Consider the following 57,671-nt stretch of genomic DNA (forward strand, 5'->3'; position numbering starts at 1 on the left):
AGGCGCGGCAAGCGTCAGCTCCTCGACTCGGTCACACCCGACCTCGTCACCGGCCCGGATCGCCAACTCCACGAACGCCGTACCCGGCACCAGAACGCGACCCATCACCACGTGATCAGCCAGCCACGGATGCGAGGCCAACGACAGGCGACCGGCGAACACCACACCGTCCGAGTCGGCCAACGACACCGCCGCACCCAGCAACGGATGCTCAGCCGAGACCAGGCCGACAGCCCGCACATCGCCCGGAGCAGCCACAGCCGCAGGCCAGAAACGCTGCCGCTGAAACGCGTACGTAGGCAGCGCGACTCGCTGGGCGCCCGTGCCCGCGAAGAACGCCCGCCAGTCCACGGGCACACCGGTCACGTGGAGCCGCACCAGCGCCGCGACGGCAGCCGCCTCCTCCGGACGGTCCTTGCGCAGCACCGGCACCACCACGGCCTCCTCGGGCGCCGACTCCCGGGTCAGCGCCGACAGCACGCCGTCCGGGCCCAGCTCCACGAAGGTCCGTACGCCCTCGGCGCACAGCGCCCGGACGCCATCGGCGAACCGTACGGTCTCCCGCACATGCCGCACCCAGTACTCCGGCGAACACAGTTCGCCGACCGCGGCCACCGCACCCGTGAGATTCGATACCACGGGAACAGTCGGGTCGTGGAACTCCAGACCGGCCACTACAGCACGGAAGTCCTCCACCATCGGCTCCATCAGCGCCGAATGGAACGCGTGCGAGACCCGCAGCCGGTTCGACTTCCGCCCCTGCTCCGCCAGCCTTGCGGCCGTCTCGGCGACGGCGTCTTCGGCCCCGGCGAGCACCACCGACGACGGCCCGTTCACCGCCGCGACCGATACCCGATCGGCCAGCAGCGGCACGACCTCATCCTCGGTGGCCTGCACCGCCACCATCGCCCCGCCGGAGGGCAGCTCCTGCATCAGCCGAGCCCGCGCCGCCACCAATCGGCACGCGTCCTCGAGCGACAGCACGCCCGCGACGTGGGCGGCCGCGACCTCGCCGATCGAGTGCCCGCCCACGAAGTCAGGTGTCACGCCCCACGACTCGACGAGCCGGAACAGCGCCACCTCGACCGCGAACAGCGCGGGCTGCGCAACACCGGTCCGGTCCAGCGCCTCGGCGTCGTCGCCCCACATCGTCTCTCGTACGGGGCGATCGAGGTGGGTGTCCAGTTCCGCGAGTGCCGCGTCCAGAGCCTCGGCGAACACCGGGAAGCGGGCGTACAGCTCCCGTCCCATCCCGATACGCTGCGCCCCCTGGCCACTGAACAGGAACGCCGACTTTCCGGCGCCCCGCTCCGCTCCCCACTCGGAGCCGTGGACGAGTCCGGGCGCCGACTGGTCCGTGGCCAGAGCGGTCAGCCCGGCGATGATCTCGTCGCGGTCGGATGCGACGAATGCCGCTCGGTTTGCGAACGCCGACCGGGAGGTGGCCAGGGAGAAGGCGGTGTCGAGGACGCCGTGTCCGGCGTCGGCCCCGGTTGCGACATCGCCCTCCGTGGCGGCGTCGGCGCCCAAGGCCGACAGCAGCCGTGCGGCCTGTGCCCGCAGGGCGACGCGCGTACGTCCGGACAGCACCACCGGCACCACGTTCGGAAGGACGGTCGGCGCCACCGCCCGTGCCGCCTCCGATTCCGACTGCGAGTCCGGTGCCTGTTCGATGATCACGTGCGCGTTGGTGCCGCTGATCCCGAATGACGAGACGGCCGCCCGACGCGGTTCTCCCGTCCCCGGCCATGCGACGTTCTCGGTGGCCAGGCGCACCGCGCCCTGGGACCAGTCCACGTGGGAGGACGGAGTGTCCACGTGCAGGGTGCGCGGTACGGTGCCGTGCCGCATCGCCATGACCATCTTGATCACACCGGCGACACCTGCGGCCGCCTGGGTGTGGCTGAGGTTCGACTTGATGGAGCCCAGCAGCAGCGGACGGTTCTCGTCACGGTTTCGGCCGTACGTCGCCAGCAGTGCCTGCGCCTCGACCGGATCGCCCAGGGTCGTGGCCGTACCGTGTGCCTCGACGGCGTCGATCTGGTCGGCCGACAAGCGGGCGTTGATCAATGCCTGCTGGATCACCCGCTGCTGGGACGGGCCGTTGGGTGCGGTCAGGCCGTTGGAAGCGCCATCCTGGTTGACCGCGCTGCCGCGAACCAACGCCAGGACGGGGTGTCCGTTGCGCTCGGCGTCGGACAGTCGTTCCAGCACCAGTACGCCGATGCCCTCGGCCCAACCGGTGCCGTCGGCGGATTCGGCGAACGACCGGCACAGCCCGTCGGGGGACAGTCCACCCTGGCGGCTGAATTCGACGAAGGTCGACGGGCTGGACATGACGGTCACACCACCGGCCAGGGCCAGCGAGCACTCCCCCGCCCGCAGTGCCTGGTCGGCCAGGTGCAAGGCGACGAGGGACGACGAACAGGCGGTGTCCACGGTCAGCGCCGGGCCGGTCAGGCCGAAGGTGTAGGCGATCCGGCCGGACAACACGCTGCCCGTGTTTCCGGTGAGCTGGAAGCCGTGTGCGCCTTCGTCCGCGCCGAGGTGGTAGTCCTGGGCCATGGCGCCCATGAACACGCCGGTCTCGCTGCCCCGGAGGGCAGTCGGGTCCACGCCGGCCTGCTCGATGGCCTCCCAGGCCGACTCCAGCAGCACGCGCTGCTGCGGGTCCATGGCGATCGCCTCGCGGGGCGAGATGCCGAAGAAGTCCGCGTCGAAATCGGTCGCATCGTAGAGGAAGCCGCCGGATGTGGTGGACGAGGAGGCGAGCGCTTCGGTGTCCCAGCCACGGTCGGTGGGAAAGGCCCCGATGCCGTGTTTGCCGTCGGCGACCAGGCGCCACAGGTCCTCCGGATTCGACACCCCGCCCGGGTAACGACAGGACATGCCGATGATCGCGATCGGCTCCTGGGCCGACGCCTCCAACTCGTGCACCCGCTGCCGGGTCTGCCGCAGGTCGGCGGTGGCGCGCTTGAGGTAGTCCCTGAGCCTCTGTTCGTTGTCCATCTCAACTCATCTCGACAGCGGCTGGCCGCAGCCGGAAACAACGACGGCAGCGGACAAGAGGTGGTCGGTGTGCGGATCCTTCCGCTCGGCGGAGCCCTCAGGGCTTCCGCACGGCGGCAGGTCGGGCGGTAGGACGACCGGGGCGCGGACGTCCGTACGGGGGCTCCCGAAGGTTCACCGGCGGGCCCGGTCCCGGCTGGACCGAGTCGCGGAACCCGGCCGCCACGATGCGGGCGGCTTGTCCAACCCTCTTGCTCCAGCTGACATGCGAGGAGTCTCGTGCGGGGGCGACGGGAAAAACCTTAGTAACTGCCGGGACCAGCACGGGCGTCGCATCCGGGGAGGGGCGGGAGCGGCCGGCGGTGCGTGCCCCGCCGCGGAGTTCGGTGCCGGCCCGGGTCTTCGGTTGCGGGCCGGCAGCACTGCCTCAGACGGCCATGCCGTTCCCGTTTCCCCGGCCGATGGGTGGAACCATCTCCATGAGCTGAGTGCGGCCCGCGACACCGAGCTTGCGGTACACCCTCGTCAGGTGTTTCTCCACCGCGCGCAGGCTGATCCGTAGCTCGGTGGCGATGTTCTGGTTGCTCTTCCCGGCCGCCACCAGCAAGGCGACCCGGCGCTCGCTCGGAGTGAGCGCCGCGTCGACCGCAGCCGTCCGCCGGCTGTCCGGCCGATCGCCCGCGCGGTCGGTCTCGGTGGACTGTGGCAGCTGCTCGTTCCGGGGGAGGTGCTCGGCGGTGGTGGCATGGCTGGGGGCGAACAACTGGACTCCGAGCAGCAGGTGTGCCTTGACCATTGCCATCCGGTCGGTGGAGACATCGAGGCCGTCCACCGCGCGCAGCGCCAGCTCGATGCCCTTCTCGCCTTTGGTGACGTCGGCCCAGACACGCAACGTACGGCCGACCACGCTGGGGGCGCCCCACACCACCGCCTGTTCGTACTCGCGGGCGATGAGGTCGTGCGCGAGGTCCTGGCGGCCGAGCCGGTACTGCAGCTGCGCGGCCCACGAGCGCCAGGGCAGCACGGCGGGATTCGCCCAGCCCATGAGTTCGTGTTCGCGCCCGGCTTCCAGTATGTGGTCCAGCGCGACGGCGGTGTCACCGGCAAGCAACGCGAGCATCCCGTCGACCACGTGGCCGAGCCAGGGGGCGAGCAGTGCGTTGTCCTGTGCCCGATACCGGGCGAGTGCGTCGCCCGCCGCGGCGGGCGGGTCCCCGCCCGCGATGACCAGCGCCAGTGCCTCGCAGCAGCGTCCCGTCACCGGGGCGAATTCGGCGTCGGCGTGGTCCAGCGTACGTGCGGCCATGAGTGCCGCGTCCGTATGCCGACCACGTCGCGCCAGGGCGAATGCCCGTTCCGCGTCGGCGATCAGCGTGTCCGGCTTCCCCCCGCCATTGGCCCGGAGGGTCGCCATGGCCATCGAGGCGAGCCAGATATCGACTTGGTCGAACAGGTCGGCTGCGAGCATGGCCCGTACCGCCAACGGCACAGCCGTGCGCAGATCCTCCGCGGTCGGCGGCTCGGCGAGCACCACGTGGCGGGCCAGCGCGGCCACCGCGCCGGAGTCCTTCCCGGCGAGCATACCGGCGTAGGAGAGCACGGCGGCCCGGTCCCGGGCGGGGGCGCTGCCTACGTCCCCGGGGGTACCTTCGAGCTGGAAGGCGCGGACCGTCTCCGTGAACCACCGGACGTGCCTGAGGTGCGTGACGCGCAGGCGCGCGTCGAGTGCGAGCGCGGTCTCACGAGCCGAGCCCTCCAGCAGCGCGGGGTCACCCAGCCCGGCGGCCGTATCGGCCAGTTGGGTGGTGAGCCCGGAGGGGGGCAGCTCGCAGGCCAGCACGGGGATCCTGACGAGCTCGCGGGCTCGCCGTGCCGGTGTCGCCAGCCCCGGCAGCGCCTGCATCAGGCGCCGCAACGAACTGACGGGGTCAGAGGCCAGCTCTGCTCCGGCCAGGTCCACGAGCAGTTCGGCGCGGCCGCCGCTGTGATGGGGGGAGCCGAGCAGCGCCCGCAGCAGGTACTTCCGCGCGAGGTCGGGGTTTTTGTTCGCCGATGCCGTGCGCGCGGCCTCCCGCAGCACCTCGATCTGCCAGCCGCCGGGCGGGTCACCCGCGGCGAGCACATGCCCGGCCACCTCTTCGGGCGGCCTGCCCGCCGCGTGCAGGGTCTGCGCGGCCCTGGCATGCCAGGGCATGGCGGCCGTGTCAAGGGAGTGTGCGACGGCCTCGCCGATGGCCTCGTGAGCGAAGCGGGGCACCGGACCGGAGTCGAGCAGTCCCACCGACTTCAGCGCGCCGAGGGCGGCCGTGCCGTCCTCGGCGGTGAGTTCCGCCATGGTGAACAGCAGCCCGCTGTCGGTCCGCGGACCGACGACCGCGAGCGCTGTGGCGATCTCGCGTTCCGCACGAGGCAGTTCGGCCAGGGCGCGCACGGCCTGTGTGCCGATCGCGGCGGGGCGCAGCGCGCGTACATCGTCCGGCCGGGGAGGCCACCGGGTGCGGCGGAGCTCCTCCAGCAGGGCAGCGAGGAACAGCGGCCTGCCGCCGGACACCTCGGCGCAGGCCCGAATGAGCGCGCTCTCCGGCTCACCGAGGAATTCTCCGGCCATGGCGGACATTCCGTCCGGTGACAGTGGCCGGAGGGCCACGCGTTCCGTGGCGGCGGCGAGGAATTCCTTCAGCAGCGGCGAATGCGCCGCCGAATCGGCCGAATGCGGCGCCACGGCCACGATCACGACCGGCGCGTCGGCGAGTTTCTCACCGATCAGCGCCAGCCAGCGCAGGGAGTCGGCGTCGACCCAGCGCAGGTCGTCGATGAGTAACAGCACCGGCATGGTGTCGGCCAGGCCGAGCAGTACGTCGCGCAGGCGGAGCGCCTCGCTCTCCTCCGTGGCGCCGGCCGGCGCTGCGGCATGCGGATGCAAGCCGTGGAGCGCACGCCGGGCGACTCCGTACGGGACGTCGCTTTCGGAGCGGGCGCCCTCGGCTCGCAGGACGAGCGCCTCGGGTGGAGAGGTCCGCCTGGCGAGTTCGCCCAGCAGTGCCGAGCGCCCGGAGCCGAACGGGCCCGATACGGTAACGAGTTCGCCCCGCCCGTCGCGGGCGCCATCGAGGCACCGCCGGATGACGGCGAGTTCCCGCGTACGTTCAAACAACACAGTCCCGTCCTGTTCGGTCAACACAGTCCGTCCTGTTCGGTTATCCGGTGCCCCCCGGCACCGCAGGCGGAGGAATCAGGAGGAGACGTATTCCGGGCGCACGCGCGGCGGCCACTGCCCCACGGCGAAGACGCCCATGGAGTAGCCCTTCGAGATCAGCGCGGGCCGGTTGGTGACCTTGAGCTTCCGCAACAGGGAGGCGACGTGGTATTCGACGCCGCCACGACTGAGGAACAGCTTCGCCGCCAGTTGCACCGTCGACTCACCCGCGGCCACGCCCTCGAGGATCCGGGCGTGCACCGGGCTGAACAGCTTCCGGCGGCCGGTGACCATCTGCGGGCCGGTCCCGGATTCCTGCGGTTTCACCAACACCATGATCGTGCCGACCCTGCCCGCGGTCCCGCGCACCGCGATACCGGTCATCTCGCCCAGGAAGAGCGACTCCTCGGCACCCATCGCGACGATCTGATCGGCGAAGCGCGGATTCTGACCATCAGCCAGGCGAATAAATTCGTTCTTCATTTTGCCCTGCACACTGGGGTGCAAGAAATCGCAAATATTGCGCCCACGCACATGCCCAGAACCGCACCCGAACTGCTGGGCGAACAAGCGATTTGCCTCCAGGACGCGAAATTCTAGGTCGAGATTCGCTATACACATCCCGGACTGCTCGAACAGGGACAAGTAAATTTCGCGATACTGCTCCGAGCACCGATCCTGCGTTTCAGCGGAGATAATCTCTTTGGACACGAGGCCAGAGTCACTCACGAGATTTCGGCCATTTCTCTCAGCATGGGTCGATTATCCGGAAGCGACTTAATCCCCGTGTTCGACCCCCGTCGAGCGCTTCCCGGATAAGTAATCGTCCATACGCAAAAGAGAAAAGTCAAGCGCTTTGAGTTGATGGGAAGTTGATTTGCTTAAGACTGTGGACCCCGCACCACACGGTTCGGTACGGCACGGTTCGGTGCGACGACATCACTCCTGAGCTGCTAAAATATGACCTTGATCACCCAGGGTGCACGAAGGTTCACACTTCAACAACAAGGTAAACCCGAGGCAGCCGCCCACATGATCGGGCATGATCCAACACGCAATCGGGCATCCACTGAGTCATCGCGTCACCAGCATCCGATATTCCCCTGCACGCACACCCAGAAACAACCGGAAGATTACGCGAGAAGTCACCTCGCACAGAAAATAATACGTGTAAACGGACAAAACGAGGGTTGTCCTCAAGCGAGCAGGTCCGGATTCAAAGCCGTATGCCGGAGTAATGCTTCCGCCACACAGCACTCATTCGCCGTGGCCATGAACTCCGAGTGCCGCGACAAGCGCGGAGCGTCCCTCGATACCCAGCTTGCGGTAGGAGTTGGTGAGATGCTTCTCCACCGCGCGTCTACTGATCTCCAGTTCGGCAGCGATCTCCTGGTTGCTGCGACCACGCGCGGCGAGTTCGGCCACCGTGGCCTCACCACGGGTCAGTACGGACCTGGCGACCGGAGCCGAGGCCGGCGTGACGCCTCTGACCAACCCGCCGGCATGCTCCCCCACGCTGAATGTCTGCGACTGCTCGGCCAGCCGGCGCCCCCGGACGAGCAACTGATCGCCCTCCGCCGACGCGGCACTCTGCAAACGCTTCCCGAGGGTGACCAGGGTCCGAGAGAGTTCGAGCGGGCTTCCCGCATCGTGCAGCACGTCCACCGCCTGCCGCAGCAACTCGATCCCCTTCGGGCCATCGATCACGGCGCCCCGTGTGTGCAGCGCGCGGCCGAGTGCGGTCGGCGCGCCCCACGCCAGCGCGCGCCGGTGGTTCTCCTCGGCCAGTTCGATCGCCTCTTGGCGCCGCCCCAGCCGGTGGTGCAGCAGCGCGGCCGAGACCTGCCACATCGACACCGCCGCCCCGACCCACCCGGCCCTGTCGAGCACACGGCCACAGTCGATGAACTGCGCCAGCGCCGCGGGCAGGTCCCCACGAGCCGCAGCCAGCCTGCCCCTCAGACACCGCCGCATCATGAACATCCGCAGGTCCGTGTCCGATCCGGCGATCTCCAGTACCCGCTCGGCCAGCGTGTCGTCTTGCAGCTCGAGCGCGAGCGTGCCGACCGCGATGGCCGGCACCAGCATCGTTTCCGGCTTGTCCCGGTCCGCCAGCTCCAGCCCGCGCAGCGCACATTCCCGAGCCACGACGATGTCCCCGCGGCCGAGCAGGACGAGGCCGCGCTGCGCCTCGATCAGTGCGGCGAGCGCCGGCTTGGTCTGCCGCTGGGCGTGGGCCAGCGCGGCATCGAGCCAGGACGAGGCGACATCCCCGGCATCGGCGACAAGCAGCATCCACGGCAGGATCTGCAGGGCCGCGCTCATCGGCGCGGAGTGGGTCGGTTCGTGGTCGAGGACCTGCCGGGCCATCCGTACGATGGGCCGGGTGCCGACCTGCCCGTTCAGCGTCGCGGCCCGCATCAGTACCACGCACAGTTCACGTTCGGCGCCGCTGCCCAGTGCGGCGTCACCACCGAGTTCCGCCAGCCGGTCGCCGGCCGACGCCAGCGCTTCGGGATCCTGGATGGCCGCATAGCGCGAGCGCGCCTCCAGTCGAAGGGCCAGCTCCCTGTCGTAACCGCGCAGCGCGCCGGGATCACCGAACCGGGCAGAGACCTCACCGACGAGGTCGGCGAGCCGCCGGTCGATGCCCGCCATGTGCAGCGGGGTCCGGGACACCACCTCGGCGCGCCTGCGGTGATCCGGCATCAGGCGCGCGGCCTGTTCGATGTGCCGGACCGCCGAGGCCGGGTCGGTGTCCCATTCGACGGCGGCCAGCTCGACCAGCAGATCGGCCCGCTCGCGACCGGCCATGGGCAGATCCAGCAGCGCCCGGCGCAGGTAGCGGGCGGCCGCGTCCGGCGCGCCCCGCCTGCGCGCGGCCACCGCCGCGGCTCTGAGCTGGTCGACCTCCCAAGCGTCGCGCACCGTGTCAACGTGCAGCAGCTGCACGGCGATCTCCTCCGGCCCGGCTCCGTACTCGTCCAGCAAAGCCGCCGCGGCCCGGTGCAGGCGCGAGCTCTCCTCCGCTCCCAGCGATTCCGTGACAACCCGGGTCAGCACGGGGTCGTGCACCGCGAGCCGACCGGATCCGCTGAGCAGCCGGGCCTTCCACAGCACCGACCGTGCGGCGGCGCACTCGTCCCGGCTCAGCCCGCTCAGCCGTACGACCAGGTCTTCGGTGGCCTGGTCCGCCAGCACCACCAGCGCCTTCGCGAAGGTGTGGACGACACGGTCGCGCCGCAGCAGGCGCAGCAGCCTCTCCCGCCGGAACGACCTGCCGAGTTCGCGTACGCGTTCCACTTCCACCGCCCTGCCGCGCAGCCGCTGCGCCTGGGCGCGGTCGAGCAGCACACGGAGCTCCTTCGGGCTGCCGCTGGTGAGGTCGTGGCAAGCGGCGGCGAACTCGCTGTCGTATCCGGCGCCGAACCGGTCCGCCATCAGCCGAGGCGTCGCCTGCTCGGAAAGCGCTTCCGCGCGCAGTCGGTAGGTCGCCGCGTCCGCGATCTCCCGGACGAGCGGGTCACGCGAGCTCCCGCCGTCCTGCAGCACCACGCCGATGAGCACCCGCGTGCCGTCCAGTCGTGCGGCCAGGAAGGCCAGCGCGCGCAGCGATGCCTCGTCCACCCAGTGCAGGTCGTCGACCGCGACAACCACCGTGCGGCCGGCGCTGAGACCGGTGAGTGCCGTGTGCAGGCCGTGCAGCACGGAGGCGAGCGTATCGGTGCCCAGCTCGTCGCCCGGGTTCCTGCCGACCGCACCGGACACCACGCCGAGCATCGCCCGGGACGCGTCGGGGACCAGGTGGTCCCCCGCCGCGAGCAGGGGCAGCACCAGTTGACGTACGACTCCGAGCGGGAATTGACGCTCGCTTTGCGCACCGCCGCAGCGCAGCACGTGCGCGCCGGCGTCCTCGCCGAGTCGCACCAGCTCGCGCAGGAGCGCCGTCGTGCCGGCTCCGGCCTCACCGTCGATCAGCAGCAGTGCGCCCCCACCGGACTCCACCTCGAGTACGGCCTTGCGCAGGACCGTCAGTTCGGGTTCGCGCTCCAGCAGCATGACTCAGCCGCTCCGGCCCGTGGGGGCCAGGTGGGCCACCAGTTCGGCTCTGCCTTTGGCCCCGAGCTTGCGATAGATCTTGGTCAGCCGCAGCTCCACGGTCCGCGTGGCGACCTGGAGTTCGTCGGCGATCTCGCGGTTGGCAAGCCCCCCGACGACGAGCCGCGCGACATCACGCTCGGGCTGGGACAGCCCGGCGAGTGAGGATGCCGGTACGGTCACCTGTTCCGGGACCGGGGGGCGTGGGAGTTCGACGCCGACCTCGGCCAGCATCTCCACTGTCTGGCCGCACATCCGGCCGACGGCGTCGCCGGTGCCCCAGCGGTCCAGTACGGCGTGCTCCTCCGCGCGCAGCCGGGCCGCGGTCTGCGGAGCGTCGAGCATCTGGTGGGCCACCGCGGCCGTGCAGCGCCAGGGCAGAACCATGGGATTCTTCCAACGCCGCGCGCGCAACAGCCGGCCGCACTCTTCCAAGAGCACCAGAGCGCCTTCGGGTTCGCCGGTGACCAGGCCGAGCTCCGCCTTGGCATAGAGCAGGAAAGCCCAGCCGATGCCCTGGTCGGCGGTGTGAGGGAGCGGGCGGGCCGCCAGTCGCCGCGCCCGGTCCAGCCTCCCGCAGCGGATCTGGGCCATGATCTCGCTCGCCACATGCCTCACTGCCAGCGCCGGATGCCAGGATTCCAGCGGTAGTTCCCGCGTCGCGGTGGCCAGGTCCCGAAGTCCCTCGTCGGGGCGGTGGATGCGCAGCGCAGCGCCCGCCCGGTGGAGCAGCGCCCGCGCGGCGGTCGCCCGGGCGCCCCGTCTGCGTGCGTCGGCCACCACGGCGTCCAGACCGTCCATGCCCATGGCGACGTCGTCGGCGCACAGCAGCGCGCAGGAGGCCGCGATCCGGCACATCGACGGCACTTCGCTCGATGCGCCGAGCGCGGCCAGGCCCAGCTTCCGCGCCCGGTCGCGTTCCTCTGCCAACCTGGCCAGCTGCCAGGCGAGCGCCCCGGCCTGGGCCGGGTCGGCCGGGCGACGGGCCGGAGCGGGCAGCGGGGCGACCGGGATCTCCGGGTCCGTGCCGGCTTCCTCCCCCGCGAGCCAGCCCAGCGCGCTCAGCGGGGACAGTTCGTCCTGGGACACCGAACCGGCCGACGTCTCGTGCAGTTCGGAGATCACCCGCCGTGCCGTCTCGACGTCACCGCGGCTGAGCAGCAAGTCGGCTGCCCGGACCACGGAGGGCCACGCGTCGCTGTTCGCGTAGCGTACGAGAACGTGCCGGAGCCGTCCGTCACTGGCCTGTGGCGAGTGCACGACCTCGATCGACGCGAGCCGCGTGAGCAGGTGCGCCCGGTCGGCGTCGTTCATCGGCTCCCGCAGTGCGCGGCGCAGCGCCGCGGCCGCAGCGTCCGTTCTGCCCCGCCGCATGCGGTACACAGACGCTTCGGCCAGGGTCTTCCCGGCCCAGGGCAGGCCGGAAGCCGGCGCGTTGTCCAGGAGATCGGCGACCGTGTCGGCCCCGGCCCCGACTTTCCGGGCCAACTCCGCCGCTCGCAGGTAGAGGTTTTCTCGCTCGGGGGCGGTCATTGCCGCACGTATCTCGGCGGAGAGACGAGCACAGGGCACCCGGGGTGCGTCGGGGTCGATCACCAGCCCCACGCCGAGGAGGGTGTCGAGCGCACCGTCCAGTCTGGCGGCACGCAGTCCGGCCAGGGATCCGGCGATCTCGAATTCGAAGTTGCTGCCGACGGTGGCCAGTACCCGCAGCAGGGCGAGCGCGTCGGCGGGCATGCTCACCATGGCGCGGTTGGCCCGTACGGACCACGCGGTCCAGGATGCCTCGATCAGCTGCGGAATCCGCTCGGCGTCCAGCGGCAGGTTCCGGGCGGTGAAGTAGTCCGCGACGCCGCGCAGCATGGCCGGGCGGCCGCTCGTCATATCGGCCGCGACGGCGGCCACTTTCGCGCCGATCTCACGCCCCGTCAGTGTTTCCAGCATCTGCCGGGAGTTGGCCGCGGACAAGGAGGCCAGCGGGATCTCCCGCATCGCGGCGAGACCCGCGTCGGCAAGGCCGTAGTCCTCGCCGAGAAGACGGGAGAGCGGACCGTAGGTGGAGCCGATCAGCAGGAGCGGGACGTGGTGTGCGCGGCGGGCCATCGCCGCGAACCAGCGCAGCGACCATGTGTCGGCCCATTGCACGTCGTCCACGGCGAGCAGCAGCGGACGGTCGGCGGCGAGCGCCAGGAACTCGTCGCACAGCAGCGGCACCGAGGCGGCGAAGTGGCCGTTACCCATACACACGGTGGCCAGTTCGACCATCCGTGACGGTGGGCGGAGCCCGGCGAACAGCTGGGTCACCGCGGCGTAGGGGACCCGCGACTCGACCGGCGAGCAGCGCGCGAAGCCGACGGCAGACCCGAGAGCGCGTGCCCGGTCCACCGCCCGGTGCAGCACCGCGCTGCGTCCCACCCCGAGCGGACCGGTCACGCACGCCATGCCCGACCCGCCGGCCTCGAGCGTCCCGATCAGCTCCTCCAGCACGGTCAGGGCACTTTCGCGGCCTACGAATTCGTCCCCGGCGAGAGAAGGCGCGGGTCTCATCATGACTCGTGCCCGGGTTGTGTCACCGCGGCATGGACAGGAGCGGAGAGTGCTGCGACGTTGAACCGCGCGTGATAATTCCGCATGTACGCCTCTCGCATCACTCGCACCAGCGTTCCCTAATGAAGTCAATACATCGGAGATTACAACTGCGTTGGTGACGGTGCAGCATCGTGCGAGTAAAGCTGAGCTTTCCTTGAGGTTATGACAATCTCTACGCGCATGGATGGGGGCTCGTTCCACACAAGGACACCGAAATGAGGGCGCCTCATATTGCAAATCGTTATCAGAATGGCCTTATGTCTTCCGCAGAACGCGGGCGAGGTCCTGCCTGCCCCGGATGCCGAGCTTGCGGTACACGCTCGTGAGGTGGAACTCAACGGTGCGTTGAGTGAGGAACAGCGACTCGGCGATCTCCCGGTTGGTCGCCCCCGCGATGGCCTGCTCGGCGACTCGGCGCTCGCTGCCGCTCAGTGTGTCGGCGGGCGAAGCGGTGCTGCGGCGCAACCTGCCGCCCGCCTCGCTCAGCGCGGGCAGCGACTGGTTGAGCTGTAGCTGGTCCCCGCACAGCACGGCCAGGTCGATCGACCGGCGCAGCCGCTCGCGCGCGCCCTCGCCGTCACCCCTGCGGTACAGCCTGCGACCCAGCAGATACTCAGCCCTGGCCTGCTCCCACCTGCCGGGCGAATCCGCGAGCGTGTGGACCGCGTCGGTGAGCAGGTCGATGCCGGCGTCGCCCGCGGTCAGCACCCCACGGGCCGTCCTCAACATGCCCAGGGCCCGCGTGGTGCCCCAGCGGTGCACCGATTCCTCCACCCGTTCGATGAGATCCAGTCCTTCGTGGGGGCGGCCGAGTTCGGCGAGCACGTCCGCCGCGTCGAACCACCACGGCGCCAGCACGGGGTTGCTGATGTCCCCTTCGGCCAGGCTGTCGGCGCACCGGTAAAAGTAGGTGAGGGCGCCTTCCAGGTCACCCAGTGCCGCCCGGCCCCGCGCCCGCGCCATCACGTACCAGTGGTATTCCAGAGTGAATCGGTCAAGCCGCGGCCGAGTGATGAGGTCGAGCACCTCCAGCGCCCGCGCGGGCTCCCCCCGGCGGATCAGCGCCGAGGCGAGCGCGGTCTGTGGCATCACCACGTTCGGGGCCCAGGACTCCTGGAGCACGACGTCGAAAGACAGTTGCGCGTCGGAAAGCGCCTCACTCACGTTGCCCGCCCAATGGTAGACCTCGGCACGGGTACTCCTGCCGAGCGTGTGCGTCCACGCCTCACCGGTGCGCTGCGCGTGCTCGATCAGGGCGGTGAGCGCGTCCAGCGCGGGATCGATCTGGTCGGCGAGGTAGAGCGAGAGGCTGGCGCCCAGCACCGCCCATCCGCCCGGTGCGACATCGCCGATGCGCAGGACTTTCTCCGCTTGGGCCGCGACCTCGGTGGCGGGCCTGCCCTGGAAGGTGCCGAGCGAGGACAGCATGCCCAGCAGCTGTCGCTCCTCTGCGGTGTCCCCCTGCGGTGGTACGTAGTCGCGAAATCGCCGCCCCACTCTGCGCACGGTGGATTTCTCGTCGAGGCCGGAAATCAGATACGCGAACTCGACGAGCGTGCGCAGCGCGCGGTCCGCCGGGGTGTTTTCCGCACCGCCCTCGGCGTCGATCGCGTCGATCACCTCGTCCACCAACTCGAAGGCCCGCAAGGAGTTCTGCACTTCCAACGAGGTCAGGGCGTACTGCACCACGAGCGGTGCTCGGGTGCGCGGATCGTGTACCAGGCCCAGCGCGTGATCCAGATACTCCAGCGCCCTGGTGGGCTCGCTCTGCCCGAGCACCCTGGCCAGCGCGGCCAGCAAGGCCACGTCGTCCGGGTCGTGCTTCAGCGCCTGCGAGAGGTAATGCGCGGCCGCGGCGGGCGCTCCCCGGTGCTCCGCGCTCTCCGCGGCCGTCAGCAGCACTCCGACCATCCAGGGCGCCGGGTCGCCGGGCAGCAGCATCAGCTGGACCGCGACCTCCTCGGCCGGGCGGCCGGAGTCGTTGAGCAGCCTGGCGGCCCGCTCGCGCAGTGCCACCCGCTCGTCCGCCGACGTGGTGTCGAGCACCGCGCTCCGGATCAGATCGTGCGCGTAGTCGAGGCCGTCGCCGAGCAGCAGATCGTTGGCGCGCAGGACCTCCACCGCCGCTCCCGCCGGGCCCGGCTGTGTCCCGGCCAATGCCGCGATCGTCTCGATGGTCTCACCGCCCAGCACCGCGATGGCCGTGGCGACCGCGTACGCGTCCCTGGGGAGCCGGTCCAGCAGGGAGCGCGCGACGACATCCCATCCGAGCTCGTCGAGCAGAGCCGTCTGCTCGGCACCGGGCGAGAGCTCGTCACCGCGCAGGCGGCTGACCACCCGCTGTACCAGGAACGGATTACCACCGGTGATCTCAGCGCATTTGGCGGAGAACGCCGCGTCGAGTTCACGGTCGAAGGCCCGGTGCAGCATGTCGCCGACGGCCTCGGTGGTCAGCGGCGGCAGGTCGACGACCAGGCAGCTGAGGGGGTCGCTGATCTCGTCGAGCACCTCGGGCCGGAACCGCTCGTGGCCGGTGCGCTGGGTCATCAGCACCAAGAGCGGCAGGTCCTCCGCGCGGCGCAGCAGGAAACCCAGCCAGCGCAGGGACGCCTCGTCGCACCACTGGACGTCGTCGATCGCCAGCACCACCAAGCCGTCGGCGCTGAGCCCGGCGGTGAGCCAGTGCAGGCCGTGCATGACCGAGTACGTGTCGGTGGGACCGGTCTCGTCCGTGCGGTCGGGAAGCAGGGCGGGCAGAGCGAGCCGGGCGCTCCCGCTGAGCAGTGGCGAGCTTTCGGCTCCGTCCTCGGTGAGGCGCAACGGCTCGAACAGGCCACGCACCGTTTCGTAGGCGGCCGAACCACTCTCCGGGCATTTGACGGTCAACACCGTCCGGGCGACGGGACTGAGCTCGTCGAGGGCGACGGAGAGGAGCTTGGTCTTGCCGATGCCCGCCGGGCCGCGCAACAGGACTGCCTGGCCCGCGCCGAGCGACGCACCGCGTGCACGCTCGACCAGCAGAGACCGTTCCCAATCGCGGCCGGCCAGTTCCGTGGCCGGTTCGGACTGCGGACCACTGCGCGCGACCACCGTAACTCCTCTTGCTCCGGCGACGGCAATGGGGCGTTCCTCAAGCGGCCGAAAACACTTTGGCCGCCGCATGGATGATCAGTAGGCGGCGATCGTACCGCTTCGTGCAGGGCGCGTGGACCCGCCCACTCGATATCCCTCGTCACACGGGAGGGAGGCCTGACGGGTGTCAATATTCCGATCAGGCTGCTGAGCTGGGCGTCTCCTGTGGATGGTGAGGCATCCGGGGTGGCAGGTTGTGGTACTCGTCGAGCTGTCCGCCAAGTACCTGGTGGCGCCTGACCGGGGCAGCAGACAGAGGGATGACCTTCGGGTCGTCGTCCGGCGCTCGTAGGCCGAGGCTGCGGTGGGTCCGTCCCACGTTGTCGTGCTCGGCGTATTCCTCCGGAAGCGATGCTTCCCTCTCGGATTTCGGAGCGATCGCCCCCGCGCCCCAATATTACGAGGGATGCGAGTAGCACGCCTCGCATCAGGCCACGCTGGACTGGGTGCCGCGTCGACCCGTAGCAGTCGAGCAAGCCAGCTTCGCCACCCCGGTCACGCAAGCCGGGCCGATGACAGGTCCACCCCCCGTACGGGTCCCTCAGCTGCACGGCGTTCGCCGACGTGACAGCGACAGCACACGCTCTCCTCACGTGTCTGCGCGTGGTTGCGCGTGGGTGACTGTGCGGGTCGTGGTCCCCCGACCATCGAACCCGCGGTCCACACCCCCGTCGGATCACGGCGGCGGCCTCGGCGTCGCCAGTGGCGTGTCGGCGTCAGGTCACGGCACCGACACCAGGTCCAGCCGGCCATTCGCCATGGCCACGACCGTCGAGACCAGGGCTTGCAATCCGGCCTGTTCGGCCTCCTGGTCGGGCAGCGAGAGATGCTGCAAGGTGAGTCCGTCGAACCCGGCGAGGAAGAACCGGGCGATGGTCTCGGCCGGCTGGACGAGCTCATGGTCGGCGCGTTCAGCGGCCTCGGTGATCAGCTTGGTCGTCACGGCCGTCACCTCGCGGTAGTGGCTCTGGAGAGCCGCCTGAAGGCTGGGCGCGCGGAGCGCGAACATGGACAGCTCGGTGAGCAGCTGATAGCTGGTCGGCCGCTCACGCACGGTGCGCCACAGTGCGGCGGCCAGGGCGACGACCGTCTCCTCGAAACCGGCGTCCGTGGGCGCCCCGTGCTCGACCTGGGCGATCAGCTCCTGGGTGAGCTGTTCCATGACGGCCCGGTACAGGTCTTCTTTGGTGCCGAAGGTGTAGTGCACCGTCGCCTGTGCCACGCCGAGCTCGGCGGCGATGGCACGGGTGCTTCCGGCGGCGACGCCCTCCCTGGTCATGAGGTCGATGGCCGCTTTGATCAGCTGGGGGCGGCGCTCCGCCGCGGAAACGTGAGCCATAGGCACATCATACCGACCCAGTCTTTTGAGCAAGTCGGTCGATCAAGTCGATCCGCTGGACCGGGACGGCCGCCCGTTGGCCGCTGGGGTCCCCTCCGTGGCCGCACGGGTCAGTTCCCGCCGAGCGCCTGGTGCATAGGTTTCCGGCAACACCTGCGAGACGTCAGGTAAAGGAAAGGAGGCGGGCTGGTGAGCGAGAACCGGTACGACGCATACGACACCTGTGTCATCGGAGCAGGCCCCGCCGGTCTGGCCGTCGCGAGGGCGCTGACGGAGCGGGACCTGCCGTACACGCACATCGAGCGGCACACCGGGCCGGGCGGGCTGTGGGACATCGACAATCCCGGCAGCCCGATGTACGAGTCTGCACACTTCATCTCCAGCAAGACCCTCTCCGGCTTCGGCGGCTACCCCATGCCGGACCACTTCGCGGACTATCCGCCGCACCGGCAGATCCTGTCCTACCTGACGTCGTTCGCCGAGGCGTACGGGCTGAGGGAGCGGATCGAGTTCGGCACCGAGGTCCGCGACGTCGAGAAGAACGCGGACGGCACCTGGACGGTGGCCCGGGCCGACGGGCGGGAGAGCGTGCATCAGCAGGTCGTGGTGTGCACTGGCTCGCAGTGGAACCCCAACGTCCCGGATCTGCCGGGTGAGTTCACCGGCGAGGTGCGCCACACCGTCAGCTACCGAAGCAGTGACGAACTGCGCGGCAAGCGGGTGCTCGTGGTCGGTGCCGGGAACTCCGGTCTCGACATTGCCTGCGACGCGGCCCGTGCCGCCGACCGCGCGGTGATCAGCATGCGGCGCGGCTACTGGTTCATCCCCAAGCACCTGTTCGGACGCCCGGTGGATACCATCGCGGCGGGCGGACCGCACCTGCCGATGTGGCTCCAGCAGAAGCTCTTCGGCACCCTGCTGCGCATCATCAACGGTGACCCGCGCAGGCTCGGCCTCCAGAAGCCCGACCACAAGCTGTTCGAGACCCACCCCGCGATCAACTCGATGCTGCTGCACCACCTCCAGCACGGCGACATCACGGCGAGGCCCGGCATCTCCCGTACCGAGGGCAGGACGGTCCACTTCACCGACGGCAGCAACGACGACTTCGACCTGGTCCTCCTGGCAACCGGATACCTGCACAAGGTGCCCGCTGCCCAGAAGTACTTCGGCGACGAACAGCACCCCGACCTCTACCTGTCGTCGTTCTCCCGCGAACACGAGGGCCTGTTCGGCGTAGGTTTCGTGGAGACGAACTCCGGGGCCTACAAACTCTTCGACAGCCAAGCCCAGTTGATCGCCTCCTTCGTCCAGGACACCCGGGGCGGGCTCCCGACGGCCGAGCGGTTCGCCCGCATGATCCGCAGCGACCGGCCCGACCTGACCGGCGGGCTGAGGTTCGTCGACTCGCCGCGCCACACCGGATACGTCCACAGCGAGGCCATCGTGAAGTACCTCGCCAAGGTCGCCGCCGAAATGGGCTGGCGTGCGGAGGGCCGTCCGCCGCGGGTGACGTCCGTGCGGCGCGAGGCGGTGGCGTCGTGACGTACGACTTCCGCGACAAGGTCATCGTGGTGACCGGCGGCGCGGGCGGCATCGGCGGCGCGATGTGCCGCAGGTTCGCCGGCGGCGGTGCCCGGCTCGTCGTGGTCGACATCGACGAGGTGCGCGCCGAGCGCACCGCCTCCGAACTCCCCGGAACCGGTCATATCCACCTGAGCTGCGACCTGCTGGACCGCGCCGCAGTGGAACGGGTGCTGGATTCCATCGCCGCGGCCCACGGCCGTATCGACGTCCTGGTCAACAACGTCGGAATGACCAGCGCCGAACGCTTCGACGTCCGCAGCGTCGAGAGCATCGAGCGGGAGATCGACCTCAACCTGCTCTCCCCGCTGGTCGCCACCCGCCTCGCCATTCCACTGCTGCGAGCCTCCGGAGATCCGCGCGTGATCACCGCGGTGTCCCTCGGCGGGATCTTCCCGCTGGGCGAGACCCCCATCTACACCGCGTCGAAGTTCGGGCTGCGCGGTGCCATGCTCGCCATCGGGCTGGATCTCAGGGGCAAGGGGATCAAGGCCGGTTCGGTGCTGCCGTCGGCGACCGACACCCGGATGCTCCAACAGGAGGCCGTGGACGGCGGGAACTCCATGCAGTTCCAGGACCAGCCGCAGCAGCCAGCCGACGTCGTCCGCGCCGTCGTCAGCCTGCTGGACAGGCCCCGGCTGGAGGCGTATGTCCGGCCGGGCGAGTCGCGACTGGTCCGGTTCGCGATGCTGGCGCCGAACCTGCTGCCCAGGCTCTTCCCACTGTTCCGGAAGCGTGGTGAGCGGGGCATGGCCCGCTATCTGGAGGACCTGCGGCGCAGGGGACTGGCCCATCAGGTCGGCGGCCAGTGGGAACTGGTGGAGGAATCATGACGGGGACGGACCCGAAGGACGAGCTCGACATCGTCAACCCCGCGTCAGGCGAGCTGATCACGACGGTCACCGCCGTCGGCGCGCACGAGGTCGCAAAGGCGGCCGAGCGGGCACACGTCGTCTTCGAGAGCGGCGTCTGGTCCGGGCGGCCCCCGCGCGAGCGCGCGACGGTACTGCTCCGCCTCGCTGACCTCATGGAGCGCGACGCCGAACTCCTGGCCCGGCTGGACAGCGAGGACGCGGGCAAGCCGATCACCGAGTGCCGTACCGGCGACGTACCCGGGGCGATCGAGTCGATCCGCTGGTTCGCGGAGGCGGCCGACAAGGTCTTCGGGCGCCTCGCCTCCACCGGACACGACAGCCTGGGGCTGATCAGCCGCGAACCCGTCGGCGTTGCCGCGGCGATCCTGCCCTGGAACTACCCCCTGGCCATGGCCGCCTGGAAGGTCGGCCCGGCGCTCGCCGTGGGCAACAGCCTGCTGCTCAAGCCGGCCGAGGCGACCCCGCGCTCCACCCTTCACCTCGCCGGCCTGGCGGCGGAGGCGGGCCTCCCGGACAACGTGCTGACGGTGCTGCCCGGCCACGGTTCCGTCACCGGAGCGGCCCTCGCCCGCGACGCCTTGGTACGCGCGCTGTCGTTCACCGGATCAGCCACCACCGGACGCGGCATCCTCGCCGATGCGGCGGAGACCAACTTCAAGCGGGTCTCCCTGGAGATGGGGGGCAAGAGTCCCCAGGTGCTGATGCCGGACGCGCTCTCGTACGGCGACGAACTGATCGAGAACATGATCGAGGCCGCGTTCCTGACCATGGGCCAGAACTGCACGGCCGGCTCGCGGATCCTGGTCCACCAGGACATCGCCGACGAGGTCCTCGCCCGGTTCACGGCGGCGGCGGAGGCGCTGGTCATCGGGGACCCGGCCAAGCCGGAGACGCAGATCGGCCCGCTGATCAGCCGCGTGGCCAGGGACCGGGTCGCGGCGGCGGTGGAGGAGGCCCGAGCCGCCGGTGCCGGGATCCACACGGGCGGGCTGCCCAGGGGCCTGCATCCGCAGGGCGCCTACTGCCCGCCGACCGTCGTCACCGGAGCCCCCGAGAACAGCAAGGTCCTGACGCAGGAGCTGTTCGGCCCGGTCGTCACCATCCAGACCTTCACCTCCGAGGACGAGGCCGTGGGGCTGGCGAACGCCTCCGAGTACGGTCTCGCCGCCTCCGTCTGGACCCGTGACCTCGACGCGGCCTTCCACCTGGCCCGCCGCATCCAGGCGGGCGTGGTCTCGGTCAACGCCTACAGCGAGGGCGACATCACCACCCCCTTCGGCGGCTGGAAGCAGTCCGGCTTCGGCGGCGCGGAGAAGTCGACGAACGCCTTCGAGCAGTGGACCAGGGAGAAGACAGTCTGGATCCGCACACGCTGACGGCGTTCAACTGCCGACGCGCCCCTCCCGCACACGCAGCTGGCGGGGCGCCACGCCGTGCCAGCGACGCACCGCCCGACGGAGCGCCCGTACGTCGGAGAAACCCGCCTGCCGGGCGATGTCACGCATCGTCGCCTCGCTTCGGTACAGCAGCTGTTCGACCCGCTCGCGCCTCACTCCGTCGACGACGGCCTCGTACGTCGTACCGCACTCGGCCAGACGACGGCGCAGCGTGCGCTCGCTGGAGGCGTGACGGCGGGCCTGCTCGACGACCGAGGGCACGTCGGGCAAGCTCTGCGCGATCGAGATCTCCAGCACCTCCAGGAGGTCCTGCTGGTCGCGGCGCGACGCCATCGCCTGCTCCAGCACCTCAACAGTGGCGGCGTACGTGACGGGATCCCGGCCCGGCATCGGGCGCCGGGCCCACACCATCGGGAACACCATGCGGTTCTCGTCCGCGGCGAACCTCACCGCGCAGCGGAACAGCTCGGTGAACGGATGTATGTCGGGCGGCGCGGGGAAGGCGAACTCAACGCTCTGCGGGACGAATTCGACGCCGGCACTCAGGCGTGTCAGCGTGACGACGCTGGCGAACGCCTCCTCGGCGAGGAAGACCGCGACCGTCGGATCGAGCGCGGGGTCGGGCAAGTCGGCGCGCAGCACATAGCCGGTCTCCTCCTCGTCGGCCGACCAGACCACCATGGCCCCGGACAGGTTCTGGAAGCGCACGCCTGTCTCGACAGCGTCCCGCAGGGTCTCGGCGGCCAACTGCGCGAAGCCGAGCAACCCCCAAGCGGTCAGGTGCTGGGCCGCACCCACCCGCAGGCCCAGGTGCGCGTCACCCGTGAGCTCCACAGCACGGCGGATGACGGCGCTGCCCTGCCGGTAGGAGACGCGCAGCCCGGCGGAGCGCATCACCGTCTCGTCCAGTCCGACGCGGGTCAGCTCCGCGTGGAGGTCGACGCCGTACCCATCCGCGACGAGCGCGAGGTAGCGGAGGATGTTCGGCGGGATGGTGGCCGAGGTACTGCGACTGGTGCCCGGAGTGTTGTCCGGAAAGGGGCGGCGGGGCATGGGCATTCCTTGTCACCAGGGCATTGCTCGTCGCACCAACAGTAGACGGGGTCCGCCGTCGGACAGCGAATCCCGAGACGACGCGGCAGAGTGTGTGGGAGGCCGCGGCCCCGTTCGGTTTCGCGCCGTAAGCCGCCGCGAGGACACTGCGGGACGGGCAAGCCCTGCTCTGCCACGAATCCGCCAGCTCCGGCCAGGCATCGTGGGCACTCGCTGTGCGCTGCCCAGGCACCGGGCCGAGCCGGACGAAATCGCCACGCTCGCCCGGCCCCTGTGCCGCCCACGTAGCCGCATACGCCGCCGCATTGTCCCGCTCAGCGGGGGCGCCGGCGGCTCCGTCGCGGACCACCATCTCCATCGACTTGATCGAACGACTTAAACAGCACGCGCGCCATCGCTGCCGAGCCGGGCGTCGCACAGGCCACCGTGCACTACACGTTCGGCACGAAGGAAGAGCTCTACCGCGCCGTCATGGAGCGGCTCACCGAGGACCTGGTCGCCCAGGTCGAGCGGGCGACACCCGAGGACTCCGGTTTCGAGGCGACGGTCGCGGCTCTTGCCGCCGCCTTGTGGCGCACCGTGGGCGAGCAGCCCACCAGCCACCAACTGCTCAACGAGCTGTCCATGTTCGCTCTGCCCCCACCTGAGCGAGGCCCTGCGCGGCCACTACGGCGGGATCGCACCGCCGTCCAAGCGCTGGTCTCCGCCGTCGTGGCCCTGGCGGGTGGCCGACTGGACCTCGTGACCGTACCTACGGCCTGACCAGGCTGGCGGGCCACCCACCCGCACCGGGACACCAGCGCGGGGATCCGGGATCGGAGGCGAGTTCAGCGTCGCAGGGCCCCCGAAGGGCCGGGTGGTGACCAGCGCCCGCCGACGGCCGCGGCATCCGGCCAGGCGTCGTTGGCGGGCGGCGAGGCAGGTGTCCTTGGTGCGCAGGCGACGAGCGCTGCCTGACCGAGCACGCCTCTCAACCCGCGTCAGCCGGCGACGGAGCCGAGTGCCCCTCGGCGGAGGCGCCTTCACCTGCCACCGTCATACTGAGCAGAGGCAGAGAGGCGAGGAAAGTGCCGAGGGCCAGAAAGATGCTGAGTACGCCGGCTCCCGCTGCGTCCAGGATGGCGCCGACGGCCAGTGGCCCGACGCCGGTGCCCAGCGCGCCCGCGCCACTGAGGGACGCGACCAGGCGTCCTGTCGGGTCGATGAGCGCGGCGGCAGCCAGCATCTGTACCAGGACGGCCAGTTGGCAGGCCTGCCAGACCACGGCTGCGGCGATGAAGAACACGGCTTCGTGGGTGGAGATCAGGACGGCCATCGCGAGGGCCTGTGCTGTGACGAACGCAGCCATCGACCGCATGCGCCCGAAGCGGCGTGCGGCTGCGGGGCCGACGACCGCGCCGACGAGTGCCACGACGCTCGAGACCGCGAGGACCGCCGACACGACCGAGTCCGACATGGCGGTGTGCTGACGTCCCAGCACCGACGCGTACGACCATGCCCCCTGGGTGACTGCCCACAAGAGCGCGGTTCCGGCCAGCAGGATCACCGAAGGGCGGGCCGCGACGCCTTTGCCCTCCACGCCGTCGGAGGCGCCATCGGAGGCTGGAGGGCCGTCCGGAAGCCGGCGCACGAGAGGCCAGGCAGCCATGCAGCACAACGCCATGAGTACGAACCCGGTGCCCTCCCCCACATGGTGGTTGGCTGCCGGCACCGCCATGATCAGCAGCGCCGTCACCGCGACCGTCCCCGAGATGGTGACCGCGGACGCCTTGTCCGCGTCGTCGGTGGCGGCGAGCGCCGCCGTGGCCGCGGCGTAGACCGCACCGAGTCCTGCTCCCAGGACCAGGTTCGCCAGGATCAGGGTGGCCGCGTCGGGCGCTGCCGCCGCGGCCAGGAAGCCGACTCCCGCGGAGGCGAGGCCGAGGCGGGTCAGCCGCACACGGCCCGGCCGCGCGGCGCGCTTGGCCAGCAGCAGGGTCACGACGGCGGTCGCCAGCAGCTGGGTCGCGGCGACGAGTCCGGCGCCGGAGTTCGACATGGCGAAGCGCGAGGCGAAGTCGTCGACGAAGACGGGCATCACATTCGCGCCGCCGTTGCCGAGCGTCACGCCTGCGATGAGCGCCACCGCGACACCGAAGGTGAGAACGGTGCCGCCGCGCGCGTTCACCGGACGCTCCGGTGCGACGAGGAGGGGAAGAGCGCGGATCCTCGGCGGACCGCCGAGCGTGCGACAAGCATGGGAACCTCACGTGTGGGGAGAGCGGGTGGCGTTCGGAGCGGGGGGACAGGGCACGGGCGCTGCGGACGCCCGTGCCCCGTGGCGGGGATCCGGTGTGTTCAGCCGGCCCAGACGTCCTCGACGTAGGTGCCGGACTCGATCAGGGCGGCGAGCCAGGCGGTGGCCTCCTCGTCGTCCGCGCCCGTGTACTTGCGGTAGACGGCCATGAACGCCTCGCGCACGGCGGGAGCCATGCGGCGGCCGTCGCCGCAGATGTAGACGCGTCCGCCGCCCTCCAGTGCGGCCCAGACCTCGTCGCTCTCCTTTGCGATGCGGTCCTGGACGAAGCGCGCGCCGTCCTCGGGCGCGCAGGCGAAGGTGGGGCGCATGCTGACGGCTCCGGCCGCCTCGGCCGCCGCGAATTCCTCGCGGTGGAGGTAGTCGACGTCGGGGTGGTCGCAGCCGAAGTAGCACAGCAGCGTCCCGGTCGCTCCCGCATGCTTGCGGTCGAGGACGGCCCCGCGGAAGGGGGCCAGGCCGGTGCCCGCGCTGATCAGGATGACGGGGACGGACGGGTCCTCCGGCAGACGGAACGACTCGCTGCACGGAAGCACCCTGGCCTGGACGGTGTCCCCGGCCCGAACGGTCTGGATGTAGTGCGAGGCGATGCCCTGGAAGGTCCCTTCGCCCCCGCGGTGGGGTGCTGCCAGCAGCGAGATCATCAGGTCCACCTCGCCCGGAGCCGCCTGCGCGGAGGAGGAGATCGAGTAGTGACGCGGGCGCAGCACGGGGAGCAGTTCGAGGAAGCGCTCGAACGGCAACTCGCAGGCGTGGTAGCGCTCCAGCAGGTCCAGGACGCTCCGCCCGGCGACCGTCACCTGCTCACGGAAGGCCTCTGCATCCGCCGCCGCCAGCTCGGCCAGGGGGCGCTTCTCCGGCGGGCAGGCCGTGTGCTCGGCGAGCACCGCGACCTGCTCCTGGGTCGCCGGGTCCTGCAGTTCGACGAAGTCGGTCAGCAGCCGGCGCAGGGTCAGCGGGCGGTCGACGGGCAGCGCGCCCCGGCTCCGGCGGCGGGCGCGCAGCCGGACGGTGCGGTCCAGGTCCAGGCCGAACCGGTCGGCGACCCGCTGGACCAGGGTGTCGGGATTGCGCGGGAGTACCGCCAGGTGGTCGCCGGTCCGGTAGGTGACGCCGTCGGGCAGCCGCAGCCGCACGAAGCGCTTGGAGCGGCCGAGCGGGTGGTCCATGTCGACCAGTTCGTACGCGTCGAGCACCTCCATCGGCTGGACGCCGTGGCGTGCCGCGAGCTCGCCGATGACCGAGTCGGTCGTGTCCTGCAGCTCGTACAGCCCCGCGTCCTGGTCGGTCTCCGTCTCCACCGCGGCCGCCTCCCCCTCGGCTCCGTACCGGTCGAGGAGGGCGGTCCACAGGTCACCGGTCCACCGGTCGACGGTGCCGCCGAAGTCCCCGGAGGCGTCGGCGGCACCGCGCTCCAGAAGGCGTACGGCGCCCGCGGCGGTGAGCTTCTCGTCGATGAGGGTGGGGACACGCTGGTAGGTGGCGGCCCAGTTGCGGTCTCCGACACCGAGTACGGCGTACTGGACGCCGTCGAGCGAGCCGGGCTCAAGTCCCTCCAGCCAGGCGACGAACTCCGTGGCGTCATCGGTCGGCCTGCCGTTGTAGGAGGCGGCCACGATCACCACGGGTCCGGCGCCGGGCGTCAGCTTTCCCACCGCTTCGTTGAGGGGCGTGACGGTCCCGGTGAATCCGCGTTCGCCGCCGTCCTCGGCCAGATCCCGGGCGATGCCCGCGCAGGTCCCCAGGTTGGAGCCGTGCAGGAGGGTCAGTGCGGTGCCGGTGACGCGCCGGGCCGCGGGCCGCTCCAGGGCCGCGGGTACGCCGCTCACGGCGGCGGGACGGCGACGCTCCGCGGCGGTCCGCCGGGCCAGGTCCAGTGTGAACTCGTCGGGCTTGAGAGTGAGCGACTGCTTGATCTTCAGTTGGTAGTTGGTGTGGTCGATCAGCCGGTAGCGGTGGATCAACAGCGCGAGGACCAGGGTCGCCTCGTGCAGCGCGAACTGGCGGCCGATGCAGGCGCGTTCGCCGTTGCCGAACGGCTTGAACAAGTGGACGGGGCGTGCGTCCTCCCGCTCGGGCAGGAACCGGTCGGGGTCGAACAGCTCGACGTTCTCGCCCCAGGCCGGGTCCCGGTGCAGCTGCGGAATGAGCACCAGCAGCGACTCGCCCTTGCGCACGGCGTACTTACCGCCGATGACCGTGTCCTCCAGCGGCTCCACCGCGTAGACGGGCGCCGTGGGCCACAGCCGCAGGCCCTCGTTGAGCACCTGGCGGATGTACGTCAGCTTCCCGATGTCCCCGTAGTCCGGTTCGGGCGCGTCCGTGTCGCCCCACAGCGCGTCGACCTCCGCCTGGGCACGGGCCAGGACCTCGGGGTGCTTGGTCAGGTAGTACAGAGCGAAGGACAGCGCCCCGCTGGTGGTCTCGTGCCCGGCGATGAGGAACGTGATCGCCTGGTGACGGATGTTCACGTCGTCAAGCGGTTCGCCCGTCACGGCGTCGCGGGTGTGCAGCATCCGCCCGAGCAGGTCGTCGGTGCTCTGGTCGCCGGAAGCCCTGCGCTGCCGGATCACGTCGTCGACCAGGTCCTGCATCAGGGTGACGTCGCCGCGGAACTGTTCGGCCTGCCGCCACTTGAAGATCTCCGTACCGGGGATGGACTCCCCCTTCTCCTGGGCGAAACCGAGCGCCCGGGACAGCGAGGTGACGAAGGGGTGCGCCTCGTCGCGGCCGAACGACTCGAAGTCGAAGCCGAAGCCGCACAGGCCGATCGTGTCGAAGGTGAGCCGTGTCATGTCGGCGGCGACGTCCACGGGCTCCGTGCCTGCCGCCCGGTCCCACTTCCCTATCAGCTCCCGGGCGACCTTGAGCATCGTCGCGTGGTACCCGCGCATCGCACCGAGCGAGAACGCCGGCATGAGGATGTCGTGCGCCTTGCGCCAGTTCGGCTCGTCGTTGAAGGCCGTGAACAGCCCGTCTCCGCCGATAGCCCGGAGGACGACGAGGTCCGGGTGGACGTTCTTGCGGAAGCGGGTCTCGTCGGCGAGCTCGGTGACGAGGTCCAGGCCGGAGACGAAGTTGATGTCGTTGCCGAAGATCCGGAGCCTGAAGACCGGCCCCAGCTCCTTGGCCTCCTTCATCACATGGAGCAGGCCGTCGGCACCGCTGGGGACGCTGAACGCGTGGCCGACCAGCGGGAGGGCCGGACGCTGAGGGATCGGCTCGATTCCACGCGGGGACGTCTTGGTCATGAGTTTGCCTTCCATGCCGCACCGGCTGTCGCTTGCAATCAACGTACCTACGACATTGTCACCTGACAATGTCAGTCGAATGTGTTGCGTGACACGGTCACTCGACGGAACCACGGAGCTGAATTGCTCGTGCTCCGGCACGAGAACTCGGTACTGCGCAGGCAACGTGCGAGTCCGGTGCGGTACCAGTGGGCGGACCGGTTGTGGTTCGCGGCAATGTCCTCGCTGACCCCGGCGTCGCTGGGCGCAGGTGTTACCTGTCACGCCAGGGACGTTGCTCCGCTGGCATCGGCGTCTCGTTACACGCAGGTGGGACTACAGCGAGTGCCGCGAGGCTGGCGCTCACCGCGGCAAGATGATCGACCGTGCTGCTGCGACTGGCTACCTCGGCGTGACGAACGGGTTCGCGATGCTGCGCCTGCTGCCAATGACCGACCGGGACAAGGACGCTGAGATCCTCGCTTGGCACCGCGGCCTCGTCGCACACCGCCATACCGCCTCCTGCCGCCGAAGACCTTGACTGCCGGGCACGGTTCATGATCCGGGACCGAGACGGGAAGTTGGGATCTGGCGCCATTCCCAGCGCACGAGACGGCGGTAGCGCGAGGATCTCGGCGTTGCTCGCGGCGGTCGATCGGCCCAGCAAGAGGCGGCAGCCCAGTAGTCGGCAGAAGATCAGGGAGAGCAGTCCTCCGAGGACGACGCCCGGCCTCCGCCGGGCGCACCATCGGGACCCGGCCCAGGCGATCGGCTTCCTGCGCCACCTCGCCGCAACCCTGGCGCTGACCCACGGCGTCGAGCTGACCATCGTCTCGAAGACCCTGCGCCACTCCACGATCTCCACCAGGGCCAACATCTACGGCCACCTCATCAAACCCGCAGCCCGCCAAGCCGTCGACGCCATCGCCCAGCGGCTCGACCACGAGGAAAACAGCCGAGTGGGCGGCCACCTTGGGTGGCCGCCCCCGGCCCGCGGCCCCGTTGAGGCCGGTTTGCAGCGTGCTCGCGTCCAGGCGCCGGGCCTCGCGCAGCGCGTCGGGATCGACCTCGATCACCGCGTGCAGGAGCGGGTCGATGCGTTCGATGCGCTCCAGGTAGTGGCGGGTGACACGCCACGCTGAACTCGTCCGACCAGGTCGGCCACCCCTGCTCGTGGCCATGACGCTCGCGGCGCTGGGCACCGCGGCCCACCACACCGCGCCACGGACTCCGTCCGCCGGCCGGCCGGGGGCCGGAGTGTCAGACGGCCGAGTGGGGCGGGGGGCTCGGGTCGAAGGTCAGGTGCAGTGATTCCAGGCCGATGTTCGCGCGGATCAGTCTGGCTCGGTGCGGGGTGCCTTCGGCGATCGCGTAGTCGGAGATGTGGCGGTGCCATTCCTCAAGGATCAGTTGCATTTCCAGGCGGGCGAGGTGGGTGCCCAGGCAGCGGTGGACACCTACGCCGAAGCTGGTGTGGGGGTTTTCCGGGCGGTGGAAGTCGGTGTCGTGGGGGTGCGGCCAGCAGCTTTCGTCGCGGTTGGCGGTGGTCAGGTGGGCGTTGACGAGGGTGCCGGCGGGGATGGGACAACCACCGATCTCGACGTCCTCGGTGGTGATGCGGGGGAGGAAGGGGGCCGGTGGGTCGAGCCGCAGCAATTCTTCCACCGCGGCCGGGACGAGGGAGAGGTCGTCCGCCAGTTCACGACGTCGAGCGGGGTCGGTGGCCAGGCGCTCCATGGTGAGGCCCAGTGCGTCGGTGACGGTTTCCAGACCGGCGAGGACGAGCATCAGGCACAGCCCTATCGCCTCCTCGTCGGAGAACCGGTCCTCGCCGTCCAGGGCCAGGATCTCGCTGAGCATGTCGTCGCCGGGGTGGGTGCGACGGGCCTGGATCAGCTCGGCGAGGTAGCCGGCCATGGCCATCGTCAGGTCCACCCTGGCGGCCCGTTCATCGTCGGTGAGGACGAGTTCACCGGCGGCGTTGGCGGTGAGCTGGAGGGCGGCGTCCTTCCAGGCGATGAGCCTGTCCCGGTCGGCGAGCGGCATGTCCAGGAGGGTCAGCAGGGCCTGCGCGGGGAAGGGGACGGCGATGTCCGCGACGAAGTCGCAGCCGCCGCGGGCCTTGACCGCCTCGATGAGGTCGACGGCCTGGGCGCGCAGCGCGTCCGTGAGCGGCCGGATCCGGCGGGGGCTGAAGAGGGGTTGCAGGATGCGCCGGTAGTGGGTCTGCTCGGGTGGGTCGAAGGCCAGCGGGATGAGGGGGTATCCGGTCTCCACGGCCTCGAAGACCTTCGCGAGGGAGAACCGGTCCGGCGCCTTGAGCACCGCCTTGACGACGGCGAAGCTGGTCAGGGCGAGGCCGTCCGCCGTGGGGGCGGGCTCGCCCAGGGCGGCCAGTGTCCGCCAGGCGTCGTCCCGTCGTTCGGCCACCGGGAGGTCCCTGACGTGCTGCACGGCGTCGTGGCCGACCGTCGTCGTGGGTGCTGATTCGTTCATCGTCACTCTCGTCGTCGAAGGGGTTCGGTCTGCCGCGGTGCTGGCTCAGACCCGTATGGGCAGGCGTGCCGCGCCGCGGAGGCTGAGCAGTCCGTTCCACTCGACCTCGCCGTCCAGGGCGAGATCGGGGAACCGGCGCACCAGCTCTCCGATCGCCACCCGGCCTTCGATACGGGCCAGGGTGGCGCCGAGGCAAAGGTGGATACCGCCGCCGAAGGACACGTGGCGGCGCGCGTTCGCCCGGTCCAGGCGCAGTTCCTCCGCGTCGGGTCCGAAGAACTCCTCGTCCCGGTTGGCCCCGGCCAGGTTGGCGAGAATGAAGGAGCCGGGAGGGATCTCGTACTCACCGACCTGGTACGGCTCCAGCGTGACCCGCCTGCTGTTGTGCACCGGGGCGTCGTAGCGCAGCATCTCCTCGACCGCGTTGGCCGCCAACTCGGGCTTGGCGCGCAGGAGTTCCAGCTGGTCGGGGTTGCGGAGCAGGGCGAGGGTGCCGCCGGAGATGAGGTTCACGGTGGTCTCGTGACCTGCGACGTAGAGCATGGTGACCTGGGCGACCAGCTCGTCGTGGGTGAGCTTGTCCCCGTCGTCCTCGGCAGCGATGAGCGCGCTGAGCAGATCGTCGGCGAGGTGGTTCCGCTTCCACGCGACGGCGTCACCGACCAGCTCGAACAGCTCCGCGTCGGCGGCCTCGACGGCCCTCATCACCACGGGATCGGTGGTCGGTTCGACCGAGCGCATCAGCGTGCCGGTCAGCTCCCGCATGTGCCGGGTGTCGGTCGGGGGCATGCCGAGCATGTCCGAGATGACCGTGAACGGCAGGGGGAAGGCCAGCGTCTCGACCAGGTCGCCGCCCCCGGCCTCGGCGAAGCTGTCCAGGGCGTCGGTGACGAGGGCGTGGATGCGGGGCTCCATGGCGTTGACCGCGCGTACCGTGAACGCCTGGGTGACCAGCTTGCGCAGCCGGGTCTGGTCCGGGGGGTCCCGGTCCAGCAGGGCGAGGCCCTTCAACCGCGGCTCGTCCGTGACGCCCGCCTTCTCGTACGCGTCGCGGAAGGGCCCCGGGGCGACATGCCGCTGTTCGACGGAGAGGCTGGAGCGCAGCAGGTCGAACACGTCCTGGTAGCGGGAGAGCATCCAGAAGCCGCCCGGGTGCTCGTGCACCGGCACTTCCCTGCGCAACTCCGCGTAGTGCGGATACGGATCGTTCATGAAGTCCGGTGTGAACGGATTGAAGATCAACGGCTCGCCTTCCGGCACCGTGCTCATGGTGTGCTCCTGTTCCGGATGTGTGGGCATGGGTCTATTGCGTCTGGAGACTGCGCAGCCGGCCGTTGACGTGCTCGGCCGCGCCCTCCATGAGGGTGTCGGCGATGGCCTCGACCGTGCGGGCCCGCCGGTGTTCCAGCGGGGTCCCGGCGACCGCCTGGTTGAACGCGCCCATCGACGGGCCGCAGTGGATGAGGTAGTCGACCCTGGACCGCTGATCGCCGGTCAGCGCGAGGCGCAGGCCACGGGCGAAGTACGTGCGGAACAGGGCCGCCAGGGCCGCCTTGGGCTCCGTGCCGGGGGCCGGAGGAGGGGAGGACGCCTCCGCACCCAGGTAGCGGTGGAACACCTGGGTCCTGGTGTCGTCGTCGATCTCGGTCAGGGAGCCGTGGCGGCGCCAGAGTTCATGGAGCCGGGACGCCCGGGCGGGGAAGAGCAGCCCGCGCTTCACATAGCGGGCCTGGACGCCGAGTTCGAACAGTTCGCCCCAGGGCGCGGCGGCCACGTCGTACTCGTGCAGCTCCTGAAGGATCTCCTTCACCTGGTCACTGGTGGCCGCCTCCACCGCGCACTGGTTGACCGAACCGGTCAGCACGAATTCGGCGCCCATCAGAAACGCCGCCGCGACCGCCTCCGGGGTGCCGATGCCACCGGCGCATCCGATGTGCACCCGGTGGCCGGGCAGGGCCGACCAGTCCCGCAGCCGCAGCGTCGCGGGGAGCAGCGACAGCAGATCGGCCGTGCCACTCAGCCAGCCGCCTTCCGCTTCGACGCACAGGTCGTCCGCCATCGGGCGGTCCGCAGCGGCCCGGGCCTCGGCCTCGGTCACGGCGCCCGCCGCGAGCAGCCGGGCGACCAGCGGTTCGGGCGGTGGCGCCAGGAACGCGGCGGCGGCATCGGTCCTGGACACCTTGGCCAGGATCCGGCCGCCCTTGAGCCGGAAACGCACCAACTGCTCGGTGATCAGCGGGAAGCCGGATGCCTCGACCAGGTCGATCCCGTGCCGCAGTAGCGCGTCGACCAACACGGCCTCCTGCTCGGTTGCCCCGTACCGGTACAGGAAGTTGACCCCGAAGGCACCGCCGGGCCCCAACTCGTCTACGGCATCGCGCAGTTGCCGTTCCGTCTCGTCGGCGGAAAGGCCACCGACACCGAGGAAGCCGAGCAGGCCCGCCTTCGCCGCCGAGCGCACCAGGTGGGTTCCGGAGACACCTCCGTACATCGAGCCCACCAGATAGGCGCGCCGCAGCCCGTACCGTTCGCGGAAGCTCCGGGCGCCGAGTGCGTCGGCGTGCACAGCGGGCGTAACAGGATCGGCCACCGCCGCCGCTTGCGTGGCCGTGGGGAGGGCCGGAGCCGGCTCACCGGCCGCCTTGATGCGTCGGACCAGTTTGGTGAGCACCTGTCCGGGGCCCAGCTCGACGAAGTCGAAGTCGCCCTGCCGCATCAGGGTGTGCACGGTCTCGGTCCACCGGACCGGGGAGGCGATCTGGGCCGCCAGCCGCTCCTTGAACGTGTCGTACGTGTACGGCATGGCGTCCACGTTGGCCAGCACGGGAATCGCCGGGGCGCGCAGGTCGAACCCGGCCAGGAAGGCGGCGAACTCCTCGGCCGCCCCGCGCATGTAGCGGGAGTGCAGCGGCGCGCTGACGTTGAGCCGCACTGTTCTGGCACCGGTGGCCTCCAGGGCCGCGCACGCCGCATCGATCTGCTCGCCCGGGCCGGAGATGACGAACTGGTCCATGGCGTTGTGGTTGGCCAGGTCCAGGCCGTCGAGGCCGGGTTCGGCGAGCGTACGGGTCACGGTCGGCTCGTCGGTGCCGACCACCGCCGCCATCCCCCCGCCACCGGCGGCGGCCATCAGCTCGCCGCGCCGCCGCACCAGTCGCAGCCCGGTTTCGAAGTCGAAGGCCCCGGACGCGAAGAGCGCCACGTACTCGCCCAGACTGTGCCCGATCAGAACGTCGGGCGGCACCGGGTCCTGGTCGGCGCGCCGCAGGTACGACAGCGCGCCGACCACGTACAGCGCGGGCTGGGTGAACTCGGTGTGCCTCAGGCGGCGCTCCGGATCGCTCACGCACAGCTCCCGGATGGAGTAGCCGAGCACGCGGTCCGCGATCGCGGTGTGTTCGGGAAACTCCTCGAACAGGCCCGCGCCCATCCCCCGCCGCTGCGCCCCCTGACCAGGGAATCCGTAGACCTTCATGGCGTGTGCCTTCCTTGGTGTCTTCGGGGCGGCGTGTGCCCGGGCCGTCCCGAAGAGGTCGGTGTCCTTGGCGAACGGGCTGAGGAGCGGCAGCGAGGTGGAGCGGGTGTCCTTGGGGAGGACGGCGCGCAGGAAGTTGTGCAGGGTGCCCGAGGGGCCCAGGTCCAGGTAGAGGAAGTCGCCGCGCTCCTGGAACCACGCCATGGCGCGCTCGAACTCGATCGGCCGGCGCGCGGCGCACTGGAAGTGCTCCGTGGTGGGCCGCTCCACCGGTGCGCCGTCCACACAGGACACCCAGGGGATGCGCGGAGGCGCGAAGGCCACTCCGTCGAAGCTCCGCCGGCTCTCCTGCACCGCCCCGTCCATCAGCCGGGAGTGGAAGGCGTATTCGACGGGCAGCCGCAGGTGCACCACGTTCCGGGCGCGAAGTCCGGCTTCGGCGCGGGTCAGCGCGATCTCCGCGCCCGCGACCACGAAGCTGCCCGGGTAGTTGCGGGCGGCGATCTCACACGCGTCGAGGCCCGGCACCGACTCCATCAGCCCGGGGTCGCCGAACACGGCGAGCATGCCGCCGCGGGGGGTCGTGCGCAGCGCGTCGGCCTGCCGGACCAGCACCCGCAGGCAGTCGGACGGGTCGAGGCTGCCCGCGACGACGGCCGCCGCGTACTCGCCGAGGCTGGCTCCGAGCAGCTGGTCGGGCTCGATGCCCGCCGCCCGGAGAGTGTCCGCCAGCGCGATCTCGATCATGACGATGCCCGGGTGGGTGATCCGGGTGTCGACGAAGGGGTGGTACCTCGGCTGCTCAGGGTCGAAGATCCGGGCGAGCACCGACTCGCCCAGCTCCTCGGCGACCACGGCGTCGTAGCGTCTCAGCTCCGTACGGAACACCTCGTTCTCGTCGTACAGCTCCTTGCCCATCCCGAAGTACTGCGAGCCCTGACCGGAGAACATGAACACCACGGGCAGCGGGCCTTCCGGAGCCCGGCCGGGACGGGCGCGGTCCGCCGCCGTGCCGCTCATCGGTAGGTGTCCCAGAACAGGCCCCCGGCCGGGGCGGCGGGTGCGGCGGCGCCCCTGATGACGACCCGCCGGTTCAGCGCGGCCTCCGGCAGCGGCCGCCTGGCCGGGTGGTGGCCTACGGGCGCGGGACCGACCAGCAGGTGTGCGTTGGTGCCACCGTCGGCGAAGCAGTTGAGCGCGGCGATGCCCGCCGTCCCCGGCCATGGCCGGGGCTCCCTCGGAAAGTACAGCGGCGAGGCGGCCAGGTCGAAGTGGGCCGGCGGTTCCTGCCCGGAGCGGAACGGCACCTGCTCCTGGTGCCGCAGCATCAGCACGACCTTGATGAACGCGGCGATCCCCTCGGCGGCCAGCGGGTGTCCGATGTTCGGCTTGACGGAGCCGAGCGCCACCGGCTGTGCGGAACCGGACCGGTAGACCGCCTGGATCGCCTTGAGTTCGAGCAGGTCGGTGACGGTCGAGCCGGATCCGTTGGCCTCCACCCAGCCGATGTCCCCGGGGAAGTGGCCGCTGTGCGCCAGCGCCTGGGCCATCACCTCCTTCTGCGCCTGCGGATTCGGGGTGGCCGGGCCCGCGGTGCGGCCGTCGTTGTTGACCGCGATGCCCTTGAGGACGGCGAGCACCCGGTCCCCGTCGGACTGCGCCCGGGCCAGCGGTTTGAGGAGGACGGCACCGGCTCCCTCGCCGAGGACGAGTCCGGCCGCCCTGCGGTCGAACAGGTGGAACTCGGAGCCCGGGTTCAGCAGTCCCCGCCGGGCGAAGACCTCGTGCGCCCGCCCGTCCATGAGCAGGCTCACCCCGGCGACCACCGCCGATTCGATGTCGCCGGCCCGCAGGGCCCGTACCGCCATGTCCATCGCCACCAGGGCGGAGGAGCAGGCGGTGTCGACCACCATGCTGGGCCCGCGGAAGTCGAAGAACTGCGACACGTTCGCGGAGAGGTAGTTCTGTCCGGTGGCCATCACCGGGTTCTTCGCCTGGCCCAGCCGGATGTCGTCCGGGGCCCAGCCCGACCGGGCGCCGACGTACACACCGACCCGGCGTCCCTTCAGCTCGGCGGGCCGGTAACCGGCGTCGTGCACCGCGCTGTTGACCTGCTCGAGCAGCAGCAGCGCCTGCGGGTCCATGGCGGCGACGTCCGCCTCGGACAGCAGAAATGCCTCCGGGTCGAAGCCGAGCACATCGGGCAGCAGCCCCGCGAGGTGACCGGCCGACCCGCCGAAGCGCCCCTCGGGTACGGGCCGCAGGGCGGAGCGGCCCTCGCGCAGCAGCTCCCAGTACTCCCCCGCGGAACCGGCGCCGGGGAATAGGCAGGACAGGCCGACCACGGCGATGTCCGCACCGGCGGGTACCGGCTCGGCGGACACGGACACGGCTGATACGGGATCGGCGACGGCCTCCTTCTGTGCCACGGATGCCGCGGGCAGCGGCGCATCGGACGGGGCGCCGCCGAAGCGGGCGACGAGCTCGTCCCGGTGTTCCCGGGCGAGATGGGCCGCGAAGCCGTCGGCGGTCGGATGCTCCAGCAGCGCCGACGGGTCGATCGACACGTCCAGCTGCTTGGCCAGGGTCTGTACGAGCTGGGTGACCAGGATCGAGTCGATGCCGTAGTCGTGCACCGGGACATCGCCACTGAGCCGGGCGCGGTCGAACCGCAACTCCACCGCCAGCTGGTCGAGCAGCCATGAGGCCGCGGCGTCCATCGCGGCCCGGACCGCTCCTTGGGCGGCTCCTTCGGCCGTTCCTGGGTGCGCCCCGGACGGCTCCGGTGGGGCTGCCGGGGCCTCGGTCCGTACGGGGGCGGGCGCCAGGTGGCGGCCGGTCAGCCGCTCGGGCTGCCAGTCGGCGTCCGGACGCACCACCGCGGGCATGACCACGCGGGCGCCACTGGCGAGCGCCCGGTCCAGCAGCGCGAGCCCCTGCTCGTCCGGCAGCGTGGCCAGCCCGGAGGCCCGGTAGGCGGCGCTGCGTGCCTCCCCCATGCCGGTGTCCTTCCAGCTCGGCCACTGCACGCTCACCAGCGGCAGCCCGTGCGGGCGCGCCTCGGCGACCGCGTCCAGGTAGGCGTTCGCCATCGCGTAGTCGCTCTGCCCGACGGCCAGTGCGGGTACGGCGGCGGCGACTGAGGAGTAGAGCACGAACAGGGCAAGTGGCTGGTCGCGGAAGCACTCCACGAGGGTGTCCAGGCCGAAGACCTTGGGGCCGATCACCTGCTCGATGCCCGTGCGCGGCTTGCGAACGAAGGCGGGGTTGGCGGTGTCGGTGACGCCCGCGCTGTGGATCAACCCGCCGGCCGGGCCAAGCCTGCGGGTGACGCCCGCCAGTGCCGTGGCGATGGCCTGCCGGTCGTCCAGCGGGACGGACAGGACCTCCAGCTCCACACCCTGGTCCGCAAGCTCCGCCAGGGGGCGCAGCTTGCGGCCGAGCACGCCGCCTTCGGCGATGTGCGCTGCCCAGTCCGCCCGGGGCGGCAGCTCCTCACGGCCGGTGAGGACGAGCTTGCGGACGCCGTACCGGGCGACGAAGTGGCGCGCGGTCAGCAGTCCGATGCCACGGGTGCCACCGGTCACCCAGAGCACGTGTCCGGCCGGGAACCGTACGGGCCCACCCGTATGGTCCGGAAGTTCGCGGAGCACCGTACGGTGGCGGATCCCGTCGCGATAGGCGACCTCGGGCGGCTCATCCCCGGCGCCGAGTTCATCGGCCACCCACCGGCACAGCTGCTCGTCGTCGGCCTGCCCGAGGTCGAGGTGGCGGGAGCGCAGATGGCGGTACTCGCTCTGCAGCATCCGGTAGAGCCCGGTCCGGGCCGCGCCCGCAGGGGCCGGTGTCGTACCCCGGGAGACGAGCAAGGCGCTCAGCCCGCGCCCGCCCCCGTCCACCACTCGCTGCAACCAGCCCAGCCAGGTGTGCAGTACGGAGCGGTCGACGGGCTCCCCGGCCGGTGCGCAGCCCGCCAGGTCGACCACTGCGTCGTAGCGGTCCCAGCGGGTGTCCGTGGCGTCGAGGTCGGCTCGGAGTCGTTCGCGGGTGAGGATTTCCGCGGTCGGCAGGGTGGCGGCCAGCCGGGCGGCCGGGCCCTCGGTCCCCGGTACGGCCAGGATGGCGGTCCTGCCTGGCGGCATGGTCCGCCGCGCGGGTTCGGCGGGCATCCAGTGCCTGGTCAGCAGCAGTTCCCCGGCGGTGGGGCCGGTTTCGAGGGCCGCCAGTTCGGCGTCGGCCGCCGCCAGCCAGACCCGGCCACCGCCGAACGGATAACCGGGCAGGGGCACCCGGCCGGGCCGTGCTTCGCCGTGCAGGGCCGCCCAGTCGACCCGCCGTCCCGCGGCCCAGGCGGCCGCGCAGGCCGCCGGATCGGTCGACGGCGTCGCGTCGTCGGCCGGTTTACGGGGGTCGACTGTTCCGGTCCAGCAGTCGGCCGGTTCACCCCCGGCCGCGAACTCCTCCAGCCGGGTGGCGAGTTGCGGAAGGTCGTCGAAGCGCACCGCCAGCCGGTGCGCCATGGCCTCGCGTCCCGACTGTAGCGTCCAGGCGACTTCCTGCGGGGCCGCGCCGGAGCCCTCGGCGCGCAGGTGTGCCGCCAGGCGGCGGGCCTGTTCGGCCAGCCGATCGGGCTCCCGGGCCGAGAGGACCGCCAGGTGCGGACCGGCCGGGCGGGCCGGTGGAAGCGCGACGGCAGGGTACTCCTGGAGGATGATGTGCGCGTTGGTGCCACCCGCACCGAAGGAGCTGACGCCCGCGGTCCTCGGTCTCGTGGTGCCGTCGGCGAGCGGACGGCGCGGCCAGGGCGCGAGGGCGCGCTGGACCTCGAACGGGGTGGCCGCGAAGTCGATGTTCGGGTTGAGCGGGTCCGCGTGCAGGGTGGGAACCAGCTCACCGTGGCGCATCTGCAACAGCACCTTGGTGACGGCCGCGATGCCGGCCGCCGACTCGGCGTGCCCGATGGCGGACTTGACCGAGCCGATCGGCAGTCGCTCCGGCATGTCGTCCCCGAAGGCCCGCATCATGCCGGTCACCTCGACCGGGTCGCCGAGCGCCGTACCTGTGCCGTGTGCCTCCACGTAGTCCAGGTCCGCCGGGCGCATCCCGGCACGGTCGAGCGCGGCCCGCACCAGATCTCCCTGCGCTCTGGGGCTGGGGACGTTGAAGCCGCGCCCCGTGCCGCCGTGGTTGACCGCGGACGCCTTGACCACCGCCAGGATCCGGTCGCCGTCGGCCAGCGCTGCGTCGAGCCGCTTGAGCAGGACCGCGCCGGAACCCTCGGCCGGGACGTATCCGGTGCCGCCCTCGCCGAAGCTGCGGCAGCGGCCGTCCTCGGCGAGGAAGCCACGCCACGCCAATTGCAGGTACTTCGCCGGGTGGCTGGTGATGTTGACGCCACCGGCGACCGCCACATCGCAGTCACCGTCGCGGATGGCCTGACACGCCTGGTGGATGGTGACCAGCGCGGAGGAGCACATCGTGTCCACGGCGACGCTGGGCCCGGTGAAGTCGAAGAAGTACGACACTCGGTTGGCGACCGAGGCGAACGAGGAGTGCGGGGGCAGGCCCTCGCCGCGCAGCGCCTCCTGGACACCGTAGAGCTGGTACTGGCCGTACATCATGCCCACGAACACTCCGGTGCGGAAGCCCCGCAGCCCCTCCCGGGTGACGCCGGCGTCCTCCAGGAGATGCCAGACGGTCTCCAGGAACACCCGCTCCTGGGGGTCGGTGTGCTCGGCCTCGATGTGTGACATCCGGAAGAACATCGGGTCGAAGCGGTCGGCGCCCCGGATGAAGCCGCCCCACCTGCCGTACGTCTTGCCGGTCCGCGAGGTGTCGGCGTCGTGGAACAGGTCGTTGTTCCACCGCTCGGACGGGATCTCCTCGACGCAGTCCCGGCCCTCGCGCAGGTTGCGCCAGAACTCGTCCACGTCGTCCGCCTGCGGATACCGGCCCGCGACGCCGATGATCGCGATGTCTTCGCCGCGGGGGGTGGTGTGTGCGGTGGTGGGCTCGGCGGGGGCGGCCTCGGTGGCGACAGCTCCAACGGCGGCGGGACCGGCGGTGGCGGGACCGGCGGTGGCGGGACCGGCGGTGGCGGGGCCGGCGGTGGCGGGATGCCGTGTGGCCAGCGCCTCCGGGTGTGCTCCGGCCAGGTGGTCCGCCAGTTCGCGGACCGTCACGTACTCGAACAGCAGGGTCTTCGACAGCGGGCCGACGTGCTCCTCCAGCCGCCGGGTCACGCTCAGCGTGATCAGTGAGTCCACCCCGTACTGGTCGAAGGTCTCGGTGACAGCGATCTCCGCCTCCGGCAGCTTCAGCTCCTCCGCCATGATCCGGAGCACCAGGCGCTCGGCCCGGGCCCGTACATCCGTCGTATCCGCCACCTCGGCCGCCTGGGCCCCTGGCGCGGTGGGGTTCGTCGTGTGCTTCGTCTTCTCCTCGCCGCGCAGGGCGGTCAGGATCCGGGCCGGGTCGCCCGCCGCGAGCAGCAGCCTCGGCGCGGTCCCGGCCAGGGCCCGCTCCAGCGCGTCCAGCGCCGGGCGGGTGCGCAGCGGACGCATGCCGAGCACCCGGGCCGCGTGCTCCTGCCCACTGCTGTCGACGCGCATACCGCCGTCGGCCCACAGCGGCCAGGCGGCGGCGAGGGTACGGCCGTGCCGCGTGCCCCGGCGGCGCTGTTCCTCGCGCCGCTCGGCGAAGTGGTCGAGGAAGGCGTTGGCGAAGGCGTAGTCGGTCTGGCCGACGTTGCCGAACACCGCCGCCGCGGAGGAGAACGTCACGAAGTAGTCCAGCGCGTCCTCGCGGGTCGCCTCGTCCAGCAGCGCGGTCCCGTGCACCTTGGCGGCCAGCACCTCCTCCGCATCCGCCCGGGACTTGTGGCGCAGCAGGGCGTCCCTGAGCACCCCGGCGGCGTGCAGGACCCCGCTCACCGCACCGTGCTCCCGGCGTGCCCCGGCGATCAGCGCGTGGACCGCCGCGGCGTCGGAGCCGTCGGCCTGGACCACGCGGGCGCCGATCGCCCGGGCGCGGGCCTCGGTCCCGGGGTCGGGAGCGGTCCGCGACGCGAGCACGATGCCGCCCTCCGTGACTCCCGCGGCGCGCCGTGCGGCGGCGATGTGCTCGGCCAGCAGCAGTCCCAGCGCCCCGGTCCCGCCGGTGATGACGTGGGCTCCCGAGCCCGTGAAGGCGGACCCGGTGGCGGCGGGCAGGCTGACCTGTTGCCAGGAGCCGCGGGTTCGCCCGGTGGCGTCGATCCGGACCTCGGGTCCGCCCTCGGCGCCGAGTTCGCCGGCCACCGCCTCGGCGAGCGAGCCGTCCGCGACGGCCAGGACACCGAAGTCGAGGGACGGGTGTTCGCTGCGCACCGAGCGGGCGAACGCGGCCATCGCCGGATGGGCGGGCGATACGGCCGGAGCGCGGTGGACGTAGAGGTAGCGCAGTGCGTCGCGCCGCTCGTGCTGCCACTCCCGGCAGAAGGCCAAGGCCACGTGGAAGCCGTGCTCGACCGCGCTGCCGGGGTCGGCGTCCTCCCCCGCCAGATGTACTACATGGACGGGGCCGGGTCCCTGCCCTCCGGCGCGGACCGCCGCCCCGGCGTCGAATCCGGCGGTCAGCTCGATGTGCTGGACGGTCGCACCGGCTGCCGTGAGGGCGGCGCCGACAGCGGGGCCGTGGGATCCGGCATCCAGCACCAGAACGGTCCCCTGCCACTGCCGCGTGGTGAGAGGCGCGGGCTCCCGGACCGGTTCGAACGCAGCCACCGCATCGTCCGCGGCCGCCGTGCCCCGCGCGGCCACCATGTGGCCCGCGGGCACCGCGCGGAGCGTGAAGGACTCGATCGCGAGCACCACGTCACCCGCCCGGTCCAGCAGCGCCACGTCGAAGCAGAGCGTTCCGGCGGTGTCCGGGCGCGCCGAGGGGGTGGCGTACGCGTACATCAGCTCGGGCAGTTCGCCGTACAGCCGCACCGATCCCACGGAGAAGGGCAGATACGGCAGCGGGCGGGTCAGGTCGTCGGCGCCGGGCGCGAGTCGGCCCGCCGTCTGGAGGGCAGCGTCCAGGAGCGACGGGTGGAACACGTAGTCAGCGGCGTCCGCGACGCGCGCCCCGGGCAGGCGCAAGGACGCCAGCGCCTCGCGCTCGCCGACCGCGAGTTCTTCGATCACCCGGAAACTGGGACCGTAGTCCAGGCCCAGCCGGGAGAAGGCCGTGTAGCAGTCGGCACCGGCCCGGACGGCCGTGCAGCGCGCCCGCACGCCCGCCGGGTCGATCCGGGCGGGACGGTCCCCGGCTTCGCCGACCAGCAGCGTGCCGTGCGCGTGCACCGTGACGTCGTCACCGGCGGTGCGCACCTCGAAGGAGGTGCCGCTGTCGCCGGTCAGCCGGACCACCACCCGGTGCTCGCTGCCTGCGGGGACCCGGATGGGGCTCGCCCACACCAGGCCGTCGACGCCGCGAACCGGTGCGCTCAGGGCGCGTTCACCGGCCAGCCGGGCCATCTCCAGGTACACCACGCCGGGCAGCACAGGCTCGCCGCCGACGACGTGGTCGTGCAGGAAGAACTCTTGCCCGGTGAGGGTCTTGGAGAAGGCCGGGCCGCCCTCGGTGGGGGCAGCGGTGTCCAGCAGGGCCGGATGCGGCGGGGTGACGGCCCGGCCGGGTGCCACCGCCGGGGACGGCCCTGGTGCGAACCAGTGGCGAGTGGCGGCGAACGGGTAGGTGGGCAGGTGCACCCGGCGCGGGGCGGTGCCCCGGTGCAGCGCCCGCCAGTCGATGTCGGCACCGGACAGCCACGCGCGGGAGACCGTGGCCACATCGGGTGTATCGCTGACCGCCGGGTGCGGGGCGGCGCCCCGTTCGGCCTGTCCGGTGCGCACCGCCGAGGGGTGGCCGGACAGGTGCGCGACCAGCTCCGCGCGCAGCCCCGCGGTGCCGTCCGCCACCACGGCGAGCCGGTGGCCCATGGGCTCCCGTCCGGTCTGGAGGGTGTATGCCAGGTCGCCCGGCCGGACATCGTGATCCGCCAGGTGGTCGGCGAGTTGCCGCGCGGAGCGCCGCAGCGCCTCGGGGTCGCGGGCGGAGAGGACGAACAGCTGCTGCACCGCACCGTCCTCGCGGGTGTCCGGCATGTGGTCTTCCTCCACTACGACGTGCGCGTTGGCCCCTCCGAAGCCGAAGGAGCTGACACCGGCGCGCCGCGGCAGCTCGTGTCCGGCCGCGTCGCGCGGCCGCGGCCAGGGGCGGGCGGTGGCAGCCACCTCGAACGGGCCGCCGTCGAGTTCCAGGTAGGGGTTCTGCTCACGCAGGTGGAGGCTGGCCGGGATGGTGCCGTGCCTCATGGCCAGCACCACCTTGAACAGCCCGGCGATGCCGGCCGCGGCCTCCAGGTGGCCGATGTTCGTCTTGACCGACCCGATGGCGCAGCCGGGCGCGGCGGTGGTGCCCTGTTCCGCGCGCAGCCGGCGGAAGGCGGTGCTCAGCCCGGTGGTCTCGATCGGGTCGCCCAGCGCGGTGCCGGTGCCGTGGGTCTCGATGTAGCCGACCGTCTCCAGTGGCACACCGGCGGTGCGGTACGCCTCGGCCAGCAGATCCGCCTGGGCGTCCGGGCTGGGTGCGGTGAGCGATGTCGTACGGCCGCCGTGGCCCGCCGCGGCCGCCCGGATGACGGCGTGCACGGCGTCGCCATCGCGCCTGGCCCGGTCGTCCAGCTTGAGCAGCACGGCGCCGACGCCCTCGCCGCGTACGTAGCCGTCGGCCCGACTGTCGAAGGTCTTGCAGCGGCCGTCCGGGCTCAGCATCCCGCCCTGGCTCAGCACCTCGTACACCGTCGGCGTGAGGATGAGGTTGACGCCGCCCGCGAGGGCCAGGTCGCAGGTGCCGTCGCGCAGCGCGGCGCAGGCCAGGTGGACGGCGGAGAGCGAACTGGAGCAGGCCGTGTCCACGGCCATGCTGGGGCCGCGCAGATCCAGCAGGTAGGAGATCCGGTTGGGGATGACGGACAGCGCCGCGCCGGTGGCGGTGTGGCTCTGCGGGGCGTGGCCGGCGGCCCGCTGGGCCTCCAGGTAGTCGGCGTTGGCCACCCCGATGAACACTCCGACGCGCTGTCCGGCGAGGTCGGACGGGCGGTAACCGGCGTCCTCGACGGCCGCCCAGACCACCTCCAGCAGCAGCCTCTGCTGGGGGTCCATCAGCTCCGCCTCGCGCGGCGAGATGCCGAAGAAGGCGGCGTCGAAGCGGTCCGCGCCGGGGATGAAGCCGCCCCAGCGGGAGGACGGCTGGTCGCGCCAGTCCCAGCGCCCGGCGGGCACTTCGCCCACCAGGTCGTGCCCGGCGGCCAGATGGGACCAGAACGCGTCCAGGTTCTCCGAGCCGGGCAGGCGCCCGGCCATGCCGATGATCGCGGCATCGCCGCCGGGCCGCGGCCCGGCCGGTTGCCCGGCTGGCCGCGGCTCGGCCGCCGGTCGTTCCGCGGCGGCACCGAACCGTGAGGTCAGCTCGGCGGGGTGGTGTTCCCACAGGTGCTCGGCCAGCGCGGACAGCGTGCCCTTGCGGTAGAAGAGGGTCGGACGGACCTCGATGCCGTACGCATTGCGCAGTTCGGCGCTCAGCGCGGTGAAGCGCACCGAGTTCATGCCGACCTCGCCGAGCGGCGTGTCCGGACCGATGTCCTGGGGTCGTACGTCCGCCAACTCGCCTACGACAAGGGCGAGTTCGGACATCAGTGCCTCAACGCGGCCCGTGGCCGCGGCGGGTTCGGCGGACCGCGGTGGCCGCTCGGTCGCCGGGTTGCCGAAGCGCGCCCGCAGGTCGGCCGGTGCCAGTGTGGCCAGCGCGGTGCGGTCGACCTTGCCGTTGAGCGTGTACGGGAGGGAAGCCATCCGGATCAGTGCGTCGGGGAGCATATGGGATGGCAGCCAGGCGGCGAGCCGGTCCCGGGTCGGTTCGGGGGCACCGTCGTCGAGCACGTAGCACGCCCGCAGCGTGCTGTCGCCGCCACCGCGGCCATGTGCCACCACCGCGGCCTCGCGTACGCCTTCCAGCCGCCGCAGTGCCGACTCGATCTCCTCCGGTTCGACCCGGAAGCCACGCACCTTCACCTGGGCGTCCATCCGGCCCAGGTAGGCGATCCGCCCGTCGGCCAGCCTGCGGACCAGGTCGCCCGTGCGGTACATCGTGGCGTCCGGGCGGGTCGCGAAGGGGTCGGGCAGGAAGCGCTCGGCGGTCAGCTCGGGGCGGCCGAGGTAGCCATCGGCCACGCCGTCGCCGCCGATGTACAGCTCACCAGCGACACCGGTGGGCACCGGCCTGCGCGCGCTGTCGAGCACGTACAGCCCGGTATTGGCGACCGGAGTCCCGATGGTGACGGGCTCGCCGCGCCGCAGCCTGCTCACCGCCGACCAGATGGTGGTCTCGGTGGGGCCGTAAAGGTTCCACACCTCGCGGCAGGCGGCGAGCAGCGCCTGCGCCGTGTCGTACGGCAGCGCCTCGCCACCGCAGAACACCCTGAGGTCCGGATTCCCCTGCCAGCCCGCGGCGAGCAGCATCTTCCAGGTGGCCGGGGTCGCCTGGATCACCGTGGCCGTGCCGCGCTCGACCTCCTCCCGCAGCAGCAGTCCGTCCTGGGCGACCTCGGTCGGCACGATCTCGACAGTGCCGCCGCTGATCAGCGGGAGGTACAGCTCCAGACCGGAGATGTCGAAGCAGACGGTGGTGAGGGCGAGCAGTGTGTCCCCGGCCCCGAATCCGGGTTCCCGGAGCATGGACCAGAGGAAGTTGACCAGTGCCCGGTGCGGGACGCGGACGCCCTTGGGACGGCCGGTGGAGCCGGAGGTGTACAGCACGTACGCGGTGTCCAGCGGCCCCGCGGGGCCCGGCGAGGCGGCCGCGGGCGGCTGCCCGTCGCCGTCGACGAGCAGTCGGGGCGCCGTGTCACCGCAGGTGGCCTCGACGGCGGAGTGGGTGAGGAGCAGGTGCAGCCCGGCGTCCTCGGCCATGTAGGCGAGCCGCTGCGCGGGATACGCCGGGTCGAGCGGTACGTACGCGCCACCGGCGGCCTGGACGGCGAGCAGGGCCACCGGCAGTCCGGCGTCACGCGGCAGCAGGACACCGACCGTACGGCCGCGTCCGACGCCCGCGGCGACCAGACGGGCGGCCAGCGCGTCCACCCGCTCCCGCAGCCGGCGGTAGGTCAGCTCCGTGCCCCGGAAACGTACCGCCACCGCGTCAGGGCGTGCCTCGGCCTGGCGCCGCACCAGCTCCCACACCAGGGTGTCGGCCGGGTACGCGGCGGTGGCGGGCGGGGCCAGCATGGCACGCTCGCCCTCGGTCAGCAGCTCCAGTTCGCCCACCGCGGCCCCGGGGGCGCCGACCGCGGACGCGAGCAGGGTGCCGAAGTGGTCGCCGATCCGCTCCACCGTGGCGGCGTCGAACAGGTCGGGGTTGTACTTCAGGGTGTACCGGCAGCCCTCCGGGTGGTCGATCAGGTCGAGGGTGAGGTCGAACTCGCCCTCCTGGTGCACGCCCTCGACGCGGTCCCGGACGAGGCCGTCATTGCGCATGTCGCGGGCCCAGTTGTGGAAGTAGAAGGCGACGTCGAAGAGCCTGTCATGGGCGGCGGGGTGCTCGCGCCTCAGCTCCTCGGCGAGGGTGATCAGCGGGTAGGCGCCGTGCCGCAGGGCGTCCATCACCGTCCGGTGCACCCGGCGTACCAGCGTGTGGAAGGGCTCCTGCCCGTCCACGCGCTCGGCCAGGACCACCATGTTCATGAAGTAGCCGAGCACATCGTCGTAGCCCTCGGCCGGACGGTTTGCCGTCGGGGTACCGACGGCGATGTCGGCCTGGTCGCTGTAGCGGTGCAGCAGGGCGAAGAAGGCAGCCAGCATGACGCTGGACAGCGAGGTCCGCTCGGCGGTGGCGAGGTCCCGGGCCCGCTCGGTCACCGCCGCGGGCAGTCGTCCTTCCACCACCGCGCCCCGGAAACCGGGCTCCGGCGGCCGCGGCCGGTCCAGGGGCAGCGGGACGGTCGTCCGGCGGTCGCGCAGCCGGTCCGTCCAGTACGCGCGCAGGCGCTCTCCCTCGGGCCCGGCCAAGAGATCGCGCTGATGGGCCGTGAAGTCGGCGAAACTGCGGGTGGGTCGGCTGTCCGGCAACGGACGGCCTTGGCGGACCGTGCGGTAACCGCGCTCGACGTCGTCCAGCAGCAGGGGGATGGACACCCCGTCCAGCACCAGGTGGTGCACGGTCAGCAGCAACGCGTGGCGGCCGTCGCCGAGGGTGTACAGCGTGGCGCGCACCAGCGGGCCCCGGGACAGCTCGAAGGGCTGCCGCATGTCCACCCGTATCCGGTCGCGGAGGTCCGCTTCGTCGTCCGAGGTGAGGAAGACCTGCTGGAACGGCAGCTCGGGTTCGGCGGCTATCCGTACGAAGGGCCGCCCGTCCTCGCCGGTACGGACGGTCGAGCGCAGCGCGTCGTGCCGGTCCACGACGTCCTGGAGGACGACGCGCAGGGCGAGGACATCGACGTCGCGGTCGAGCCAGAAGGCGAGCGGGAGGTTGTAGGCGTGGTTGCCGGGTGCGATCTGCTCGATCACCCACAGCGCGCGCTGTCCCTCCGACAGCGGGTGGGTGATCAGTTCGGCATCGGTGCGCGGGCGCAGGACCGGTGCCGCCCCGGCTGCCGCCGGGGACGGCTGGGTCATGGGGGCGACGTCGGCGGCCGCGGCAGGTGCCACCACTGCGGTGAGCCAGCCAGCCGTCAGATGCGCCGTCAACTCCCGTAGCGTCGGGCGCTCGAAGAACTCGTCCAGCGGCACGGGCACACCGAACGCGTCATCCACCGCGGCCACGATCTTCAGTCCGCTCAGCGAGTCGAAGCCGTAGTCCGCCAGCGGACGATCCGGATCGATCCGCTCGTCCAGCTTCAAAACCCGTTCCAACAGCTCCCGCAGCCGGTCCTCGATCCCGTCGGCCGGATCCGGCCGCGAGCCCGTGGCTGCCACCTCGGCGGCGGGCTCCGCCGACGGACCGCCGGGCACGGCGGCGTCGCTCTCGGCGACCAGCAGCCGCTGGCCCCATTCGCCCTCCTCCGCGCCGAGGACCCTGACCCGTGCGTAGCCCTCCTCCTGGAGCAGCCGGGTCCAGGCGGGCGGCGTGGCCAGCGGTGAGCCCGGAATGCGCAGCTCGCTGTCCTCGAAGGCCCACCACCCCTCCATCACGCCGCCACCGACCGTGAGGTACGGCCGGATGGCGGTCAGCTCGTTGAGCACCAGCAGGCCACCGGGCTTCAGCAGTTCCCTGACCTTGCGCAGGGTGGTCCGCAGATTCCTGGTGGCGTGCACCACGTTGGTGGCCAGGACCACATCGGCGGAACCGGGTACGAAGCCCTGCTCGATGAGTCCGCGTTCCAGGTTGAGCAGTTGGAACCCGGCGAACGGGTAGGCCGCGGCGAACCGCTCGCGTCCGTGCTCCAGGAAGCGCGGTGAGATGTCGGTGAAGGTGAAGCCGACCCGGCCGGAGTGCGCGGCCAGCGCCGACAGCACCCGCTCGCTGGTCGCACCGGTCCCGGCGCCCAGCTCGACCACCTGGACGTGTTCGTGGGCCGGAAGCTGCGGCAGCCGGGCGCGGAGGAAGTGGCGCACGGTGTCGGCGGCCAGCACATTGAAGTGGTCGGTGAGCGGGTTGCCGCGGTAGAGGTCCTGCACCAGCTCCATCGAGGAGTCGGGGAACATGACCTCGGTGCCCACCAGTTCGCCGCGCAGCAGCCGTGGGTAGGCCCGCAGGAACTCGCGGTTGAGGGTGACGGTGGGCTCGATGTCCGGGCACGCGTCCGCCACCCGCTCGAACTCGGCCTCCCAGCGGTCCGCCCCCTCGGCCTGGTGTGCCCCGGCCACCGCGTCGGTGGTGATGACGTGGTCACCGTCCCGGGTCAGGAACCCGGCCTCCGCCAGCAGGTCCAGCAGCGCGTCGTGCAACCGCTGGAACTTGTCCCGGATGCGGAGCCCGACGCGCAGTTCCCCACCGTGGTGGCGCTCGCCCGGGTGCTGGAAGACACCCATGCGCTGGTAGACGCCGAGCACCCCGGACACCGAGGCCGCGTCCAGCGCCGCGTACCCGGCGAGCACCCGGGCGACGGCGGGCTCCGGGCCGGCCGCCGCCGGCGCAGGGGCGGGTGACTCGCCGGGCGGCCGGGGGATCCAGCAGCGTTTACGGGCGAACGGATAGCCCGGCAGCTCTATCCGGCGAGCTGCGACGGGGGTGATACGGGACCAGTCCACCTCGGCGCCGGCCACCCAGCTCGCGGCCACCGCCATGAGGTCGCCCCGGCTCAGCGCGGCCTCCAGGGCGGTGGTCTCGTCCTCGGAGAGCGACACCCGGATACGGGCCGTGCGCCCGGTGCTGAGCCGGCCCTCGTCCCGGCCCGCCGCGTACATCTCCAGCAGACGTGCGGCCTCGGACACCGAAGCGGCCGTCAGGGCGAGCCGGAACTCGTAGGCGGTACGGCCCGATCGCAGAGTGTGGGCGACATCGGCGAGTCGCGGACCCCGGTTGGCGGTGGTCTCGCCCCCCGGCACGTTGCCGGTCGCCGTCTCCTCGCCGTGCGGCATCAGGCCCGCCACCGCGTCCGCCACCGCTCCGATGGTCCCGGCCATCGTGGCGGCCGGGGGCAGCTCGGTGCCCAGCTCCTCCGCCAGCAGCGAGTAGTAGTGGGCGCGCTCGGCCACGCCGAAGCCGCAGTCCACCAGATCGGTCGCGAGGTCGAGGGAGTCCGGTGCCACGCCCGCCATCTCCGCGGCCAGCCGGAGGCACAGACGTCCGGCGTCCTGCGTGGCGTCCCCGGTCACAGCCGTCTCGTACGCGGTGGGGCCGCCGCCCAGGAAGGTGGCCAAGTCCGCCGCGTAAGCCCGTAGCCGCTCCTCGGTCCTGGCCGAGAGCACCAGCAGCTGTTCGGACTGCTCGTCGATCGGCTCCGGCTCGGACTCGGTGGCCAACGGATACTCCTCCAGAACGACACAGGCATTGGCGCCGCCCGCGCCGAAAGAGCTGACAAGGGCACGCCGTGGCGACGGCTGCGGGGCGCCGTCCGCGCCGGAGTCCTCCAGCGGGCTCCAGGGCCGCAGTGTCCGCTGCACCTCGAACGGCGTGCTCGCGAAGTCGATTTCGGGGTTGCGGCGGTCCGCGTGCAGCGACGGCGCCAGCATTCCGTGCCGGAATTGCAGCAGCACCTTGGTCAGACCCGCGATACCGGCCGCGGCCTCCAGGTGGCCGATGTTGGACTTCACCGAGCCGAGCGCCACCGCCGGCCCTTCCGCCCGGCGCTCCGGGTCCACCGGCCCGCCGAACACCTCGGTCAGTCCCGCGATTTCGATCGGGTCGCCGAGGTGGGTGCCGGTGCCGTGTGCCTCCACGTAGCCGATGGTCCGCGCCGTGACACCGGCCCGGTCCAATGCGCCGCGGATCACCGCGGCCTGGGCGGACGCCTTGGGCACGGTGTAACCACCGGCGTCGCCACCCGCGTTGATGGCCGATCCGCGGATCACTCCGAGCACCCGGTCGCCGTCGGCCAGCGCCGCGGCCAGCGGCTTGAGCAGGACGGCGCCCACGCCCTCGCCGTCGACGAAGCCGTCCGCGTCGGCGCCGAACGCCTTGAGCCGGTCGTCGTGGGAGAGCATCCCCGCCTGGGCCAGGCTGCGCAGGTGCTGCGGGTGCAGGATGAGGTTGACGCCGCCTGCGAGGGCCGCCGCGCACTCCCCGCTCAGGATGCTGCGGCATGCCAGGTGGACGGCGGTGAGCGAGGCCGAGCACGCGGTGTCGACCGCGAGGCTCGGTCCGGTGAAGTCGAAGAAGGACGACACCCGGTTGGCGACCGACCAGTGGCGGGAGTGGGCGTCGGTCGGCACACCGAGCGCGCTGGCCTCGCCGCCCATCCACGCGTAGTCGTTGCTCATCACACCGGCGAACACACCGACGGGTCCCTGCGCGGCGAGCGTGGCCGCCGGATAGCCGGCGTCCTCCAGGGTCGCCGCCGCGGTCTGGAGGAACAGGCGTTCCTGCGGGTCCATGGCCTCGGCATCGGCGGGCGAGATGTGGAAGAACATCGGGTCGAACGCGTCGACGTCGTCGATGAAACCTGCCCACTTGCTGTAGGCGCCCCGCACGCCGGACGGGTCGTAGTGCGCGTCGGCGTCCCAGCGTTCGGCGGGGACCTCGCGGATGCAGTGCCTGCCCCGGGCGAGGTTGTCCCACAGCTCGCCGACCGTCCCGGCCAGCGGGTAGCGGCCGGCGACGCCGATGACCGCAATACGGTCGTCATCGGCCACCTCGGCCGTCCCCCCGGCCGTCGGTGCGGCGGTCCGGACGGCGGAGGACGGCTGTTCGGCGTCGAGCAGCCTGCCGGTGAGGAAGGCGGTGAGCACCCTCGGGGTGCGGTGTTCGAACACCAGGGTCGCGGGAAGCCGCAGCCGGGTGCGGGCGCTCAGCCGGTTACGTACCTCCAGCGCGGTCAGTGAGGTGAAACCGAGGCGCTGGAAGTCGGCGTCGGGGTCGATGCCGGTGTCGGAGTCGTGTCCCAGCGCCGCGGCGGTCTCGCGCAGCACCAGCCGCTCGACGAAGCGTTCCCGCTCGTCCTCGGACATCGCCCGCAGACCACCGGTGCCGGGCCCGTCGTGGGTGGTGCCACCCGTGGCGAGAGGACCGGCGGTGAGCGGGGCGGGCGTGCGGCGGCGCCGTGCCGGGGCGAGGGTGCTGAGCAGGGGCGGTGTGCCGTCGGCCGTGGAGTCCGGGGCCGTCGGGTCCAGGCGGGCCGGGAGCAGCTGCGCCCGGTCCGTGCCGAGGGCGGCGTCGAACAGCGCCAGGCCCTCTTCGGTGGCCAGCGGCCGGACACCGGCACCGGTCAGGCGCGCGAGGTCGGTTTCGTCCAGCCGTCCGGTCAGCGCGCTGCGCTCGGCCCACAGGCCCCAGCCCAGGGCCAGCGCGGGCAGGCCCAGACCACGGCGTTGGTGTGCCAGGGCGTCGAGGACGGCGTTGGCGGCGGCGTAGTTGCCCTGCCCGGCGGTGCCCAGCGTGGCGGACAGCGAGGAGAACAGCACGAAGGCCGACAGGTCCAGGCCGCGGGTGAGTTCGTGCAGATGCCAAGCGCCTTCGGCCTTCGCCGCCAGCACCGAACGCAGCCGCTCCGGTGTCAACGAGCCGATCACACCGTCGTCCAGGGTTCCGGCGGCGTGCACCACGGCGCGCAGCGGCCGGTCCGGCGGAATGGCGGCGAGCAGGGCGGCGAGCGCGTCGCGGTCGCTGACGTCACACTCCACGGACGATGCCATCGCGCCCATTTCGGCCAGCTCGTCTGCGAGTTCCGGCGCTCCCCGGCGGGCGGCCAGCACGAGGTGGCGGACTCCGTGTTCGGCCACCAGATGACGGGCCACGAGTCCGCCGAGTGTGCCCGACGCGCCGGTGATCAGCACCGTGCCGTCGGCCGGAAACGCCGGTTCCGCCGTCGCCGCGGGCGGTTCCACGCGCACCAGGCCGGGCACGTACCGGTCGCCGCCGCGCACCAGGATCTGGGGCTCGCCGGAGGCCAGCAGGGACGGCAGCAGCCGGGGCAGACCGTCCATGTCGTCGGTGTCGACCAGCACGATCCGGTCCGGGTTCTCGGTCTGCGCCGATCGGACCAGGCCCCACACGGCGGCGGTGGCCACATCCACCTCCGCACCGGTCACGGCATCGGCCGCCACGGCACGCTCGGTGGCCACCACCAGGCGCGCCTCACCGGTGTCCGCGTCGGCGAGCCAGGCTCGCAGATCCCCGAGCACACCGGAGACCACGGTGTGCACCCGCTCGGGCGGATCGCCGTCGGCGGACGGGCAGCGCAGCACCGTGACGCCCTCAATGCCGATCGCGGCGTCGGCGGCGGTGTCCGGCCGCGCCGCGTGCCAGCCCAGCTCGAACAGCCCGGCGATGCCCTCGCCGTCCGGAACGTCCTGGAGCGCGTCGCCCAGCGGACGCAGCGTCAGCGCGTCGGCCGACAGGACGCCGTGGCCGGTGGCATCGGCGATACGCAGTGCCACAGCACCGTCCGCCAGCGGGGTGATCCGCGCCCGCAGCCCGGTCATCCCCACTGCGGTCTCCGGGGCCGACCACCGGACGCCGCTCCAGGAGAACGGCAGTGCCGGGTCGGTGGTCGGGTCCAGGGCTGCGTGCAGGGCGGCGTCCAGCAGCGCGGGGCGGACCGGCTCGGGCAGCCGCACCTCGGCGAACAGTTCGCCGCCGTGCCGCCACAGGGCCCGCAGCCCCCGGAAGCCGGGCCCGTACTCCAGGCCCCGCGCGTCCAGGTCCTCGTACCAGGAGGCGAGGTCCACCGGCTCGGCGCCCGGAGGCGGCCAGGCGGCGAGATCCGCCGCGTCCCCGGAAGGCGCTACCGCGTCATCGGCGAGCGCGCCGGTGGCGTGCAGCTGCCAGTCGGACTCGGGGGCGCGGGCGTACAGCCGCAGGGGCCGGTGGCCGCTGTCGTCGGCGGGGTCCACCAGCAGCTGGATCTCGACCTCGCCCCGCTCGGGCACCACCACGGGCGCCCGCAGGGTCAGTTCGTCCACCACCGGGCCCGCGTGCAGCGCCATCTCCAGCAGGACGGTGCCCGGTACGACGGCCCGGCCCCGTACGCGGTGGTCGGCCAGCCACGGGTGGGTACGCAGCGACAGCCGGCCGGTCACCACGGTCCGCTCGTCGTCCGCCAGCTCGACGACGGGGCCCACCAGCGGTTCCGGTGTCCGGAGCCAGTACGGCCGGTACTCGAAGGCGTAGGTGGGCAGTTCCACGGTGCGGGCGCCGGTGCCCTCGAAGGCATGCGTCCAGTCCACCGCGAGGCCGTGGGTGTGCAGCCGGGCCATGGACAGCAGGAAGCGCCGGACCACGTCCTCCCCACGGCGCAGGGTGTCCGCCACCACCACGCCGTGGCCGGAGGTGTCGTCGACCGTGTCCTGGACGGCCATGCCGAGCAGGGGGTGCGGGCTGACCTCCACGAACACCCCGAACCCGTCCGTGTACAGGGCCCGTACGGTCTCCTGGAAGCGCACCGGCTCCCGCAGGTTGCGGTACCAGTACGCGGTGTCCAGCTCGGTGCCGTCCAGTGGGCCCGCCGTCACCGTCGAGTAGAACGGCACCTGCGAGGGGCGCGGCTGAATCGTGGCCAGGACGTCCATCAGCTCGGCTTCCAGCGATTCCACCTGCGCGGAGTGCGCGGAGAAGTCCACTCCCGCGACGTTCCACCGCATCACCCCGGCCCCGGCCAGGACGGTGCCCAGCTCCCGCAGGGCGTCCGGGTCGCCGGACACGACCACGGTGGTGGGGCCGTTGACCGCCGCCACCGAGAGCCGGGTCCCGAAGGGTTCGATCCGCTCCCGCACCCAGGATTCGGAGGCCACGATGGACAGCATCCCGCCGCCACCGGCGAGGGCCCGCAGCGCGCGGGCGCGCAGCGCGGACACCCGCGCGCCGTCCTCCAGGGACAGCGCGCCGGCCACGCACGCGGCAGCGATCTCGCCCTGGGAGTGACCCACCACGGCCGACGGGACGAGCCCCGCCGAACGCCACACCTCGGCCAGCGAGACCATGACCGCCCACAGCGCGGGCTGGACCACGTCCACCCGCGACAGGGCCGCCTCGTCCTCCAGGACCTCCCCCAGCGACCAGTCGACCAGACCGCTCAGCGCCCGCTCGCACTCGTCCAGCCGCGCGGCGAACTCCGGGGAGGAAAGCCGGAGTTCGCGGGCCATCCCGGCCCACTGCGAGCCCTGGCCCGGGAACACCCACACCACACCGGACTCGGGGACGACGGAGCCCTCGGCCACGCGCGGCGACGGCTCGGCCGCGGCGAGGGCGGCCAGTCCGTCGGCGAGTTCGGCACGGTCCTCGGCGACGACGACGGCGCGGTGGTGCAGCGCCGAACGGGTCGTGACCGTGGAGTATCCGATGTCCGCCGGTGTGACGTCCGGGTCGGCCTCCGCCCGCTCCAGCAGCCGCGCCGCCTGGGCCCGCAGTGCGGTCTCCGTCGCGCCCGACACCACCACCGGCACCGGGGCCGCCACCGCCGGTCCGGTCTCGTCGGCTTCCGCGGCGGGCGGCTCTTCGATGATCACGTGGGCGTTGGTGCCACTGGCGCCGAACGCCGACACCCCGGCCCGGCGCGGCCGGTCTCCGAGGGGCCACTGCCGCCGCTCGGTCAGCAGCCCGACCGCGCCCGACGACCAGTCCACGTGCCGCGAGGCCACGTCGGCGTGCAAGGTGCGCGGCAGCACACCGTGGCGCATGGCCATCACCATCTTGATGACGCCGCCGACGCCCGCGGCCGCTTGGGCGTGGCCGATGTTCGACTTGAGGGAGCCGAGCCAGAGCGGTTCCGTACGGCCCTGTCCGTAGGTGGCCAGCAGCGCTTGCGCCTCGATGGGGTCGCCGAGGACCGTGCCGGTGCCGTGCGCTTCGACGGCGTCCACGTCCTGGGGGGACAGCCCGGCCGAGGCGAGCGCCTGCCGGATGACCCGCTCCTGCGACGGCCCGTTGGGGGCCGTAAGCCCGCTGGAGGCGCCGTCCTGGTTGACCGCCGAGCCGCGCAGCACGGCGAGTACGCGGTGGCCGTTGCGCCGTGCGTCCGACAGCCGCTCCAGCACCACCATGCCCACGCCCTCGGCCCAGCCCGTGCCGTCGGCCGCGTCCGAGAACGCCTTGCACCGGCCGTCGGGCGACAGGGCGCGCTGACGCGAGTACTCCACGAACGTCCGCGGCGTCGCCATCACCGCCACCCCGCCCGCCAGCGCCAGTGCGCACTCACCGGACCGCAGCGCCTGCGCCGCCAGGTGGAGCGACACCAGCGACGAGGAACACGCGGTGTCCACGGACACCGCGGGACCCTCCAGCCCGAGGGTGTAGGCCACACGGCCGGACGCCACGCTCGGCAGGCTGCCGGTGAACAGGTGGCCCTCGAAGCCCTCGGCGGCGCCTTCCGGACGCGACCCGTAGTCGCCGTACATCACCCCGGTGAAGACCCCGGTGCGGCTGCCGCGCAGCGACGCGGGGGCGATCCCGGCGCGCTCCAGCGCCTCCCAGCTCGACTGGAGCAGCAGGCGCTGCTGCGGATCGGTGGCCAGCGCCTCCTTGGGCGACATCCCGAAGAAGGCCGCGTCGAAGTCGGCCGCGTCGTGCAGGAACCCGCCGTGCCGGGTGTAGCTCGTACCGGCCCGGTCCGGGTCGGGGTCGTACAGCCCGTCGAGGTCCCAGCCGCGGTTCACCGGGAACTCGGACACCGCGTCGATGCCGTCGGCCACCAGCCGGTACAGCTCCTCGGGCGAGGACACGCCGCCGGGGAAGCGGCACGCCATGCCCACGATCGCGATCGGCTCCCGGCCCGTCGGCTCCTGGCTCGTCGACTCCAGCTCCGCCACCTTCCGGCGCGTCTGGCGCAGTTCGGCGGTGACCCGCTTCAGGTAAGCGAGCAGCTTCTCGTCGCTCATGGTGTTCAGGGCCTTCCCAACTCATCGTCGATCAGGGCAAAGAGCTCGTCTGCGCCGGCCGCGGCCACGTCGGGATCCAGGGCGGGGTCCACCGCGTCGTCCTCCGGGCTCAGCGTCGCCAGCAGCTCCCACAGCCGGGTGGTGACGGCCGACCGCAGTCCGTCGTCAGCGGCGGCGGTCACGCTCGCCTCCAGCCGGTCCAGCTCGGCGAGGACGGCGGGGTTCACAGACCCGGCCGCGGGCGGCCCGTCCGTGAGCGGTTGCGGGGCGAGCCGCCCCAGCAGGTGCTGTGCCAGCGCGTGGGGGCTGGGGTGGTCGAAGGTCACCGTGGCGGTCAGCGCGAGGCCGGTCAGGGTACCGAGCCTGGTGCGGAGTTCCAGGGCGGTCAGCGAGTCGAAGCCCAGGTCGGTGAAGCCCCGCTCGGGGAGTACGTCGCCGGGCCCGGGGCGGCCCAGCACCGTCGCCGTCTCGGCCTGCACCAGACGCCGCACGGTCAGCTCGCGGTCCCTCTCGGGCAGGGCCGACAGCCGCTCGCGCAGCGGCTTCGCGTCCTCGCGCGCCCGCCTGCCACGGGCGGCCGGGGCCGGGGCCAGCCCGCGGAGGAGCGGGGGTGGCTCGGTGTCGCGGAGTGCGGACATGTCCAGCCAGGCGGGCACCAGGTGCGGCCGGTCCGCGCCCAGCGCGAGGTCGAGCAGGGCCAGGCCGTCACTGGTGGCCAGGGGCCGCAGACCGATGCGGGCCAGGCGCTGCCGGTCGGCGTCGGCGAGCCGGCTGGTGAGCCCGGTGCCCTGTTCCCAGAGCCCCCAGCCCAGGGCCACCGCGGGCAGCCCCTGGCAGTGCCGGTGGTGGGCCAGGGCGTCGAGGAACGCGTTGGCCGCCGCGTAGTTGGCCTGTCCGGCGAGGCCGAGCGTGGCCGAGACGGAGGAGAACATGAGGAACGCCGACAGGTCGAGGCCGCGGGTCAGCTCGTGCAGATGCCATGCCGCGTCGGCCTTCGCGGACAGCACGGCGTGCAGGTGTTCCGGCGTCAGCGACAGCACCGGGCCGTCCCTGAGGGTGCCCGCCGCGTGCACAACGGTACGCAGCGGTGCCGACTCGGGTACGGAGGCGAGGACGTCGGCGAGCGCGACCCGGTCGCCCACATCGCAGGCGGCCACCGTGACCGCGGCACCGGCCTCGGTCAGCTCGGCTACGAGATCGTCCGCGCCGTCGGCGGCCGAGCCCCGGCGGCTCACCAGCAGCAGGCGGCGCGCCCCGTGGCGGGCCACCAGGTGGCGTGCCACCGCAGCGCCGAGTCCCCCGGTTCCGCCGGTGATCAGCACGGTGCCATCGGGGTCCGCACCCGGCCGCCCTGGCTCGGGGGCGGGGACGGAGCCACGGGCGAGCCGGGGGACGAAGGCGACCTC

Annotated in this window: 18 protein-coding genes and 3 pseudogenes (1 of these 21 running past the window's edge); 6 read left to right on the forward strand and 15 right to left on the reverse strand. The window is 71.8% G+C overall.

Annotated features, from left to right (window positions below):
* From LCH29_RS34230 to LCH29_RS34260, 7 genes are all read right to left on the reverse strand, one after another.
* Window positions 1-3,009: type I polyketide synthase (locus LCH29_RS34230; RefSeq protein ID WP_446465582.1), on the reverse strand; the 3,009-nt coding region annotated here is incomplete at its 3' end.
* 427 nt (window positions 3,010-3,436) lie between these two features.
* On the reverse strand, window positions 3,437-6,166 hold the full coding sequence (locus LCH29_RS34235; protein ID WP_446465583.1) for an AAA family ATPase: 2,730 nt from the start codon (window positions 6,164-6,166) through the stop codon (window positions 3,437-3,439).
* Between the two features lie 75 nt (window positions 6,167-6,241).
* Window positions 6,242-6,916: a LuxR C-terminal-related transcriptional regulator gene (locus tag LCH29_RS34240; protein WP_446465584.1), complete on the reverse strand. Its 675-nt coding sequence runs from the start codon at window positions 6,914-6,916 to the stop codon at window positions 6,242-6,244.
* A gap of 546 nt (window positions 6,917-7,462) precedes the next feature.
* Window positions 7,463-10,264, reverse strand: coding sequence for an AAA family ATPase (locus LCH29_RS34245; protein ID WP_446465585.1), 2,802 nt, complete (start codon window positions 10,262-10,264; stop codon window positions 7,463-7,465).
* Between the two features lie 3 nt (window positions 10,265-10,267).
* Window positions 10,268-12,853, reverse strand: coding sequence for an AAA family ATPase (locus LCH29_RS34250; RefSeq protein WP_446465586.1), 2,586 nt, complete (start codon window positions 12,851-12,853; stop codon window positions 10,268-10,270).
* A gap of 294 nt (window positions 12,854-13,147) precedes the next feature.
* A complete protein-coding gene (locus LCH29_RS34255; protein ID WP_446465587.1) occupies window positions 13,148-15,982 on the reverse strand; it encodes an ATP-binding protein in 2,835 nt (944 codons plus the stop codon).
* A gap of 763 nt (window positions 15,983-16,745) precedes the next feature.
* On the reverse strand, window positions 16,746-17,363 hold the full coding sequence (locus tag LCH29_RS34260; RefSeq protein ID WP_446465588.1) for a TetR/AcrR family transcriptional regulator: 618 nt from the start codon (window positions 17,361-17,363) through the stop codon (window positions 16,746-16,748).
* A 186-nt stretch (window positions 17,364-17,549) separates the two neighbouring features.
* Between LCH29_RS34260 and LCH29_RS34265 the strand changes: the two genes are divergently transcribed.
* Genes LCH29_RS34265 through LCH29_RS34275 form a run of 3 tightly spaced genes read left to right on the forward strand, consistent with a single transcriptional unit; the run spans window position 17,550 to window position 21,198 of the window.
* Entirely contained in the window at window positions 17,550-18,908 is a 1,359-nt protein-coding gene (locus tag LCH29_RS34265) for a flavin-containing monooxygenase (RefSeq protein WP_446465600.1), read from the forward strand.
* A complete protein-coding gene (locus LCH29_RS34270; RefSeq protein ID WP_446465589.1) occupies window positions 18,905-19,780 on the forward strand; it encodes an SDR family NAD(P)-dependent oxidoreductase in 876 nt (291 codons plus the stop codon). The genes LCH29_RS34265 and LCH29_RS34270 overlap by 4 nt, the downstream gene beginning before the upstream one ends.
* Window positions 19,777-21,198 carry an aldehyde dehydrogenase family protein gene (locus LCH29_RS34275; protein WP_446465590.1) on the forward strand — a complete coding sequence of 474 codons (1,422 nt, stop codon included), beginning with the start codon at window positions 19,777-19,779 and terminating at the stop codon, window positions 21,196-21,198. The genes LCH29_RS34270 and LCH29_RS34275 overlap by 4 nt, the downstream gene beginning before the upstream one ends.
* A 6-nt stretch (window positions 21,199-21,204) precedes the next feature.
* Here the strand turns inward: LCH29_RS34275 and LCH29_RS34280 are convergent, their stop codons facing one another.
* The gene (locus LCH29_RS34280; protein WP_446465591.1) at window positions 21,205-22,272 is read right to left on the reverse strand and encodes an AraC family transcriptional regulator; all 1,068 of its coding nucleotides are present in this window, start codon (window positions 22,270-22,272) and stop codon (window positions 21,205-21,207) included.
* A 381-nt stretch (window positions 22,273-22,653) separates the two neighbouring features.
* Here LCH29_RS34280 and LCH29_RS34285 point away from each other — a divergent pair.
* Window positions 22,654-22,951, forward strand: a pseudogene (locus LCH29_RS34285) (TetR/AcrR family transcriptional regulator); the annotation flags it as partial.
* A 291-nt stretch (window positions 22,952-23,242) separates the two neighbouring features.
* Here LCH29_RS34285 and LCH29_RS34290 read toward each other — a convergent pair.
* Window positions 23,243-24,439 carry an MFS transporter gene (locus LCH29_RS34290; RefSeq protein ID WP_446465592.1) on the reverse strand — a complete coding sequence of 399 codons (1,197 nt, stop codon included), beginning with the start codon at window positions 24,437-24,439 and terminating at the stop codon, window positions 23,243-23,245.
* Window positions 24,440-24,609: 170 nt separating this feature from the next.
* Entirely contained in the window at window positions 24,610-27,819 is a 3,210-nt protein-coding gene (locus LCH29_RS34295; RefSeq protein WP_446465593.1) for a bifunctional cytochrome P450/NADPH--P450 reductase, read from the reverse strand.
* 81 nt (window positions 27,820-27,900) lie between these two features.
* Here LCH29_RS34295 and LCH29_RS34300 point away from each other — a divergent pair.
* Together LCH29_RS34300 and LCH29_RS34305 are read left to right on the forward strand one after the other, a co-directional pair.
* Window positions 27,901-28,150, forward strand: a pseudogene (locus LCH29_RS34300) (integrase core domain-containing protein); the annotation flags it as partial.
* Between the two features lie 286 nt (window positions 28,151-28,436).
* On the forward strand, window positions 28,437-28,940 hold the full coding sequence (locus LCH29_RS34305) for a hypothetical protein (protein ID WP_446465594.1): 504 nt from the start codon (window positions 28,437-28,439) through the stop codon (window positions 28,938-28,940).
* Window positions 28,941-29,058: 118 nt separating this feature from the next.
* On the opposite strand, the gene LCH29_RS34310 is transcribed toward LCH29_RS34305, so the two are convergent.
* From LCH29_RS34310 to LCH29_RS34330, 5 genes and pseudogenes are all read right to left on the reverse strand, one after another.
* Window positions 29,059-30,294, reverse strand: a complete 1,236-nt coding sequence (locus tag LCH29_RS34310) for a cytochrome P450 (RefSeq protein WP_446465595.1) — start codon at window positions 30,292-30,294, stop codon at window positions 29,059-29,061.
* A gap of 45 nt (window positions 30,295-30,339) precedes the next feature.
* Window positions 30,340-31,563 carry a cytochrome P450 gene (locus LCH29_RS34315; protein WP_446465596.1) on the reverse strand — a complete coding sequence of 408 codons (1,224 nt, stop codon included), beginning with the start codon at window positions 31,561-31,563 and terminating at the stop codon, window positions 30,340-30,342.
* A 34-nt stretch (window positions 31,564-31,597) separates the two neighbouring features.
* Entirely contained in the window at window positions 31,598-34,789 is a 3,192-nt protein-coding gene (fabD, locus tag LCH29_RS34320) for an ACP S-malonyltransferase (protein ID WP_446465597.1), read from the reverse strand.
* A pseudogene (locus LCH29_RS34325) lies at window positions 34,786-56,235 on the reverse strand (amino acid adenylation domain-containing protein); the annotation flags it as partial. The gene fabD and the pseudogene LCH29_RS34325, both read right to left, overlap by 4 nt.
* Window positions 56,236-56,270: 35 nt before the next feature.
* On the reverse strand, window positions 56,271-57,671 hold the 3' portion of the coding sequence (locus tag LCH29_RS34330) for an SDR family NAD(P)-dependent oxidoreductase (protein ID WP_446465598.1). 6,846 nt of this gene lie beyond the right edge of the window; 1,401 of the gene's 8,247 nt are visible here — the last part of the coding sequence; its start codon lies off the right edge, out of view — the gene reads right to left on this strand; the stop codon is at window positions 56,271-56,273.

This window comes from Streptomyces sp. BRA346 (assembly GCF_052851135.1).

Coding starts and splice junctions, on each gene's coding strand:
- LCH29_RS34315 (WP_446465596.1), bottom strand. CDS start 31,563: ATGAGCACGGTGCCGGAAGGCGAGCCGTTGATCTTCAATCCGTTCACA.
- LCH29_RS34310 (WP_446465595.1), bottom strand. CDS start 30,294: ATGAACGAATCAGCACCCACGACGACGGTCGGCCACGACGCCGTGCAG.
- LCH29_RS34280 (WP_446465591.1), bottom strand. CDS start 22,272: ATGCCCCGCCGCCCCTTTCCGGACAACACTCCGGGCACCAGTCGCAGT.
- LCH29_RS34245 (WP_446465585.1), bottom strand. CDS start 10,264: ATGCTGCTGGAGCGCGAACCCGAACTGACGGTCCTGCGCAAGGCCGTA.
- LCH29_RS34260 (WP_446465588.1), bottom strand. CDS start 17,363: ATGGCTCACGTTTCCGCGGCGGAGCGCCGCCCCCAGCTGATCAAAGCG.
- LCH29_RS34275 (WP_446465590.1), top strand. CDS start 19,777: ATGACGGGGACGGACCCGAAGGACGAGCTCGACATCGTCAACCCCGCG.
- LCH29_RS34250 (WP_446465586.1), bottom strand. CDS start 12,853: ATGATGAGACCCGCGCCTTCTCTCGCCGGGGACGAATTCGTAGGCCGC.
- fabD (WP_446465597.1), bottom strand. CDS start 34,789: ATGAGCGGCACGGCGGCGGACCGCGCCCGTCCCGGCCGGGCTCCGGAA.
- LCH29_RS34295 (WP_446465593.1), bottom strand. CDS start 27,819: ATGACCAAGACGTCCCCGCGTGGAATCGAGCCGATCCCTCAGCGTCCG.